Below are 56,254 nucleotides of genomic sequence, written 5' to 3'. Positions count from 1 at the left end.
TCGGCCTGCGCCGCATCGGGCGTGCCGAAGCTTATGGCTCGCCATAGACCAGATGGGGGACCGGTTTCTTGCACGAGAGCGAAGTCGCGGCCGTCGTCTTCCTCGGGAGGCAAGCCTCCCGCACGACGGCCGCGCCTCGATGGTCGGTCTCACGCCGCCAGCAGCGGCTATCCCGGCTCCTGTTGAAGGCCTAATCTGATAGCCAAACGCTCATCGAGCTGAACACGATGCCCCTCTCCGAAGCCGCCCGCCTGAAGCTCCTCGCACCACCACCAGCCGGCAAGGTGCGCATCGTGCTCGACACCGACACCTATAACGAGATCGACGACCAGTTCGCGATCGTCCAGATGCTGCTGTCGCGGGATCGCTTTGATGTGGAGGCGATCTATGCCGCGCCGTTCTTCAACAAGCGCTCGGATGGACCGGGTCATGGCATGGAGCTGAGCTACCAGGAAATCCTGCGCCTGCTGGAACGATTGAACGTTTCGCCCGACGGGCTGGTTCATCGCGGCGTCACCGCCTATGTCGGCGCTGCGAAGCAGGCGCGCGAGGCGACCGCGGTCGATGACCTGATCGCCCGGGCCCGGGCGGGATCGCCGGACAATCCGCTCTACATCGTTGCCATCGCGGCCATCAGCAACGTCGCCTCGGCGCTGCTCATGGCGCCGGACATCATCGATCGCGTCGTCGTGGTGTGGCTCGGCGGCCATGCGCTGGAATGGCCCGATACGGCCGAGTTCAATCTCAGGCAGGATGTCGGCGGGGCGCAGGTGCTGCTCGACAGCGGCGTGCCGCTCGTTCTGGTGCCCTGCCTCGGCGTCACCTCGCGCCTGCACAGCACCGTGCCGGAGATCGAGCGTTACGTCGAGCCGCACGGCAGCATCGGCGCGTTCCTGGCGCAGCGCTTCAAGGAGTATTCGTCCGATCATCTCGGCTGGGCCAAGGAGATCTGGGACATGGCGCCGGTCGGCTGGCTACTCAACCCGAGTTGGGCGCCGAGTGTGATCGTTCCCGCTCCGGTCCTGACCGACCAGATGACCTGGAGCGTTGATCGCCGGCGGCATCCGATCCGCTACGTGACCTTCATCGACCGCAACGCGATCCTGAAGGACTTCTTCCTGAAGATGAAAGCGTTTGCCGAAAAGCAAGCGTAGCGCGGATTGCCGCAGCGTCGCTGCGTGGCAGGCTCTCAGCGTGTCGTCCGGATGAGCCAACGGATCACGCGAACGCGCGCCGATGACAGGCTCCGCGATATCCGGGATTGTCAGTAGAATACTATGTTCTGACCCGCATGCCGCTTCGCTCGTGCCGGCTACCATAGCGAGCGTTGAGCCCCGGCGCCGGCCACGCTCCTCACTTCGCTATGTCTACACCGCCCAGTAGTTCGGGTGCGTATACGACTGCGAGCGATCGCCCCAGTCGAATTCGTCGCCGTCGATCTCGCACGGGCCCGTCTGCAGCTCTTCCAGTGTCGCCTCGGCCTCATAGGCCTGACGCACCGGATCGTATCGAAGGGCGCTCCACTTCACGGGATAATGGTGGTGGGTGCTGAGAATCCCTCCGGTCTTGATCACGGCGTAGGCCACCGTTCCGCTCAGCTTTTCGAGCATGAGCCGTTCGATCGATCCGAGTTTTGCGCCGTCGCGTCCGTAGACATGGACGTGCTCGACGCGGTCACTGGGCACCAAGGCATGATGCATGGCATCCTCCCTGTTTCCGCTGGTTCGGCCGTAATCTAGCACGAAATGACAGCGGTGGAGCAGGTTGGCGAAGCATCGTTCGCCACGCCCTGCGACGATCTCGGCAGGTTCCGTGCGGCCGTTCTCGGCGCGGACCAAGCGCCACAAGCTCGTCCTCACTCCTCGGTCGCGGCTTCGACAAACCCCTGCGGGTCGTCGCAGAATTCGCGCATCACCCGGTAGTGATCGGTCTGCTCCAATGCGACCGGCTCGAGCGCGTATTTGGTCAGGCGCAACAGCGCCGCGCCGGGGCAGGCCATCAGCATCGGCGCGTGGGTGGCCATGATGACCTGGCAGTGGCCGGTCTCGTCCATCCGGCGCAGCAGCTTTAGGAATTCGATCTGGCGCGAGGGCGACAGTGCGGATTCAGGCTCGTCGAAGATGAAGATGCCTTGCCTCTGGCATCGCTCGTTGAAGAAGCGCAGAAAGCCTTCTCCGTGGGAATGAGACAGGAAGTCGGGCGGCGGCCCGCCCAAGGGGTCGTCGAGCGCCGCCTCGTCCAGATATCGCGCCACCGAGAAGAAGCTCTCGGCGCGGAAGAACCAGCCGTTCGTGATCTTCGGCAGCCAGCTTGCGCGCAGCGCGCTGGCCAGCGACCCACCCATCTCCTCCAGCGCTCTGGAATGGTCGACCGGCCGGTAGCCCCTGCCGCCGCCGGCATCGTCGTAGCCGGCCATCACGGCGATGCCTTCCAGCAGCGTCGACTTGCCGGTGCCGTTTTCACCGACGATGATGGTGATCGCCTTGTCGAAGCTGAGCTCGAAACCGTCGCGCAGCAGCGGCAGGACGAACGGATAGACGTTACGGTCCGCAACGCGCGCGGGATCAAGCCAGATGCGCCTGAGATAGGGCGCAGGCATGTTGATGGGGCGATATCGTCGTCTGGCCATTCGTCCTGCCTCCGGGGCTCCGCGCCTCGGAACCCACCATCCCAGACGTGCGCGAAGCCGTCAAGAACGTAACAAGAACATCAACGCGTACCCCAACGTCTTCCGGCGCCCCATGCTACGTTTGGCGTGCATCGCCTGCCGCGCGGAAACATCACGCTGCAAGCGGGTTCTCCCGAGATGACGCCTCTCCCCAAAAGGGCTTCAGGCCCTGCCGACCCGCACCGTGCTGTCGACGACCGCGACCACCTGTCACATCCCTGAGGCCCGAGCGGATGCCCAGTCGCACCTATGACCTTTTCCGCAAGGCGATCCTCACCGAGCACCAGGTCGCGTGCAGCTATCAGGGGCGACGACGCGAGCTTTGCCCCCACATCATCGGGCACAACAAGAAGGGCGAAGAAGCGGTGCTGGCCTGGCAGTTCGCCGGTGAGAGTTCAGGCGACCTGCCGCAATGGCGCTGCCTGCGGCTTGCCGGCGTCAGTGAGGTCAGCCTGCGCAAGGGCCCCTGGCACGAAGGCGGTTCGCACAGCACCGAACAGACCTGCGTCAGCGAGATCGACCTCGACATCAACATCCATGTGCGGAAACGGCGGTGATGCGCCTTGGCACTGAGTTGCCCGACGGCGCAAGGCCCCGCAGCGAAAATATTTCTGTTTTCCAGAACTGCAATTCAGTGTATGAATGGCCCGTCTCACCCGCTTGAGGGGCGCTTCGCGATCGTCACGAGTGTTGGGTCGAGATGCGGTGGACGCTTCACGTGCAACTGACGAGTGCGCATGAGGCGGACGGCGAAATCGTGCAGGCCTGACGCCCTAGTGGCAGGTGTCTCCTCGCAAGATGCGGAACGCATCTTTGCGATGACGGTGACAACAAAGCCCAGTCTCGCCGGGGCGAGCGCGTATAAGCCGTAAACCATCGCGCAGGGAAAGCCGGGATCGCTCCGGTTTCACCTGTGGTCCTACCTCCCGAGCTTTCCATTTGCTCGGGACCCATGGGTGCGATCGGCCCCCGGCTTTCCCTGCGCCCTCTGTTCAAGGAGAGGGCGAAACGAAATGCAAAGCTCGGACGCGTCGCGCCGCGAGAACGCGAAATCACACCCTCTCAGTCGTCATGGCCCGCGCAGGCGGGCCATCCAATACGCCGCGGCCTCTCGGCTCAAGCCCCGACGTCTCTGGAATACTGGATCACCCGCTTTCGCGGGTGATGACAGCGCAGCCAGGCCGTTTGACAGATGAAAACCCGCCGCGTCATTGCGAGGAGCTCGCGGCAAAATTGCAAAGCAATTTTGCGCTGAAGCGACGAAGCAATCCATCGTCCCGCATGTGCTGCACCATGGATTGCTTCGCTTCGCTCGCAATGACGAAAACGGTTATGCTAAGGCGCGCCCCGCCCCCTACGGCTGCTCCGCCTCCTCCAACACCTCCAGCACAAGCTCCATCGTCATCAGCACCGGATTGTCGCCGCGTACCAGCCGCCCCTCGGCGATGCCGCCGAGATAGTCGACCAGCGCGACGTCGAGCTCGGCGTGCCACTGCCCATCGGTGTCGGTTGCGATGTCACCTGCCGTCACCGCAAGCTCGGTCGCGAACGGCACCACGCTGTGGCCGTCGGTGAAGATAGCGCCGATGGTCGAGCCGACGCCGCCGTGCAGCCGCGCGCGCAGGATGCCGTGCTGATGACAGAAGCTCTCCAGCGCACAGGCGAAATCCTGGTTCGGTCGCAGCCGCAGCGCGAAGGCGTGGCTGGTGGTCTTTGCGCCGAGCGGCGCGGTGGCGACCGGGCCGAACAGCGTGAAGTTGGTCTCGCTGTCGGGCTCGGCCAGGAACGTTGCGCCGTCGATCCCGAACGCGCTGACCTCGAAGGGCTCGGCGACGACGGTCTCGTCCGGCAGCATGTGGCCGCCGTTGAAGCGGCCGTCCGCCTCGGTCCACAGGCCGTGGCAATGGAAGAACGGCGCACCATCACGCGCGCCGAAGGTCAGCGCCGCGAGCTTGAGCCGCGTCACGCCTTCGGGGCGAAACGTGTCGCTGTAGAACGCCGCGTTGGCACCGTCCTTCGACAGCGCCGGCATCACATAGGCAAAGGGGCCGAGCGCCCCGCCCTTCGCGTTGAGCACGCCGCCCGAAAATCCCTCCGCCGCAAAGCCGCGGCGCACGGCCTCGAGCAAAGGAATGCCGGCCTCCAGCATGAATGAGAAGGCGCGGCCGCGCGCGGCGACCCACTGGATGCGCTCAGGGACGGGAGCGCCGGGCTGGGCGATGCTGCGCATTGCGCTAGCCGCCCGGCGATTTGGCGATCACCTCGAGCAGCCCGCGCGCCTCGAGCTCGTCGCGGATCAGCCGCTTCGGCACCTTGCCGTAGCCGGACTTCGGCAGCGCCTCCCAGAAGAAGAACCGCTTCGGCATCTTGTAGCGCGGCACCTTCGGCGCGAGATACGCCGCCAGCTCGGCCTCGCCGACCGCATCGGAGCCTTCGCGCGCGACGCAGACGGCAACGCCGACCTCGCCCCAGAAGGGATCGGGCACGCCGAGGACTGCGACCTCACCCACCGCGGGATGGGTCAGGATCTTCTCTTCGATCTCGCGCGGATAGATGTTGGAGCCGCCGGAGATGTACATGTCGGAGGCGCGGCCGGTGATATAGACGAAGCCCTCCTCGTCCATGTGGCCGAGGTCGCCGGTGCGGAACCAGCCGTCACGAAACGCCTTCGCATTGGCCTCGGGGTTGTCGTAGTAGCCGGCGAAAACGCCGGGGCCGATCACGCAGATCTCGCCGGTTTCGAAGGCTTTCAGCTCGCGCCCGTCGTCGCCCTGGATCGAGACCTGCATGCCGGTGCGCTCGAAGCCGCAGGTGCCGATCCGCGCATGCGGCCCGTCCTCGGGATCGTGCAGGCCCGGCGGCAGCACGGTGATGTTGCCGGTGACCTCGCCGAGGCCAAAATACTGCACCAACACGCCGCCGAGCTTGTTCAGGGCCGCCTTCTGGTCCTCGCGATACATCGGCGCGCCGGCATAGATGATGTAGCGCAGCGAGGAATGGTCGTGCTGATCGGCCGCGGGATGCTCGACCATCATCTTCAGGATGGTCGGCACCGTGAACATGTTGCTGACGCGATGCTTCGCAATCAGCCGGAACGCCTCCGCGATGTCGAACTTCTCGGACGGCAGCAAGATGGTCGGTACGCCGCGCGCGGTCTGCACCAGTTGATGGACGCCGGCACCATGCGACAGCGGCGCCACCACCAGCGAGGCGTCCTGCTCGGTGGTGCCAGGCATCAGGTCGGCGAGATGATTGGTGATCACGAAGGCCATCTGGCCATGGGTGAGCACCGCAGCCTTGGAGCGGCCGGTGGTGCCGGAGGTGAAGAAGAACCAGCAGGGATCGTCGTACTCGACCGCGATGTTCTCGACCTCAGCGCCGGCATGCCTGGCGATGACGTCGCCGACGGTGGCTTCGCCGAACGTGCCCTGCTCGCCAATCCGCCAGACGAACTCGAGCGCCGGGTTGGCCGCCGCCCTGGCGTGCTCGGGAAAGTCGCCGTGGCAGAGAAATGCTTTCGCGCCGGAGGCCGCGGCGAGATAGGCGACCTCGTCCGGCATCAGGCGGAAATTGGTCGGCACCCAGACCGCGCCGAGCCGGAAGGCCGCGAACATCGACCAGAACATCTCGTCGCAGTTCTTGGAATGCACCAGGATGCGGTCGCCCTTGACGATGCCGCGCGCGGCGAGCGCTGCCGCCAGCGCCGAGACGTTCCGGTCGATGTGACGCCAGGACCAGACCTTCTCGTTCCAGATGAAGCCCGGACGATCGCCATGGCGGCGGGCGTTCTGGGTCAGGATGTAGGCGAGGTTCATCACCCGGCGCGACACCCGTGCGATACCGCCGCGCGGCGCGGTAGTGGCCGTCCCGCTCATGGCCGCCCAGCCGATACGTGCAACATCAGGGGCATGGTCAGGACAATCATCGGATGTTTCCTCGGTCAGAACCGGGCGTCTTCAAGCGCCGCAAGGGAGATGGTGTGATCCGGTTTATCGCCAAGCCACAGGCTTCGGCAAGGCCCGCACGATGCGGCCTTGGTGCGAGACGACGATCGAGACGGAAAAGCACCTCGACCGCGCCTTGCTGGCAGCCGAGGAGATATCAGACCGCCCTCGCCCGAACCGGCGCTACTGCGGATGCTTGGCCAGTTCCTGCTCGCTCAGGTTCCAGTCCTGCCAGAGCTGCCACGCGCCGACGATGGCGACGAGCACGCCAAGCACGATGTGCCAGAGCTGCAGCGCCTGGTCCGAGGCATAGCCGAACACGAAGGGCGACACGATCAGCCAGAGCCCGAGCAGGACACTCGCCGCCTCCTCCCAGCGATGCAGCGCGACATATTCGAGCTGAGCCAGGCCCAGCACCAGCATGCCGACCACGAAACTGTTGAGGACCAGGTGGCTGCGTTCGAGATCGATAGTGTCACTCACCTGAATCGGAAACCAGGGCGACACCATGATCAGCACGCCGAGCAGCATGCCGAACCAATCCTCCCAGGCGTGGTGTGTCTTGAAGAAACGATTGTCCGACATGACGATCCTCCTCCCGAACAGAGGCATACGTCGGCGCCCGGCACTTCCGCTCCCTGCCAAACGATCATCCGACCGCAGCGGCGGCGTATGTCTGGTGTCAAACGTAACCGAACCGCATTTGCCCGCAAGATGTTATCAGCGTGTGTGCACTGCGGTAGAAGCCACAGCAAATGCCAATCTGCGGCCTGGCTTTGTGCCGACGAATTCACGCGCTTAGATCAGGCAGGGTGAATCAACCGGGAATTTGCGATGGCTGCCGTCCGCGACAACAAGGCCCAACAACGCTTGCTGGCCGATCTATAGATGTTCGCCGACCCATAAAAAAGGGCCCGCGCTGGCGCGGGCCCTGCTGATGTCCGGGATGCCTATCCCGTCAGTGCTTGATATCCGGGGGCAGCTTGCCGCCGTTGGCCGCGAGCTTCGCCATCACCTGCTTGTGCAGCCAGATGTTCATGCTCGCGGAGTCGTTCGTGTCACCGGCGTAGCCAAGCTCCTTGGCAAGCTCCTTGCGCGCGCCGAGGCTGGAATCGATGTCGAGCGCCTTCATCAGGTCGACGATCGAGGTCCGCCACTCCAGCTTCTCCTTCTTCGCAGCGACCGCAGCATCGAGGATCGGGGCCACGTCAACTGTCTGCGCGGGCGCAGCAGCAGGCGCCGCGGCTGGAGAAGAGGACGATGCGCTGGCGGAGGACGATCCGCCGGCGGGAGCTGTGCTGGTGGCCGCTCCGCCAGCGGGCGCCGCGCTCGCGCTGCTGCCGAAGATCGCGCTCATGATTTTTCCGAAAATGCTCATCGTTCGCTCCCACAGGACTTGAGATGGTTCAAAAGTCAGACGGCACTGGGACGCCCGACCGCGGTCGCACATGAAGTGTACCGCCCCCTCCATAGCTTGCCAATGCGACATTCACTTGAGCGTGAGCGCGTGCTTTCGATCCGGTTTGGGAGTACCTTGATTATACAGTTCGCGACACGGCCAGTTCCCTGCTCTGTCTTTCGCGTCTGGCCTGCTCGTGATCGCTTCGAGAGGCGGCACGTATGTGCCCGTGCGCCGGGCACAGAATGCGGCCGTCCAGAGGGAGACAACGACCATGGCCACTCCATATCAAGGCAATGTCACATCGATGACGCAGAGCGGAAAAAGCACCGTGTCTGCGCCAGTTGTCCGCACCATCGGCCTGTCCGATTTGCATCAAGCGCTGCGTCTCGGCTGGGAGGACTTCAAGGCGGTGCCAAGTCACGCCATCGTCCTGTGCCTGATCTATCCCGTGCTCGGCCTCGTGCTCGCGCGCACGGTGCACGGCTATTCCGTGCTGCCCCTGTTATTTCCGTTGGCCGCAGGCTTTGCCCTGCTCGGCCCATTTGCAGCGATCGGTCTCTACGAGATGAGCCGCCGCCGAGAGAACGGCGAGGAAGCCACCGGGTGGGACGCCTTCCAGGTGTTCCGCTCGCCGTCGTTTGGCGCGATGCTCGGGGTCGGCACGCTGCTGTTCGCACTGTTCGTGACCTGGATCGCGACCGCGCAGGCGATCTACACGGCCGCCTTCGGCTATGCAATTGCCGCCGACATTCCGGATTTTGCGGGGCGCGTGTTGACCACTTCGCAGGGCTGGTGGCTCATCGTGGTCGGCTGTGGCGTCGGCTTCCTGTTCGCGCTCGTCGCACTCTGCATCAGCGTGATCGCATTTCCGATGATGCTTGATCGCCATGCGACCGCCGGCGAAGCGATGGTAACGTCGATGCGCGTCGCCGCGAGGAATCCGGTGCCGATAGCGGCCTGGGGCCTCATCGTCGCGGTGTTGCTGGTGCTCGGCACGATCCCGTTCTTCCTCGGCCTTGCGATCGTGGTCCCGTTGCTGGGTCATGCCACCTGGCATCTCTATCGGGAGGTGATCGTGAAGGATCCGAATGCGCGGCCGGTCATTCCCGAACCGCGCCAGCGCAAACCCGCCGCCGATTTTCCGGCCAACCTGTTTCCCTGGCGGCGGAGCGATCGTAGCTGAGTGCTGGCCGCAATCCTGCGCGACGCCGAATGCAACACCGACCGCCGGCCGATCTTCGGCCGGCGGTTTGCTGTCCGGCGCAGCGGGATCCGGCCGTCAACAGGACGTGATACTGGCGCGGTTATTGCTTCCCTGTCTGGCATCGACAGGTTGCTGACCAGCCTTGTTTTGGCCGCTGTTGCCGAGAACATACGCGCCGGTTTTCAATACCAATGTCGATAAGATCGTCGCCTCCGGAGTGAACGGCCATATGAGCTCTCGTCTTTCCTACCGCGCGCTTGCCATCGGCGCGTGGCTGCTGGCATCGACCGCGTCGACGCTCGCCGCCCCTTGCGGCACCGGTTCGTTCGAGGCCTGGCTCGACGATTTCAAGAAGGAAGCCGCCGCCAAGGGTATTTCGCAGAATGCTATCCAGGCCGGTCTCAACGGCGTCACGCTCGACAAGGCGATCCTGGCGCGCGATCACTCCCAGCAGGTTTTCAGCCAGACTTTCGAGCAGTTCTCGGGCCGCATGGTCCCGCCGCGCCTCACCCGCGGCTCCAACAAGATGAAACAATACGGCTCGGTGCTGTCGCGGATCGAGGAGGCCTATGGCGTGCCGGGAGAGATCCTCGTCGCGATCTGGGGGCTGGAGACCGATTTCGGCGTCAACACCGGCAAATTTCCGACCATGCGGTCGCTGGCGACACTCGCCTACGACTGCCGCCGCTCCGACATGTTCAAGGACGAGATGATGGATGCATTGCGCATCATCGAGCGCGGTGATCTCGCGCCGCAAGAGATGCGCGGCGCCTGGGCGGGCGAGATCGGCCAGACCCAGTTCATGCCGTCGTCCTACATCAAGTTCGCGGTGGACTTTGACGGCAACGGCAAGCGCGACCTGCTGCACAACGTGCCGGATGTGCTGGCATCGACGGCAAACTTCCTGAAGAGCTACGGCTGGAAGAAGGGCAAGGACTGGGAGCCCGGCAGCGAGAACTTTGCGGTGATCCAGCAGTGGAACAAGAGCGAGGTCTACGCCAAGACCATCGGTTACTTCGCCACCCAGCTCGCCCACGCTCCCTAAGGCACATCAAAGGGCCGGCTGCCCCAGGCAACCGGCCCTTATCGCAATGTACAAAGGGTTTACTTCGCCATACTGGCACGCGCAGCCTTGCCGAGGTGCGCGCCGCAGGCGCCCATCTTGCCGTTCAGCATCGCGCCCTGGGCGAGCGAGATTTCCTTCTCCGCCCGCTTCGACCAAGGAACACAGTGGTCGGCAGTTGCGGTACACAGCAATACATCAGAGCGATGAGCCGCCTCAGCTCGGCAACGACGACCGCCGGGCCTTCGTGGCGTCCTGCCAGTCGCCGCGCCCTCGAGATCACGTTGCCTCTCCGGTAGCAGCACCTGCCTGCCAGGCGAGACGAGGAGCCTTTCACCGCCAGTGTTAACCAATTGCCGCTTCGCGGTTTTGGCCCCACAGAGCTCGCCAATAATGAACCAATATTCATATTATGAGCGAGGTTCCATATGCGAATCACGCATAGAAAGCAACGGACGATCCTTCCGCGTCTTGGGACACTCAGGATTGATTTTACGGTCCTGAATTACCATCTAGAATATCCGTTAGAAGTGATACAAGCTGCTGAATTATCATGCATTCCGATCGATCGACCCAACCACGTGGAACTCCCGCTGGCGATCGGCTTCGACATGCCCGGAACAGTTAACTGGAACTTACCGCCGTCATGCATTTTGGGATTAGCTGCATCGCAACGTCGGAACTACTGCACTGCAAAATCCCATCTATATTCATTTCAACGATGAGGCTTTGGAAAAGCTGAATCTGAACTACCAGGAGACTACCAATGCTACTCTCGCTCATCCGCATGATCCAGGCTTTCCGGGATTATCAGCGCAATGTCAGCGAATTGTCCCAGCTCAGCGACCGTGAACTCGCCGATATCGGCCTCGATCGCTCGGACATTCCGCGCGTTGCCGCCGGCACTTACAACGGCTGATCGCTCATCGGCCATCTGATGAACGGATAACGCCCGCTCCTGCAGCGGGCGTTATCGTTTCCGGCTCGGTTTCAGATGCATACGGGATCAAAACGCGCTAACGCTGCGCGATGACACCGCATCACTCCTCTTCCCAACCCGTGCACATCGTGGGCGCGGGTCTCGCCGGCTCGGAAGCCGCCTGGCAGGTCGCCAATTCCGGCGTCCATGTCGTGCTGCACGAAATGCGCCCGACCCGGATGACCGAGGCCCACCGGACCGACGGCTGCGCCGAACTGGTCTGCTCGAACTCCTTCCGCTCTGACGACGCCGCCAACAACGCGGTCGGGCTGCTACACGCCGAGATGCGGCGCCTGGGCTCGCTCATCATGCGCGCGGCCGACGCCAACCAGGTGCCCGCGGGCGGCGCGCTGGCGGTCGATCGCGACGGCTTCTCCGCTGCCGTTACCAAGGCGCTGCACGAACATCCGCAGATCGAGATCAGCCGTGAGGAAGTAGCGGGCCTGCCGCCTCACGACTGGAGCAACGTGATCATCGCGACCGGCCCCCTCACCTCGGCTCCGCTCGCGGATGCGATCAGGCAGTTGACGGACGAGAGCGCGCTGGCGTTCTTCGACGCGATCGCGCCGATCGTGCACAAGGATTCCATCGACATGTCGATCGCGTGGTTCCAGTCACGCTACGACAAGCTCGGTCCCGGAGGCACCGGCGCCGACTACATCAACTGTCCGATGTCGAAGGAGCAGTATGACGCTTTCGTCGCGGCGCTGCTCGAGGGCGAAAAGGTCGATTTCAAGGATTGGGAGACCAACACGCCCTATTTCGACGGCTGCCTGCCGGTCGAGGTGATGGCCGAGCGCGGTCCCGAAACGCTGCGCCATGGGCCGATGAAGCCGGTGGGACTGACCAATCCGCACAATCCGACCGTGAAGCCCTATGCAATCGTGCAGCTGCGGCAGGACAACCAGCTCGGCACGCTGTACAACATCGTTGGCTTCCAGACCAAGCTGAAGCATGGCGCGCAGCAGCGCGTGTTCCGAACTATCCCGGGCCTTGAGAAGGCGGAATTCGCCCGGCTCGGCGGCCTACATCGCAATACCTTCCTGAACTCGCCGAAGCTGCTCGACGCACAATTGCGCCTGCGGGCGCAGCCACGGCTGCGCTTTGCGGGACAAATGACGGGCTGCGAAGGCTACGTCGAGTCGGCTAGCGTTGGTTTGATCGCAGGGCTTTGCGCCGCCGCCGACGCGCGCGGCCGATCGCTGACGCCACCGCCGGCCACCACGGCACTGGGCGCCCTGCTCGGCCACATCACCGGCGGCCATATCGAGACGATCGAATCCGGCACACGCTCGTTCCAGCCAATGAACATCAATTTCGGCCTGTTCCCGCCGCTCGCCAGTCCGCCGACGAAGAAGCCCGACGGCTCGCGGCTACGCGGGAATGAGAAGACCGTCGCCAAGAAGCAGGCGATCAGCGCGCGGGCGCTCGCCGACCTCGATCACTGGATCGCAGACCACCTGCGCGTTGCGGCGGCGGCCTAGGAATCATGAGCCTGCCGAAAGACGACGCTGCCATCTTGTCGGCGCGATGGAGCCAGGGTGTCCTGCTCAAGCGCGACGTGTTCTCCACCGTCGAACGCGGCCGCTTCCACGCCGATGGCGGCGAGGTCGACGGCGTGCTGCGCCGGCTCGACCAGGTGCCGTTCTGGTCATTCGGCCTTGCACTGCATCTGTTTTCGCGCGAGCGCCGCGCACTGACGCTGGCGCGCGATCTCGACGTCGGCCCAAGACTGCTGTGGGCCGGCAGGCGCGCGCTGGTGCGCGGCTTCATCGACGGCGTCGCACTGCATCTGGCGAAGCCGCATGGCGACGTCGCCTATTTCCGTTCCGCCAAGGCCGCCTTGCGCAAGCTGCACCGCGCCGGCATCTGCCACAACGATCTCGCCAAGGAGCAGAACTGGCTGGTCGGCCGCGACGGCCGCGCCTACCTCACCGACTTCCAGCTCGCCGCCTGCTTCAAGACCCGCAACCGCTTGTTCCGGATCGCGGCCTATGAGGATCTGCGCCATCTGCTGAAACACAAGCGCAGCTACGCGCCGGAGGCCCTGACGCCGATGGAGCGCAAGGTGCTCGCCAAGAAGTCTGCGGTCGCCAGCATCTGGCTCAAGACCGGCAAGAAGGTCTATCAGGCGATCACGCGGGGCATCTTCAACTTCACCGACCGCGAAGGCGGCGGCCGGCGGCTGGTCAACGACGCCCCCGTGCTGGTCGACCTGATCCGCCGGAACCCCGAGGTGCGCGATACCGCGATCGTCGCCTTTGCCGATCGCCGCGTCGGCGTCGGGCTATACGCTTTCGTCGAAGCGGACCAGTCCGCGCTGGAGAAGACGCTGCGCAACGAGCTCGCGGCCGCCAAGGGCATCAAGCCGCCCGAGCATATCCAGATCGTGCACGCGCTGCCGCGCGATGCCGCCGGCAAGCCGCGCACCGAAATCCTGCAGCTCGTCGCCATGAACCAGATCGACCTGATCGAGCCGATGATGAACAGCGACGCCGATCGCGAATTCCTCAAGGACATCCTCGAACAGCGCAAGAACCTGCGCGACCGCTTCAATTTTGAAGTCGCCGAGATGGACCGGCTGTCCCGCTAGAACATCGCCCGCCGGCCCTCGACAAACGCGTCCGGAAGCCCCACTCTTGCAACGGGGCGCCACGCTCAAGGGACAGGTCTAATGCCACTCACTCGTGGCCGTATCGGAGGATATGATTCCGAACGGATGGCGTTCGGCTTCACGATGCTGGACGGCGACCAGACGGTCGAGTGCCAGATCAGCGACGCTGCGATGGACGAATTGGCCGACACCAAGGGAACGCCGAGCATCGCGCGTCAGGCCCAGTTCGTGGCGCTGCGCGACGCCATCGAGAGGATCGCATCCGACCTGTATGACGGCGGCCCAATGGTCAGGGGCGGGACGATCCGGATCTTCACGAAGCACATCCCGAAACAGCGGAGCTAGCCGCGGAAATCCTTCGCGCGCGCGGCACGCCACAGCGTCCACAGGACGCGCAATCGCGACGCCGGCTTCGGAACAAATGGATCGTTGTCCGCTCTCGTTGCCCGAACCAGGTCGCGGCGGACATGCGCGAGCGGCAGAAACACCGCCCTCACCGCGGGCGGAACGTCGGCAAGCAGCAAGAGCGCGGTCGTGAAGTGAGTTTGCGCCTCATGCGCGAGCCGGTCGACCGCCGCACGGATTTCCGGGGTCTGCTTGCGGGTAAAGACCGCTTCCATGCTGCTGCCACGCTCCTGAAGGAGTTGCAGCGGCAGGAAGAGCTGATGCCGCGCAGCATCCCGCGGCAACGCTGCGATCACCTGCGCCATCCCCTGCGCCAGACCCGCATGACGCGCGAGGTGGTCGATCTCTTCCGACGGTCGCGCGACCACGCGCGCAGCGAGCGAGAACAGCGCCGACGCGGTGTCCCCGAGATAGCCCTCGAGTGCTGCCATCGACGGCATCGGATCATTGTAGAGATCGAACTCGTGCGCCTCGACCAGGCGCGACAATGCCGAGACGGGCAAGCGGTGCTTGCGGATCGCCTGCAGCAACTCGGCTGCGACCGGATTGCCTTCGACACCGCCATGCTCTGTCCCGGCCAGCATGTCGGTCCACCATTGCAGCCGTATCTCGCCGGGCAGCGGCTGGCTCACGTGCTCATGGACACGGGAAACCTCGGCGTTGAAGGCATAGATTGCGAGCAGCGCCCGGCGCTCCGCAGCAGGCACAAACAGGGTCGAGGCATAGCGGACGAAATCATGAGTCCGCACCAGATCGGCGCAGAAGGCCGCGCCGTCCGCCGGCGCTTCTGCCTCACTCATGGCACGGCGATCAGCGCTGCCGCCACGCGCCGCCGCTCGCCGAGCATGATGTTGTAGGTGCGGATCGCGGGACCGGTCTGCATCGGGTCGAGCACCACCTGCACCGCGCGCAAGGCCTCGCGCAGGCCCTTCGGCGGCACCCAGACTTCGTTGCCGCTGCCCACGATCAGCGTGTCGATCGCATTCGCCGCCGCGAACACCTGAGCCAGCGAGTATTGGTCGATCTCCTGCGGACTGGTCACCGGCCAGGCCCAGATTCCGTCGGGCAGGCACAGCAGCGAGCCGCGGTGCGACATGTCGGCGAACGCGAAGCCACCCTTGCCGTAGGCTTCGATCGGCGCCGGCCTCGGAAGATGTGGAGCGTCCGAGGGGTTGGCCATGATCGGTTACTTCTTGACTGCCGCGTCCGGCTTTTTGGCCGGCGCATCCTGCGCGTCGCCCCGCGTAGTGTGAACACCGAGATAGATCAGGATCGGCGCCGCGATGAAGATCGAGGTATAGGTGCCGACCAGCACGACGCCGAACATCATCACCGCGGTGAAGCTGTGAATCGCCTGGCCGCCGAACAACAGCAGCGCGAGCAGCGCCAGCGTCACTGTGACGTGGGTGACAATGGAGCGCGACAGCGTCGAATTGATCGATTCGTTCAACAGCTGCGGCATCGGCATCTTCTTGTAGCGCCGCAGCATCTCACGAATACGGTCGTAGATGACGACGGTGTCGTTGAGCGAGTAGCCGAGAATCGTCAGCAGCGCCGCGATACTCGTGAGGTCGAAGTCCACCTGCGAGATCGACATGAAGCCGATCGTCAGCACGATGTCGTGGACGTTGGCGATCATCGCGCCGAGCGCGAACTGCCATTCGAAGCGGAACCAAAGATAAATCAGGATGCCGAGAATGGCGAACATCAGGCCGAGCATGCCGTAGGCCAGCAGCTCGCCGGAGACGCGCGGCCCCACCACCTCGACGCGGCGGTAGTCGACGGAATCGCCGAGCGCGCCGCGGACCTTCTGGACGGCCGCCTGCTGCGCGGCGTCGCCGCCGGGCTGCTCGGCCACGCGGATCAGGACTTCGGCCGGACCGCCGAACTGTTGCAACTGGACCTCGCCGAGGCCGAGACCGTTCAATGTCGTGCGCATCGCGGCGATGTCGGCGGTGCCGGACTTGGCCCGCACTTCCAGGAGCGTGCCGCCCTTGAAGTCGATGCCGAAATTCAGGCCATGGGTGAAGAACAGCGTGATTGCGAGGATCGAAAGCACCGCCGAGATCGGGAAGCTGATGCGGCGGAAGCGCGTGAAGTCAAAATGCGTATCGTCGGGCACGATGCGCAGCGACGGCAACAGACCGAACACCGAAACCACGGTCAGCACGGCGATCAGGACACCAAGGCCGATGAGAATATAGTGGGTCACAATAGGCCTCTCAAATCGGCACGGTTTGCGGCCGCTTCCATCGCACCCACCCCGCGACGATCAGGCGCGTCAGGGTGAACGCGGTGAACACCGTGGTGATGATGCCGATGCCGAGCGTCACGGCGAAGCCGCGCACCGGTCCGGTACCGATATAGAACAGCACCGCGGCAGCGATGAATGTGGTGATGTTGGAGTCGAGGATCGTCGCCAGCGCCCGTTTGAAGCCGGCGTCGATCGCCGAGATCGCGGTGCGCCCGCCGCGCAGCTCCTCGCGGATACGCTCGTAGATCAGCACGTTGGAGTCGACCGCGATACCGACGGTCAGCACGATGCCTGCGATGCCGGGCAGCGTCAGCGTGGCGTTGAGCAGCGAGAGCAGGCCGAAGATCATGGCGACGTTGATTGCGACCGCGATGTTGGCGAACACGCCGAACAGCCGATACGTCACCAGCATGAAGACGATGACCAGGATCGAGCCGACATAGGCCGCAAGTTCGCCCTTCTCGATCGAGTCCTGGCCGAGGCCGGGACCGACCGTGCGCTCCTCGATCACGGTCAGCGGCGCCGGCAGCGCGCCGGCGCGCATCAGGATCGCCAGATCATTGGCGGACTGCACGGTGAAATTGCCGGAAATCTGGCCCGAGCCGCCGGTGATCGGCTCGCGGATGACCGGCGCGGAGATCACCTTGTTGTCGAGCACGATGGCAAAGGGCTGGCCGACGTTCTCGCTCGTGGCCTGGGCGAATTTGCGCGCGCCTGCCGAGTTGAAACGGAAACTGACGATCGGCTCGCCGGTGCGCTGGTCGAAGCCAGGCTGCGCATCGGACAGTTCGGCGCCGGAGACCAGAACCTGCTTTTTCACAACGTAGGGCACCGGCGGCGGCGACGCGCTCATCAGCAACTCGGACTCGGGCGGCACCCGGCCCTGCTGGGCCTGGTCCGGCGAGACCGACGTGTCGACCATGCGGAATTCCATCTTCGCCGTCTTGCCGAGCAATTCCTTCAGCCGCGTCGGGTCCTGCAGGCCCGGCACCTGCACCAGGATGCGGTCGGTGCCTTGGCGCTGGATCACCGGCTCGACGGTGCCGAGCTCGTTGACGCGACGCTCGACGATCTGGATCGACTGCTCGATGGTCTGGCGGATGCGCTCGGTAACGGCGGCCTGCGGCACCGTAAGGCGGATCAGGCCGCCGCCGGCGTCCGAGACCTCGAGGCTGCGCTGGCCGCTCGAGCCTAGCAGCCCGCCGAGCGGCTGCGACAGCTCGCGCAGCTTCGACAGCGCGCTCGCCTGCTCGTTGTCCCTGGAAATGCGGACCTCGACCGCGTCGTTGCGCACGTTCAGGCCGGTGTAGCCGATCTTGGCTTCACGCAGCGCCCGCCGCACATCGTCGCGGACCTGGTCGAGCTTCTCCTTCTTCACGTAGTTGGAATCGACCTCGAGCAGCAGGTATGAGCCGCCCTGCAGGTCGAGGCCGAGCACGAGGCGACGCTGCGCCCATGCCGGCCAGCTCTTGACCTGCGCTTCCGGAAAGAAGTTCGGCACCGCGCACAGGCAGACCACCAGCGCTGTCAGGATGATCGCCAGCGCCTTCCACCGGGTGAAATACAACATCGAGTTGATCCGTCAGATTCCAAAAAAGGCGGCGCGGCAATCAGCTCGCGGACGCCTCGTCCTTGGCGTCGCCCTTCGCCGGCTCACCCTTGGCGCGCACGCCGGAGATCATTTGCCGCATCTGCCGCACGCGCACGCCATCCGAAATCTCGAATTCGATCTGGTCGTCGTCGACCACCTTGGTGACCTTGCCGACGAGGCCGCCCGAGGTCACCACCGTGTCGCCGCGGCGGATGTTCTTCACCAGATCGGCGTGGTCGCGGACCTTCTTCTGCTGCGGGCGCAGAATCAGGAAATACATGATGACGAAGATCAGCGCGAATGGCAGCAGCGACATCAACATGCTGTTGGCATCACCACCGGCTCCGGCAGCCTGGGCAAAGGCAGGAGTAATCAGCATTCGGGCAATCCTCGGTAAGACGGAGAAGGACCGGCAACGCCCTCTGGTCCTTTGGGCGGTATGGCGGTCCGGGCAAATTCGCGCGGACTATAGCGGCAGCGGTCCCAATTGCAACGTTAACGGCCCTTCATTTAGGCGGCTTGCGGGAGGAGCGCCAGCCCGATAAGGCTGCGCCGTCAGGAACTGGAAAAATGCCGAAAAAAGCCAAGAAAACTGCCAGCAGAACTCCGTCCAAAACTGCCGCCAAAACACCGGCAAAAGCCGCGACAAATCGCCCGGCAAAGGCGCTCGATGGTGCAACCGCCGAGCGGATCGCGAGCGCTCTGGAGACCATTGCCAGCCGTCTCGCCGCGGCCGCCCCGGCCTCCGATCCGGCCGAGGCGCTTGGCGCAGCCGATGCCTTTGTCTGGCACCCCGACGGCCGCCTCGCCCCGGTCCCGCGCGTCAGCCGCGTCGAGATCGGCCTGCTCAAGGGCGTCGACCGGATGCGCGATATCCTGATGGAGAACACCGAGCGCTTCGCCAACGGACTGCCCGCCAACAACGCTTTGCTGTGGGGCGCGCGGGGCATGGGCAAGTCCTCGCTGGTGAAGGCCGCGCACGCGACCCTCAACCGCGACCGCAAGCCGGCCGACCGACTGAAGCTGATCGAGATCCACCGCGAGGACATCGAGAGCCTGCCCGGCCTGATGGAGCTTTTGCGCAGCTCGCCGTTCCGCTTCATCGTGTTCTGCGACGACCTCTCCTTCGACGGCAACGACGCCTCCTACAAGTCGCTGAAGGCGGTGCTGGAAGGCGGTATTGAGGGGCGCCCCGATAACGCCATCCTCTATGCCACATCGAACCGGCGGCATCTGCTCGCACGCGAGATGATCGAGAATGAGCGCTCGACCGCGATCAATCCCGGCGAAGCGGTTGAGGAAAAGGTGTCGCTGTCGGATCGCTTCGGCCTCTGGCTCGGCTTCCATCGCTGCAGCCAGGACGAGTATTTGGCGATGGTGAAGGGCTATTGCGACCATTTCGGTATCAAGATCGCCGACGACGAGCTCGAGCGCGAGGCGCTCGAATGGTCGACCACACGCGGCTCGCGCTCCGGCCGCGTCGCCTGGCAATTTACGCAGGAACTGGCCGGACGGCTCGGCGTTCGGCTGAGCGGGACCTAGCGGGGGCGCAATTCACGCGATCTCGCGCGGCCTTCTGATTCGGCTCGGCTTGAGTACGCTGGATTCATGCCGGCCGCCCCAAATGCAACTGAGAGACGATGTGGCGAGTGCGCCGCCTGCTGCGGCGGCTGGCTGAAAATCCAGATCCAGGACCACGACGTCTATCCGGGGCATCCCTGCCCGTTCAGCGGCGCTGGCAAATGCGCGATCTATGACGCGCGCCCGGTCGACCCTTGCCGAAATTTCGTCTGCGGCTGGCTTGCTCCGACAAGTCCGCTGCCCGAGTGATGCGGCCCGACAGGTCGCATCTGATCTTTCTTCCGGCCAGCTTCACATGGCGGACCATTCCCGTCGATGTCGCGGTCGCCATCGGCGCGCGCCCGAAGGCAAAAGCGCGCGCGTGGCTCGAAGCCTTCAGCCGCGACGCGCAGAGACCTCTGCTGCTGCAGGCGGACGGCGAATGGCAGGCCCATGGGCCGCCCGATTTCCTGCGCGACATGGTCGAGCGCCTCGCCGGCGGCGGCGATCCCTGGCGGTAATCCAAGGCCCCTCGCGGCGTCGGGATCGACGCATAAGCCAGACGCCACGTGGCATTCAACATGCCAAATGCATCGATTGATCTTGCGTCGCACCTATAATTTGTCAGCTTTGCTGTCACATTACTGTGGCAACGAAATAATTCGTAGTTTCAATAAGTTAAAAGATCCACGAATTTTATTCCCGCATCACGCCTGCGACAATTTGATGCACCGCAATAGTAATATAGTACCTTTTTATCACAGACCATCTTTATCTTCGTGATCCATCTCGCGTCCATGTATTTGGTATTTGGTATACATTACCGTTTCTCCCCGTTTGCGGCCCTCGGCACCCCGCCGAGGTGGTTTGGCAAACGGGGGGAACATCAGATGAAGAAGGGACTTCTCGCGGGAACCGCGTACACGGCGATTTGCCTCGCTCTCACGCAACAGCCGATGCGGGCGGCAACACTCGACGACGTGATGGCACGTCTGGATGCACTCGAACGAAACAACGCGAAACTTGCCAAGGAGAACGCGCAGCTACGGGATCGCGTCAATCACATCACGAGCCGGCCGGCGCCGGCCACAGCAACCGCCTCGGCCCCAAAGGGCAACCCCGTGCAGCATGCGGCCGTCGCCCCCTCCCCGGCCCCGGCACCCGAGCACGCAATCGTCAGCATCGGCGGCGCGCCAATCTACAGCAAGGCGCCAGGCAGCAATCCCTTCATCGACAACACCACCGTCACCCTGTACGGGCACGTGGATCTGTCGGGCGACGTCTTCAACGCCGGCGTCTTCGATCAAGGCACCAAGTTCGGAGTCGCGAGCAACCTCTCCTATTTCGGCGTTCGCGCGCGACACAATCTCGCACCTTACGGCTTCCCGGGATGGGCCGCGATCGCGCAATTCGAATCTCTCGTCGAAGTCGCCGCGGTCCCGACCGAGCGCGCCGCGTTTGGTACGCGCGACAGCTTCATCGGCATGGAAACCCCGTGGGGCACAATCAAGGCCGGCAAGGCCGATACGCCCTACAAGAGATCGACTTCAAAGTTCGATCCATTCTCGGCAACACTGGGCGACTATAACTCGATCATGGGCAACACCGGCGGTGATCTGCGCGCCGAGTTCGATTGGCGTGCGGCGCACGCCGTCTGGTACGAGTCACCGGTCTGGAACGGCTTCCAGGCAACCGTGATGGTGTCGCCCGGACAGAACACGGCAAGGGATAACAGCGACTTCGCGCTCGGCGACTTCAACTGCCCCGGCACGTCGGCACGCGGCAGCGGCAGCGGCTTCCCGTTGACCTCGGCACCGGAGGGCTGCACCGACGGCTCATATGGCAACCTCTACAGCGCGTTGCTGGCCTATAATCGGGGACCATTTACGGCCGTTGCCGCCTACGAGATGCATGAAGGCACCAACCGCACCGGCGACGAGGCCATCACGCCGCTCAGCAATGGTGGCGTGCTGATCGTGCCGCCGGGAGCTGTCGGCATCGCCAACGAATGGGCTGCGAAGCTCGGCGCCGGCTACGGCTTCAACGACGGCATCGGCAAGCTGCAGCTCTACGGCATCTATGAGATCCTGCGGCGCGAGCACACCGTTGCCGATTTCAACGAGCGGTCACGCGACGGCTACTTCGTCAGCGCCACGCAGTCCGTCGGCGCCTGGGACGTCAGCGCGTCCTGGGCTCACGCCAATGCGTCGCCCGGTTCGCCGGGGACCGGCGTGTTCAATACCTACACCGTCACTCCGCCGGCGGGCTCGGCTGATTTTGCGCTCAACTCGGTCGACAGCAGCGCCGATCAGTACGCAGCTGGGGTGAAATATCACTTCAGCCCGTTCGCGAGCTGGTACCTCGTCGGCAGCTTCCTGCGCAACGGCCCCGGCGCACACTACTGCCTGGGTGCAAGCGGCCACGGCTACGCCGTCTGCGGACGCGATGCCAACAACAACGTGGTCGCCGGCAACAAGGCCAAGGCGGTCACGACTGGCCTGACGTTCGACTTCTAACTCAAAACAGGACGGGGAGGCTTCACGCCTCCCCGTCGCGCGCGTTCACAATGTGATGGTCTCAGGCTATGCGCCGTTGAGGAATTGCAGCGGATCGACCGGCGACGAGCCCTTGCGGATTTCGAAGTGGAGCTGCGGCGAGCCCACCTCACCCGACTGTCCCGACTTGGCGATCACCTGGCCGCGCTTGATGGTGTCTCCGCGCTTCACCAGCAGCTCGCTCGCATGGGCATAGGCCGTGACGTAGCCGTTCGGGTGGCGGATCAGCACTAGGTTGCCGTAGCCCTTCAACTCGTTGCCCGAATAGGCGACGACGCCGTCCTCGGCAGCCTTTACCGGCGTGCCCTCGGGCACCGCGACGTTGATGCCGTCATTGACCTTGCCGTTGGTCTTGGTGCCGTAAGCGGTGATGACCTTGCCGCGCACCGGCCAGCGGAACGTCGGCAATGCGCCGGTTGCTTCGCTCGATTTGACCGCGGGGGTCTCCGCGGCGGCCGCCGGCTGTTCGACGTTCGCGGTCGGCTGGACCAGCCGCGCGCTTTGCTGCGGCTGCGCGGTCGCAACGACCTTCGGGACGGCAAGTGCGGGGACCGGAGCCGGCGCTACCGCCGCAACGGCCGGCGCGGCCGCGGCGGTTTTCGCGCCCGGCACCATCAGCTTCATGCCCAGGCTGAGCCTGGCCGACTGGTCGAGATTGTTGGCCCGAGCCAGCTCCACCACCGAGATGTGGTGCTGGCGCGCGATGCTGTGCAGCGTGTCACCGCGATTGACGTAGTAGACGCCGGCGGGAGCAGCCGCCACGGCAACCGGCTTGGTGGCCGGCGCGGCCATCGCGGTCGCGGTCGAGCGCGGGATGATCAGCTGCTGACCGGGCGACAGCGCGCGCGGTCCCTTGTAGCCGTTGGCGCGCAGGATCTCGGCGGTCGAGACATGATAGCGCTTTGCCAGCACCTCCAGCGTGTCGCTGGTGCCGACGATGATGGTGGTGCCGTTGTGCGCAGCCGCGACCGAATGCGGAACGGCGCCGGTGGCTTCGATCTGCGGGCGCGCCGGCGGCGGCGCATAGGACGCGATCCCGCGCCCTCCTCCGGAGACGCCACTGGACACCGGATAGGACTGCGGCGCCGACACCGGCGGCGGCAATGGCTGCGACTGGTACTGCGGATATTGCGAGTGCGGCCGCGCATATTGCGGCAGCTCGCGCGGCGGCGCCTGCACTGCGCCCGTCGGCTGCGGATCGAAGGCGAAGGGATTTTGCGAGTAAGAGCTTTGCGAGAAGCGCGACGACATGTCGGCGCTGCAGCCGGCAAAGGCGACGGACATCAGCGCCAGCACCGCGACCTGCGGCGCGCGACGCGAGCGAAGCAACTCAACAACACTCGACATGGTTACTCACTCGTACGCAACTAACGACTGTTTTGAGTAAACACGTGCCGAGTAAATAACGGCTTAACCCTGGGAATAAGATCTTGGCGGCAAGCGGCAATCCGCAATTCTACAGCTCGCGTGCAATCCCAGGCAGCGCCGGCACGAAGCGCACGTCGACCAATTCCTTGCGGTCGAATCCGGTCTCCGTGCGCACCACGCGGAGCAGGGTCTGGGTGCCGTGATGCGGTCCGACCGGGGCGATCAGGACACCGCTGGGCTCCAGCCGTTCCATCAGCTTCTCCGGGATCTGCTCCATCGCCGCGGTCACGATGATGCGGTCGAAACCGCCGGCGCCGGCCGGCACGTCGAAGCCGTCCCCGAGCAGCACCTCGACGTTGTAATAGCCGAGCTTTTCGAGCCGCTTGCGGGCGCTATCGGCCAGCGTCCGGTAGCGCTCGATGGTCAGCACCTGCCGGCACAGCCGGGACAGGATGGCCGCCTGGTAGCCGGACCCGGTGCCGATTTCGAGCACGCGATGGTCCTTCTTGAGCTGGAGTTGCTCGGTCATATAGGCGACCACGAAGGGCTGGCTGATGGTCTGCCCGCAGGCGATCGCAAGCGCGCTGTCGCGATAGGCCTCGTCGCGATCACGCGGCTCGACGAAGTCCTCGCGCGGCACCTCTTCCATGGCCCGCAGCACGGCCAGGTCGCTGATCCCGCGCCGCCGCAGGGTCAGCTGAAACTTCATTTTCTCGGGCGGATCTGGGTTCACGGCCATTACTCATCAGCATCTGTGGGCAGCAATCCGGGGTATTTCAAACAACTTCATGCCATTGGAATTAGAAATGCCACGTTAAGGAAAAATTTCCCCTCATTGCTGTTCCCGATCCGGAACCATGGCCATTTTCTCATTTGCGAGCGCGGCAACTGTCCCCATATGATCAACAGCGCGATCGAACCTCGAACGCGAAGCGGATCCCGCGGGGCCTGCCGTCGATGAAGCAGGCTATCAGTCCCTCCGAGCTTGCCATGCTGGACAAGGCGGACTTGGGCAACCGCACGATACGCTGCTGTACGCCGGAAAGGCAGCAATTCCCAAACGTTTGCGTTGCACCTTTTGATGTTATTTGCGAGCTTTGTTCTGGGACGGGCAAGGATTCCATCATGACAGCGACACGGCCGGCGGGCTGTTCAGTTTTCCTCGTAGAGGACGAGGTCATGATCCGGATGATGGTCGCCGACATGCTGGAGGAACTCGGCCATAGCGTCGCGGCCGAAGCCGGCGAAATCGGCGAAGCGGTCAAGCTTGCGCAATCCACCGAATTCGATCTCGCGATCCTCGACGTCAACGTCAACGGCAAGGTGATCACTCCCGTCGCCGAGCTGATCAACGCACGCAACCGCCCCTTTATTTTCGCGACCGGCTATGGGTCCTCGGGCCTGCCTCCGGAATATCGCGACCGCCCGGCGCTGCAGAAACCGTTCCAGCTCGAAACGCTGGCGCAGGTGATCTCCAGCGCGATGAAGGGCGCGCCGGTCTAAGTCTCAGCACAATACGTAGCCGGGATGAAGCGCAGCGCAATCCGGGAAGCCCGGCGAGCTGCGTGCAACACGGATTTCACGGAGCCTGTCATCGGACACGCGTTCGCGCGACCGGTTACCTTCATCCGGGCCACACGGTACTACTTCAGCGTCGTCGTCAATGTTTCCGAGAACGCCTCGTCGGTGCGGTCGAGCCGCAGCGGCGTCACCGAGACATAGTGCGCGGCAAGCGCGGCGAGATCGGTGCCCTCCGCCGGCGTATCCATCATCGCGGCGCGCTCGAAGCCGATCCAGAAATACGGATTGCCGCGCCCGTCGTGGCGGCGATCGATCTTGAGGAAACCAAGATTGCGCTTGCCCTGCCGGGTGATGCGGATGCCCTTGACATCGTCGGGCATGCAGGACGGGAAGTTGACGTTGACGACGGTGTTCTTCGGGATGCCCGCTGCGAGCACCTTGCGCACGATATCTGGTCCGAATTTTAGCGCGGTCTCCCATAGCGGCTTGTCGCGCGTATCGAGGCTGAATTCCTGCGACAGCGCAAACGAGGGCAATCCGAGAATGGTGCCTTCCAGCGCCCCGGCGATGGTTCCGGAATAGACCACATCCTCGGCGACGTTGCGGCCCTTGTTGACGCCGCTGAGCACGAGGTCGGGCAGCTTCTCGCCGAGAATATAGCGCGCGCCCATGATGACGCAGTCGGTCGGCGTGCCGCGCACCGCGAAGTGCCGCGGGCCGACCTCGCGCAGGCGCAGCGGATCGTTGAGCGACAGTGAATGCGAGACGCCTGACTGGTCGAGCTCGGGCGCGACGATCCAGACATCGTCCGACAGGGCCCGCGCGATCTGCTCGACGACCTTCAGGCCGGGAGCGTGGATGCCGTCATCATTGGTGCAGAGAATTCGCATCCGTCAAAGTGCCTTTGTTCTGATTCAACGCGGTTTTCTTGAGCTGACGGGCCGTCTTAACCGGCTAGGGCCGCGGAGGCAAACCCGGCAAAGTCCCGTGCCAGCGGGTCAATCGGGCGCGCCAGGGACGAACGAATCTGGCGCTGCCGGCGATCTTGCGCTTGAACACCGGCCACTCCGGCCTGGGCCGCGCGAAATCCGAGGGGCTAACCTCCAACGTGATGCGTCGCAAGGATGCCGGCTGCGGCAAGTCCGGCGCGGCCTGTGCCACCTTCGATGCTTCGGGCTTGGGAGGTTCGTGTCTCGCAGGTTCGAGCTTGGGCGCGACTGCGGCCACATCGATCGGCTTGGCGGCGACCGATTTTGCGACGGGCCCAATCGCAGACATATCGACTGGTGTTGCGACAGGCGCAACCACAGGCTCGTCGACCGGTTTCGCTTCCGTTGAGACCGCGGGCTCTTCGACCGGTCTCGGGGCGGGCGCAACCGCCGCCGACCTCGCCTTCAGCCGAGCCAGCAGTTCCTCAAGCGTCGGCCCCGAGGGCAGCTCGGCCGGAGGACGCGTCGCAGGCGGCGCTGGCTGCGGCGGCGATGCGGCTGGCGTGGACGGCGGCGTGACGCCGGTGGGCGCCGCATGGGCGAACCGGGCTCGCGCTATCTCGAGCGCCTTGTCGAAGTCCGAGCGGTTGATCCAGGCCTTTCCCTGCATCGCCTCGATCACGCCCGCTTCCCACAAGCGGGCGACCTCGATGTCGTAGTAGCCCATCTGCTTCTGATTGATCAGCTGCAGTCCGTGGCCCGTGACGGCCCATTGGCGACCAAGCCAGTGGATGTCACAGTGGAGTGGCATCGCACTGGCTCCGCCTTACATGCCGTGCTCGATGACCTTGAGCCCGCCCATATAGGGCTGGAGCACATCGGGCACCGCGATTGAACCGTCCTGCTGCTGATAGGTCTCCATCACGGCGATCAGCGCGCGTCCGACCGCGGTGCCCGAGCCGTTCAGCGTGTGCACGAAGCGCGGCTTGCCGTCAGGGCCGCGATAGCGCGCATCCATGCGGCGCGCCTGGAAATCGCCGCACACCGAGCAGCTCGAGATCTCGCGATAGGCGCCGCCGTCCCCCTGCCCCGGCATCCACACCTCGATGTCGTAGGTTTTCTGCGCCGAGAAGCCCATGTCGCCGGCGCACAGCGTCATCACGCGATAATGCAGGTCGAGGCGGCGCAGCACCTCTTCCGCGCAGGCCAGCATGCGTTCGAGCTCGTCCTTGCTGGCTTCGGGCGTGGTGATCGAGACCAGCTCGACCTTGGTGAACTGGTGCTGCCGGATCATGCCGCGGGTATCACGGCCTGCCGCGCCGGCCTCCGCGCGGAAGCACGGCGTCAGTGCCGTCAGCCGCATCGGCAGCTCTTTCTCGTCGAGGATGGATTCGCGCGCGAGATTGGTCAGCGAGACCTCTGCGGTCGGAATGAGACCGAGGCGCTCGCTGCGCAGATCGGCGCCCGGCGCCGACAGCAACTCACCCTTGATCGCCCAGAACTGGTCGTCCTCGAATTTCGGCAATTGGCCGGTGCCGAACATCACGGCATCGCGCACCAGGAGCGGCGGATTGATCTCGGTATAGCCGTGATCGTTGGTATGGAGATCGAGCATGAACTGCCCGATCGCGCGCTCGAGCCGCGCCAGCCCCTTCTTCAGCACGACGAAGCGCGCGCCGGACAGCTTTGCCGCCGCCTCGAAATCCATGTAGCCGAGCGCACCGCCGAGATCGTCATGCGGCTTCGGTGCGAAGCCATAGTCGCGCTTCTTGCCGAACACATGGTGCTGCACGTTGCCGTGCTCGTCGGTGCCGTCGGGCACGTCGTCGAGCGGCAGATTGGGAATCGAGGATAGCTCCTTGGCGAGCTCCTCATCGGCCGTCTTCGCGGCAGCCTCGAGCTCGGGCATCGTGGTCTTGAGCTCGGCAACCTCGGCCATCAGCTTGGCGGCGCGCGCCTCGTCCTTCACCTTCTTGGCGTCGCCGATCTCCTTCGAGGCCGCATTGCGCCGCGCCTGGGCCTGCTCCGACGCCAGGATCGCGGCACGGCGCTTCTCGTCGATCGCGAGCAGCGACGGCGACAAGGCCTTAAGTCCACGGCGCTTCAGGCCGGCGTCGAAGGCTGTCGGGTTGTCGCGGATCGCTTTGATGTCGTGCATGGTGGTCGGAGTCCTGACGTCTCATTTTCACGGAATGCCGAACGTCAACATTCCATGGAGCGCCACCCACTAGCACACCCGTCATCGCCCGCGAAGGCGGGCGATCCAGTATTCCAGAGACGTCCGGGATCGTTCGAGAGGCTGCTGGATACCCCGCTTTCGCGGGGTATGGACACCGAATGTGTGGCTTAAACCACCCCTATTCGGCCGGATTGGCCGCCGGCGGAGCTCCCGACGACGAAGACGAGGCTGCGGCGGCCGCCGCAGCCTTCTTCTCCACCATCCGTACGGCGATGATGGCGCCCTCGTAGAGCGCGAGCAGAGGGATCGCCAGCGACGACTGGCTCAGCACGTCCGGCGGCGTCAGCACGGCCGCGATGATGAAGGCGACGACGATGAAATAGCGGCGCTTCTCCTTCAGCATCTTCGAGGTGACGATGCCGACGCGCCCCAGCAGCGTCAGGATCACAGGAAGCTGGAATGCGATGCCGAAGGCGAAGATCAGCGACATCATCAGCGACAGATATTCGCCGACCTTCGGCAACAGCGCGATCTGCGCGGTTTCCGCTCCGCCAGCCTGCTGCATCCCGAGCGAGAAGCGGATCAGCATCGGCAGCACCACGAAATAGACCAGCATCGCGCCGAGCACGAAGAAGATCGGCGTCGCGATCAAATACGGCAGGAAGGCGTTGCGCTCGTGACGGTAGAGGCCAGGCGCGACGAATTTGTAGATCTGGGTCGCAACGATCGGGAACGAGATGAAGCCGGCGCCGAACAGCGCGAGCTTGAGCTGGGTGATGAAATATTCCAGCAGCGCCGTGTAGATGAACTTCGAATTCTCCGGTCCCGCCACCCACACGAACGGCCACACCAGAACGTTGTAGATCTGTTTGGCGAAGAAGAAGCAGAAGATGAAGGCCACGCCGAAACCGAGCAGCGCCTTGATCAGGCGCGCGCGCAGCTCGATCAGGTGATCCATCAAGGGGGCCTTGCTGGCCTCGATGTCTTCGGCACTCATGACGCTTTGGCGTCCTTTAAGAGGTCGGGTTTCGCCGCCGCCACGTCCTGCGGCGCCGGTGGCGGCTGCACCTCGTTGGTGACCGCAAGCGGCTCACTGGTCGCGGCGTGCGCCTCGGCCTCGACAAAGGTCTCCGGCGTCGGCACGGCCGGCGTTGTCGGCGTCACCGGCGCATCGCTCGTCGATGTCGCCGGCGCATCGATCGCGGACGCCACCTGCGCATCCACAGGCTTGTCGATCTGCAGGGCGTCGCTGACGTCCTTTTGCAGCGAGGTCATGATGTTGCCGCTGGTGAGCCCGGTCGCGGCTTCCCTGACCTCGTCAAAACTCTTCTTGAGGTCGGCCATTTCGGCCTCGCGCATGGCTTCCTGGAATTGCCCCTGGAATTCGGCCGCCATCCTGCGGGCCTTGCCCATCCATTGCCCGACCATGCGCAGCACGCCCGGCAGTTCCTTCGGGCCGATGGCGATCAGCGCGACAACCGCGATGACGACCAGTTCACTCCACCCGATATCGAACATGAATTCTTCCGCCTAAGCGCGCCGCTATGGCCTCATCCGCCCTAACAGGATTTGGGGCTGCCGACACCTGTTCTCAATCGGCGTCCATAGCGCGTTCGAGCGACGGCGTCACCGCCTCGCGCAAATAAAAACGTCGAAATATGCGTCAGTCCAAGGGCCTTAGACGGCCTTGCTGCCGACATCCGAGCGCGCGGACGACGGCGCTGCATCGTGATCGATGGCCTTGGTGGGCTCCGGCTTGTCTGCAACCTTGTCGTCGTCCTGCATGCCCTTCTTGAAGGCCTTGATACCCTGAGCGACGTCACCCATCAGGTCCGAAATCTTGCCGCGTCCGAACAGCAGCAGGACCACTGCGATCACGAGGATCCAGTGCCAAATGCTAAGCGAACCCATCCTGCAACCCTCCAGAAATGGCCGGCGAGCCGGCCTGAGCTTTGCCGGAAGGTAGGCCCGCGCGGTGTCAAAAACAAGGACCTCAGCCGCGGCAAATCGCTGTCGCGGCTACGTAATATTGCTAGGCTTAACCGGGAATATTTCGGGCTATTCGCCCTTCTCCTCGGCGCCGTCGTCATCACCCGCATCGCTGGCGCCGGCGTCCGGTTCGTCGGCGTCAGGTTCGGCCGCTTCCGGCTCAGCGCCAACTTCAGCTTCGACCTCGGTTTCGGCCTCGGCTGTCGTTTCAAGCTCTGCTGTCGCTTTGGTCCCGGCCTTCGATTCCGCCGCTTCCGGCTCAGCGGCAGGCGCGAGCAGCAGTTCCAGCGTGTCGCCGGGCTCGAGCGGCTCCTCATCCTCGCGCAGCGCAGCATCGTCCGAGGGCGATGGAACACTAAATCCAGTCGGCAGGCGAGAGTCGAGCAAACCCGTGCCCTTGAGCTCTTCGAGCCCCGGCAGGTCGCCCAGCGCTTCCAGGCTGAACTGCGACAAGAACCCGTCGGTGGTTCCGAAGGTCAGCGGACGGCCCGGCGTCTTGCGGCGGCCGCGCGGGCGAATCCACCCGGTCTCCAGCAGCACGTCGATGGTTCCCTTCGACGTGACCACGCCGCGGATCTCTTCGATCTCGGCGCGCGTTACGGGCTGGTGATAGGCGATGATCGCAAGCACCTCGATCGCGGCGCGCGACAGCTTGCGGGTCTCGGTGCTCTCCCGCGTCATTAGCCACGACAGATCGCCCGCAGTGCGGAACGTCCACTTGTTGGCGACGCGAACCAGATTGACGCCGCGCGGAGCATATTCCGCCTGCAACTGCGCGAGCGCCGCCTTGACGTCGACGCCGTCAGGCATCCGCTTTGCCAGCGTCGCCTGATCGATCGGCTCGCTCGATGCAAACAGCAAGGCCTCCAGGAGCCGCAATTCTTCGGGACGCGCGATCGGATCCACAGGAGCAACCTCCTCCTCGACCTCTTCTATGCGCCGTTCTGCCAGGCTTGCCATGGCATGCTCTCCTTCTTCCACTTACTCGACCGACAGGTCCGGGGCCGCCATTGCGGCTTGCGGTGGACGCTTTCGGAAATAGATCGGCGCGAACGCCTGCTTCTGATTGATCTCCATCTCGCCTTCGCGAACCAGTTCGAGGGCCGCGGCGAAGCTCGACGCGAAGACCGTTGCTCGCTGCGTGGGATCGGCGACGTAGTTCATCAGATACTCGTCGAGACAGCTCCAGTCCTCGGCGATGCCGACGAGCCGCTCCAGCGAGGCACGCGCTTCCGCGAGCGACCACACGGTGCGCTTGGCCAGATGCACCGACGTCAGCACGCGCGACTGACGCTGCGTGGCATAGGCCGACAAGAGATCGTAGAGCGTCGCGGTGAACTTCGGATGCTTGATCTCCGCGATCGATTCCGGATTGCCGCGCGGAAAGATATCGCGCTGGAACTGCGGCCGGTTCATCAGCCGGTTGGCCGCTTCGCGGATCGCCTCCAGCCGGCGCAGCCGGTTGGCCAGCGCGGTCGCCATCTCCTCGGCGCTCGGCCCTTCGGCGCTCGGCGGCTCCGGCAGCAGCAGCCGCGACTTCAGGAACGCAAGCCAGGCCGCCATGACCAGATAGTCGGCCGCGAGCTCGAGCCGGATCTTGCGTGCCGCCTCGATGAACGAGAGGTACTGATCGGCTAGCGCGAGGATCGAGATCTTCGCGAGGTCGACCTTCTGCTGGCGGGCGAGCGTCAGCAACAGGTCGAGCGGGCCCTCATAGCCCTCGACATCGACCACCAGCGCCGGCTCGCCTTCCGCCACGTCGGCCGGCCGCCCCGTCTCAAACGATAGAATTTCAGCGGTCATGCCGTCCCTATCCGATTCAACAACGCGTCCAGTTCCGCCCATGCCGATCGCCTGTCAAACAGCTCAGGCGGCTTCCGTGCAGCCAGCGCCCGGTTGGCGCGCTCAAGTGCCTTGCCGGTCAGTTCCGGCGTCTCGCGTGCAACCTCGCGCATTTCGTCGATGTTGCCGTTGCAGTGCAGGACCATGTCGCAACCGGCGCTGACGATGGCCCGGGTCCTTTCCCCGATCGATCCAGCCAGCGCATTCATCGACACGTCATCACTCATCAACAAACCCTGGAACCCGATCAGGCCGCGAATCACCTGTTCGATGATTGTCGCAGAAGTCGTCGCCGGATGGGCGGGGTCGAGCGCGCTAAACACAACATGTGCGGTCATGGCTATCGGCAAGTCCGCAAGTGGCTGGAACGCAGCGAAATCGGTCCGTTCCAGCTCGGATTTTGCGATATCGACGGTCGGAAGCCGGAAATGGCTGTCCGCCGTGGCCCTGCCGTGACCCGGGATATGCTTGAGAACCGGCAGGACGCCGCCCTGTTCCAGTCCTTCGGTGACGGCACGGGCGATGGCGGCGACCTTTCCCGGTTCGGTTCCATAGGCACGGTTGCCGATCACGGCATCCGCTCCGGCAACCGGCACGTCCGCCAAGGGCAGGCAGTCGACGGTTATTCCAAGGTCGGCCAGATCCGCTGCGATCAGGCGCGAACTGAGCCGGGCTGCCGCCAGCCCCAGTTTCGGGTCGATGTCGTAGAGCGCACCGAAGCTTGCGCCGGGCGGATAGGCCGGCCAATTCGGTGGACCGAGCCGCTGCACCCGGCCGCCCTCCTGATCGATCAGGACCGGCGCATCGGCCGCGCCGACGACTTCCCTAAATTCCTCAACAAGAGCGGAGACTTGCGCCGGAGTCTTGATGTTACGCTTGAACAGGATGAAGCCCCATGGCCGCTCGGCGCGAATGAATTCGCGCTCGGCGTCGTTGAGGGCCAGTCCAGAAATGCCAGTAATGAATGCGCGGCTCGTCATGCGGCCGATTAGGCCGCATGCGGTTCACGGGTCAAGGAAACCGCCGTTAATTCCTTTGGACGACGCACTGTCCACCGGCGGATTTCAGGCTTCCGCAGAACTGCGACGCCTCCTCCGGCGAGCCGAACGGCCCGACCATCGCGCGATAGTAGACACCCTTCCCGCCAAGGTCGGCCCGCTTGATCACCGGGGAATGCCCACCGAGCACGCCCGGGAACTTGTTCTGCAGTGCCCGGTACGATGCCTGGGCATCGGCCTCGTTCCTCTGCGACGACACCTGGACCAGATACCCGCCGCTGCTGATCGAGGCGGTCGGCGCCGTCGATGCCATCCGGGTCGGAGGCGCCTCGGGCTGGCTGGCCGGCGCCAGCGACATCGGCTGGTTCGCACTGGCATTGGCGGACGCCGGATTGCCGCGGGGCGCTTGCGCCCTGGCGGCTGCCGGAGGCTTGGTCGGCGCGGGTGCCTGGGCCTGGGACGGCGCGCCATCAGGGTTATCGCCCTTGACCGACAGGGTCCGGATCTTGCGCGGCTCGTTGTTCGGCAGCGTCCCGTTGGCCGTGATCGGCGGCGGCGGCGCGGTCGTCGTCCCCACGCTGGAGACCGGCGGCGGGTTCGCATTGGCGTTCAGCGGCGGAAACACGACGCGCGGTCCGGCGGTGTTCGCGTTGACGTCCACCGGCGTCTCCTCGCGCGACACGATCTTCTCGGTGCCGTCGCCCGTGGCCATCCGGTCCGGCGTCTTGGCCGGCGCGTCGGCCTGGGCCGGGATCACCTTGGTCGGCGTGTTGTCAGCCTTGATGATCGGCGGCTCTCCGCTGCGAGGTGAACCAACATAGGTGCGATAGGCGAACGCCCCTCCGGTCCCGACCACCGCGAGCGCCAGCACCGCGGCGACCGTCATCAGGCCGCTGGTCCGCCGGCGCGGCTCGGGCTCTTCCTCATAGCCCTGATAGGCATAGGGATCGTCGGGATAGGCCGGCGCACGCTGCAGATCCTGCTCGCTCGCTTCCAGCTGCCCATACAGCGCGTCGTCGTAGCGCGACGGATCGTAGTCGGCGCCCTGGTACTGCTGGTCCTCGCCGTAGGTCTCGGCCTGCTGATAGGCAGGCTCTGGATCATGATCAAAGGCCTGAACCGGCTCGGGCGCGGGCTGCGCCTGCTGAGCCGCATATCGGTGCAACGGATGCACCGGACGCGGCTGGTAGTCCTGTTCCGGTTCGTCGTAGTCCATCTGGGGCTGCTGCTGCGGCGGCGCAGCTTCCTGACGCGCGCGCTGCATCCAGGGCGGCGGCCCCGCGGGCGGTGCATCGTCGTCTTCGACCGGCGGCTGATAGGGTTGCGGCCGCACATTGGCTCGCGACTGCAGCGGATGCGGGGGCTGTGGCTTGCTGGCGTTGCCGAACGGATCGGTCTGCCCGATCAGCCGGGCCAGCTCGGCAAGCGGATCGCTCTCGGCCTTGTGGGCCGCATCGGGATAGGCACCGCGATCGTGATCGTCGGCGGCGGGAAAAAGTCGATTCTGATATCGATCAGCCATTGTGATGATGCATCCCCTTCGGGACAGCGCCAAGATCGCCGGTACAGCCGGTACGAACGAGTTGGCCCCTGCCAGATGCCCTCACAAATCCCCACTCGTGAGGGCCAAATGCCCCTACCTACCGCATCTCGGTCGGAGCGTGGACGCCTAGAACAGCTAAGCCCGATGCCAGAACCGAGACGACGCCCTGAACCATTGCCAGTCGCGCCCTCGTGATCTCTGCATCATTATTGATAATGAAGCGTAAATAGGGCAAATCGCGCCCCTTGGTCCAGAGCGCATGAAATTCGCTGGCCAAATCATACAAATAAAAAGCGATTCGGTGCGGCTCATGGGCGACCGCGGCCGCCTCGATCATCCGCGGATAGAGCGCCAGCCGCTTTAAAAGATCGATCTCGGCCGGGTCAGTCAGCCGCTCGACAGCGGCATTCCGCAGGCAGGCCAGCCGGGCCTCCTCGGCCTCGGGGAGATCCGGCACCGCCTCCTCCCGCGCATTGCGGAAGATCGAATGCCCGCGGGCGTGGCCGTACTGCACGTAGAAGACGGCGTTGTCCTTCGACTGCTCGATCACCTTGGCGAGGTCGAAATCGAGCACGGCGTCGTTCTTGCGGAACAGCATCATGAACCGGACGGCGTCGGAGCCGACCTCGTCGACCACCTCGCGCAGCGTGACGAACTCGCCGGAGCGTTTCGACATCTTCACCGGCTCGCCGTCACGCAGCAGCTTCACGAGCTGCACGATCTTGACGTCGAGCGTCGCCTTGCCCGCGGTCACGGCCTTCACCGCCGCCTGCATGCGCTTGATGTAGCCGCCGTGATCGGCGCCGAACACGTCGATCAGATTGGCGAAGCCGCGATCGAACTTGCTCTTGTGGTTGGCGATGTCGGAAGCGAAGTAGGTGTAGGAGCCGTCCGACTTGATCAGGGGACGATCGACATCGTCGCCGTAGGCTGTGGCGCGGAACAGCGACTGTTCGCGGTCCTCGTAGTCCTCGACCGGCTTGCCCTTCGGCGGCGGCAGGCGCCCCTCATAGATGTCGCCCTTGGCACGCAGGAAATCGATGGTCTCGGCGACCTTGTTGTTGCCGTTCGCGATCAGCGACCGCTCGGAGAAGAACACATCATGATGGATGTTGAGGGCGGCGAGATCGCCCTTGATCATCTCCATCATCATCGCGATCGCCTTGTCGCGCACGATCCGCAGCCACTCGGCTTCGCTCACGCGCAGCAGCTTGTCGCCATGCTCCCTGGCCAGCGCCTCGCCGACCGGCTTCAGATAGTCGCCCGGATAAAGCCCTTCCGGGATCGCGCCGATATCCTCACCCAGCGCCTCGCGATAGCGCAGGAAGGCCGAGCGCGCGAGCACGTCGACCTGTGCGCCGGCGTCGTTGATGTAATATTCGCGGCAGACGTCGAAGCCCGCGAACTGCAGCAGGCTGCACAGCGCGTCGCCGAACACGGCGCCGCGACAATGGCCGACATGCATCGGCCCGGTCGGGTTGGCCGAGACGTATTCGACGTTGACCTTCTCGGCCTTGCCGATGTCGCTCCGCCCATAGGCCGTGCCCGCCGCCAGCACCGCACGCAGCGCGTCGGTCCAGACCTGCGGCTTGAGCGTGAGATTGATGAAGCCTGGTCCCGCGACCTCGACCGAGGCCACCAGCGCATCCGCGCGCAGCCGCTCCGCGATCTTGTCGGCCAGCTCGCGCGGCTTGGCCTTGGCGTCCTTGGCGAGCACCATCGCGGCATTGGTCGCCATGTCGCCATGGCTGGCATCGCGCGGCGGTTCGACCACGACGCGGGACAGATCGACGCCGGCGGGCCAGTTGCCCTCGGCGGCAACAGCAGCACAGATGGCGTGTACGCGCGCCAGCACGTCGGCGAAAAGATGCGATGAAACGGTGATGTCGGCCATGGCAGGCCGCCTAACGCAAATCCGGGGTCAAGTCAAAAAGCCTGTGGTGCTCGATCAGGGCGAAACGGTCGGTCATCCCGGCGATGAAATTGCCGATCCGCCTGTTGCGCGCGCCTTCAGTCTCCGCCTCGGTGCCCTCGATCCATTCCGCCGGCAGGTCGCCCGGCGAGCGCCGGTAGCGCTCGAACAGGTCCCGGACCACCTGTTCCGCGTCCCCCATGATCTGCATCACCCGCGGATGGCGATACATCCGCCGGTACAGGAACGCCTTGATCGCCGCCTCCTCGTCGGCCACGTCGGGCGGGAACGCGATCAGCGGCGCGTGGTGATGACGCACGTCGTGGGCGGATTGCGGCCGGGCGGCCGCGAGCCGCCTGTTCGCCTCGGCAACCACAGCGCCGATGAAATGCGAGATCAGCTCGCGCACCAGTTCGGCGCCCCGCCGAACCTGATCAAGATCGGGATAGTGCCGGTCGATCGCGCCGATGAACTCCTTGGTCAACGGCATCTCCTTGAGGTCGTCGACGGCGAACAGCCCGGCCCGCAGCCCGTCGTCGATATCGTGCGCGTCATAGGCGATGTCGTCGGCGAAGGCCGCGACCTGCGCCTCGAGCGAGGCATAGCTCCAGAGCTCGAGATCGTAGGTCGCATTGTAGTCGGCGATTCCGACCGGAATGCCGCTGTCGCGATAGCGCCCGGCTGGCGCGCCGCCGCGCTCGGTCAAGGGACCGTTATGCTTCACGATCCCTTCCAGCGATTCCCAGGTGAGGTTCAGCCCGCCGAATTCGGGATAGCGGTGCTCCAGCGAGGTCACGACCCGCAACGTCTGCGCATTGTGGTCGAAACCGCCATCGGCCTTCAGGCACTCGTCGAGGGCCCGCTCGCCGGCATGGCCGAACGGCGGGTGACCGAGATCGTGCGCCAGCGCCAGCGTCTCGGTCAGGTCCTCGTCGAGGCCGAGCTGGCGAGCCAGCGCGCGGGCGATCTGCGCCACCTCCAGCGAATGGGTCAGCCGGGTGCGGTAGTGGTCGCCCTCGTGGAAGACGAAGACCTGGGTCTTGTGCTTGAGGCGACGGAACGCGGTGGAATGGATCACCCGGTCACAGTCGCGCCGGAACGGGCTGCGGGTCCGGCTCGGCGGCTCCAAGACCAGCCGGCCTCGGCTGCGATCGGGGTCGCAGGCATAAGGCGCGCGGGGGGCAGCCATTCCGACCGACACGGTATTTTAGTTCCTATCCATTTGATTCCACGGCACGACGCACTTAACTATGCGGGGTGCGCAATACCAAGTGAATTGGGTATGACGCACGAGCATGATCCGGAAAAGTGGCACCGGTTTTCCGATCAGATCATGCTCAAATAGGAGCTTCGGAGACCGACCATGACTGCCGCCATCACCGTCAGCGAACGAGCCGCCCGCCGTATCGGGCAGATCCTCAGCAAGGAAGGCGAAGGCGCCAAGCTGCGTATTTCGGTCGAGGGCGGCGGCTGCTCCGGTTTCCAGTACAAGTTCGACGTCGAACGCACCCAGGCCGATGACGACCTCGTGATCGAGCGCGACAGCGCCGTGGTGCTAATCGATCCCGCCTCGGTCCCGTTCCTGGCGGGCTCCGAAGTCGACTTCGTCGACGATCTGATCGGCGCCTCGTTCCGCGTCGTCAATCCGAACGCCACCGCCTCCTGCGGCTGCGGCACCAGTTTCTCGATCTGACCCCTTTTGCTCTATTGCGCACGCAACCGCGTGCGCCTACTCCGCCGCGACCACCTGCGACCGCTCGGCGTCGCCGCCGGCATCAAGCTGCGGATCCGAGCTTGCGCCGCAGCCTGCGGTCAAGATAGCCGTAGATCACCGGCGTGATGAACATGCACAGCAATGACGTGTTGTGAACCAGTCCACTTTGGGGGTATCGCTGTGGGTACGGGCTGACCGCTCACGCGGAAAATCCCATATCATAAGGACTTCCGATGGCAGTGCGCGTAGCGACCTGGAACGTCAATTCGATCCGGCAGCGGATCGAACTCCTCATGAGCTGGCTGAAAGAGTGTTCTCCGGACATCGTCTGCCTGCAGGAAATCAAATGCGTCGATGAGGCGTTTCCCCGCCTCGAAATCGAGGCGCTCGGCTACAACGTCGTCACCCACGGCCAGAAGACCTTCAACGGCGTCGCGCTGCTGTCCAAATTACCGTTCGACGAGACCAAGTCGGGACTGGCCGGCGACGACGAGGACGCCCACGCGCGCTTCCTTGAGGGCGTCGTCACGCTGAAGCAGGGTGTGGTCCGGATCGCCTGCCTTTATCTGCCCAACGGCAACCCGCCGAATACCGACAAATATCCATACAAACTCAAATGGATGTCGCGGCTTCTTGAGTATTCGAAAGAGCGCCTTAAGACCGAAGAACCGCTGATCCTGGCTGGCGACTTCAACGTCATTCCGGCGGCCCGGGACGTCTACAATCCGGCCGCCTGGATCGATGATGCCCTCTTCCGCCCTCAGACGCGCGAAGCCTTCCAGTCGTTGCTCGGCCTCGGCCTGACCGATGCCCTGCGCACAGTCAACGACGAGCCGGGTCTATACACCTTCTGGGATTACCAGGCCGGAGCTTGGCAGAAGAACTGGGGCCTCCGGATCGACCACCTGCTGATGTCGCCACAGGCGAGCGACCGGCTGATCGATGTCGGCATCGACAGCTACGTCCGTGCCTGGGAGAAGCCGTCCGATCATGTCCCGGTCTGGGCCGACCTCGATTTCGAGACGGCCTGACCCGCCATCGCGCTAGAACGTCAACTGCACCTTCATTGAGCGCGAGCGGTCGCTGGCGAGTTCGAAGGCATCGACTGCGGATTCGAACGGGACCGAGGCCGACACCAGCGGCTTCAGGTCGACCAGCCCCTCGCCCATCAGCCGCAGCGCCAGCTCGAACTCGGGATCGAAGCGAAAGGTGCCGCGGAGTTGCAGCTCCTTGGTGACAATGGTGTTGATCGGCAGCGTCATCTCGCCGCCGAGCCCGACCTGCACGATGACGGCACCGGGCCGCAGCAGATCGAGCGCCGGCCGCAGCGCCGCCTGATTGCCGGAGGCCTCGAACAGCACGTCGAGCTGACCCTTGCCGGCCTTGTAGGGGTCGAGCGCGGCGGCATCCGTTGCGCTGTTGATCGCCCGCGTCGCACCAAGCTTGCGTGCGATCGCCAGCGGCGTCTCCGCGATGTCGGTGGCGACGATCTCCGCCGCACCACCATAGCGCGCGACCACCACCATCAGCGCCCCGATCGGCCCGCAGCCCGTGACCAGCACCCGCTTGCCGAGCAGGCTGCCGGCCTGGCGTCCGGCATGAAGACAGACCGCAAATGGCTCAGCCATTGCCGCCTCGGCGAACGACAGACGGTGCGCGATCGGGATCGCCTGCGATGCGTCGACCGTCATGAATTCGCGGAAGCCGCCCTGCACATGCGGAAAGCGCATCGCGCTACCGAGGAAGCGCATGTCGGTGCACTGGTTGCGCATGCCCTCGCGGCAATAGGAGCACTGCCCGCAGGGCAGGCTCGGATTGACCGCCACTCGCATCCCCGGACGCAGATGCGAGACGCCCGCGCCGACATCGGCGATCGTTCCGGAAATCTCGTGCCCCAGCGCCATCGGCTCTCGGATCCGCACCGTGCCGAAGCCACCATGATGGTAGTAATGAAGGTCCGAGCCGCAGATGCCGCCGGCCGCGATCTTGACGCGCACCTGATGAGGCGCCGGCGCCGGATCCTCGAAGCTGTCGATCCGCAAATCGTGGGGAGCATGGATGACGACGGCGCGCATGGGTTCAGTCTCTCTGTTGGTGGCCGATTGGATCGATGCGGCTACATCGCCGCCAGCATGCCGCCGTCGACATAGATGATTTGCCCGTTGACATAGTTGGACGCCTCCGAGGCCAGGAAGATCGCCGCGCCGACCAGTTCGTCCGGCTTGCCCCAGCGCTTCGAGGGGATCCGCGACATCAGCCAGTTGTTGAACTCGGGGTTGGACATCAGCGCCTCGTTCATGTCGGTCAGCATGTAGCCTGGCCCGATGGCGTTGGCCTGGATGCCGCTCTGGGCCCATTCGACGGCCATCGACCGCGTCAAATTGCGGATGCCACCCTTCGCCGCCGTGTAGGGCGCGATCGTCGGCCGTGCCAATTCGCTGCCGAGCGAGCCGATGTTGATGATCTTGCCGCGCTTGCGGGGGATCATCCGCTTGGCCGCCTCGCGCCCGGTGACGAAGGCGCTGGTGAGGTTGGTCTCGATCACCTTGCGCCATTCGTCGGTGGTGAATTCGACGAGCGGCTTGCGGCGCTGGATGCCGGCATTGTTGACGAGGATGTCGATCTCGATGCCCTCGCGATCGAAGCGCTCGAAGGTCGCCACGATCGCGGCCTCGTCGGTGACGTCGAAGGCTGCGCCCTCAGCCTGGTGGCCAGCGGCGCGGAACTCGGCGACCGCCGTCTCCACCCGTGCGGGGTCAACGCCGTTGATGATCAGCCGCGCGCCGGCCTTCGCCATCCCTTCGGCAATGGCGCGGCCGAGGCCGCGGGAGGAGCCGGTCACGAGCGCGGTGCGGCCGGAGAGATCGAACAAGGCTGTGCTCATGTGAGGTCCTCAAATGTTGGAGCGGCGCACGGTCAGGTCGGACCGTTCGTAAACAGCAGGAAGCAGGTCGACACCGAGCCCCGGCCCTTCCATCGGATAGACAAAGCCATCCTTGATCACGGGCATGGTGGTGACAAGCTCGTTGTACCAGCCCTTATAGAATGCGCGCACGGACTCCTGGATCAGCGTGTTCGGCTGGCTGAACGACATGTGGATTGCGGCGATGAAGCCGACCGGCCCGATGCAGTCGTGCGGCGCGAATGGCCGGTGATAGGTCTCGGCCATCGCCGCGATCTTGCGGCCTTCGGTCAGCCCGCCGGTCCAGCACAGATCAGCCATCACCACATGCATCGCGTCGCGGTCGAGCATGTCCTTGTAGGGAAAGCGCGAGCCGAGCGTCTCGCTGGCGCAAACCCAGACGTCGGTCGAGCGCGCATATTCGGCGAGCGCCTGCGGCGAGTTCATGCGGATCGGGTCCTCGTACCAGGTCGGCTTGTAGGGCTCGAGCGCACGCGCGATCTGCTTTGCTGTCGGCAGATTCCACAACGAATGGAGTTCGACCATGATCTCCATCCTATCGCCGACGGCTTTGCGGATCTTCTCGAACGGCTCGATCGCCTGCTTCATCTGCGCCGCGGTGATGTAGAGCCCTTTGTTCTCCTGTGCGGCCGGATCGAACGGCCAGATCTTCATCGCCGAGATGCCGCTCTCCAGCAGGCTTTCGGCGAGCGCATCGGCGCGGTTCATGAAGGCATCGAGGTCTTCGTAAGGGCCTTGCGCCTCGCCCAGGCTCCAGTTCGACACCGGGCTGATGTTGGTGGAGCGGACATATCTGGTGCCGGCGCAGGTATTGTAGATGCGCTGCTTGTCGCGGCACAGGCCGCCGAGCATCTGGTGCACTGGCTGGCCGCAGACCTTGCCGAACAAATCCCACAGTGCGATGTCGATGGCGGACGCAGCACGATATTCGACGCCGGTCGATGACTGCGCCATCGGCAGGTTGAGCATGTCGCGGTGGATCGCCTCGATATGCAGCGGATTACGCCCGAGCAGCCGCCCGGCAAACGTGTCGTGAATCTGCGCCTCGACCGCGCCCGCGCCGTAAAAGGTTTCACCAAGCCCGATTAATCCGGTGTCGGTGTGAACCCGGACCCAGATCACATTGGCGAACTCTTCCGTCCGCAACGTCTCGATCGAAGTGATCTTCATTTGCGATATCCTCCCGGAACCCGCGCGGTCACGGGCCCTTCTTCTTGATGGCAAATACGCCCCTGTCGCGGAGGTCGTGGGTCAACGATACGGCCGCTTGTAATATTTCACAACATGTTTTAAGCACGCGAGGATCAATCGGGCTCACGCGATGGACGCGGGCCGGCGGGAGGAAGGCAATGGTACGGCGCAAGCGTGCGCTTCAAATCGTGCGTCCCGGCGATGGCGACGAAACCCCTGGCCGGCGCAACCGCGTCAATTTTTTCGAACTCGCGTATCAGCGGATCGAGGATCTGCTGGTCAATTGCGAGCTCAAGCCGGGCCAGTTCCTCACCGTCCAGGACCTGCAGACCCTCACCGGCTTCGGCCGCACGCCGGTGCACAACGCCGTCAGCACGCTGGCCGCCGACACGCTGATCATCATCCGTCCGCGTCACGGGCTACAGATCGCGCCGATCGACCTGGCGCGCGAGCGCCTGCTGCTGGCGCTGCGGCGTGACCTCGAGCGCTTCGTCATTCGCCTTGCCGCCGAACGCGCCAGTCTCTCGCATCGCAATCAGGCCCTGCACATCGAGCGGGTGATGAAGGACAAGCGGGCGACGCTGACGCTTGACGAATTCAACAGCCTCGACCGCCGCATCGACAGCCTGATCCTGGCCGCCGCCGGCGAACCTTTCCTTGCTCACACACTGCGGCCGCTGCACACCATCTATCGCCGCATCGGCTTCATCCATCACAGCTATATGCCCGGACAAGCCGACCTGGCGGGCACCATCGACAGCCATCTCGCCATTCTCAACGCGGTGGCCAACCGCCGCGTTGACCGCGCGATGGCTGCGAGCGACGCGCTGATCGATCACATGGATACGATGTTCGAGGGCATGGAAGCCGGCATCGATCCGCGGCTGCTCGATTGCAGCATCGAGCCGCTGCTAGGCGCGTGACACTTCAACGGACAACGAGAGGAATGGCAATGACCACGATGGCACTTCCGCAGCAAACGGCAATCGACGGCGCGGTCCGCCACCTCGTCACGAACTACAGCCCCAAGGGCAACAAGGTCGGCTGGCTGATGATGGCCTCGATCCTGGTCGAAGCCTGGGATCTCTACTCGATCGCCTTCGTGCTGATCTTCATCAAGGAGCAGTACAATCCCGATCCGCTGATGCTCGGGCTCGCCGCCGCCGGCACGCAGGGCGGCGCGCTGATCGGTGCGTTGATCGGCGGCTGGCTGTCCGACAAGATCGGCCGCCGCGTGATGTTCATCGCGACCATGATCATGTTCATCGTGCTGGCGCTGGCGCAGGCCATCGTGCCCAACGTGACCTGGCTGATCGTGATCCGCTTCCTGCTCGGCATTCCGCTCGGCAGCGACATCTCGACCGGCTACACCTACATCATGGAATCCATGGCCAAGGGCGAACGCGAGATCATGGGCAATCGCTGGCAGTTCATGTTCGCGGTCGGCGAAGTGCTGACGATCGGCGTCATCATTCTGTTCCTGCTCACCGGGATGCACCATGAGACGCTGTGGCGCGTCACGCTCGGTCTCGGTGCCGTCCCTGCCCTGATTATCCTGATCATGCGCCACGATGTGCCCGAAACCGCCGTGTGGCTGGTGCAGCGGGGCCGTTTCCGTGAGGCCAAGCAGGTCGCGCGTCACATGTACAATGACGATCTGGCGATGCTGCCCGACCAGGACGTCGTGCTGCCAAGGCCGCGCACGTCCGCCTTCATCGCCGATCTCCGCAAGGATCCGATCCGCTGGCGCGCCACGCTGTACGGCTGGATCGCCTGCTTCGCCCAAGGCAGCGAGTTCTCCACCTTCGCCTTCTATTTGCCGGTGCTGTTCGCGATGGTCGGCGTCTCGACCGTCCTCGGCAACAACCTCGTCACCATGGCGCTGTTCACGTTCGCCGCAGTGTCAGGCTGGGTCGGACCGCTGCTGACGCCGAAGATCGGCCACCGCGGCATCGCCATCGCAGGCTTCGGGATTGTGCTGGTCTCGCTGCTGGTCGCGGCGGCCGCGCTCTACACCGACCACAAATACATCCTGCCGTTCGCGGCTGCCGGCATGCTGTGGGGCCACTATTGGGACGCCTCGAACTGCATGACGATCCCGACCATGGTCGCCAAGCCGCAATATCGCGGCACCGCGTCGGGCTTCGCCTACATGTTCGTGAAGCTGCCGTCGTTCCTGGCGATCTTCCTGTTCCCGTCGCTGTTCGCGGCGATCGGCCAGGCCAACGCGACGCTGTTGGTCGCGATCTTCCCGCTGATCGGGCTGCTTTCCGCGATCTTCATCCTACCGGAGGTGTATGGTTACGAGCACGACTGACGGCGTCAGCGGCCGTCGGGGAATTAGTCCCGGCGGCCCTGCACCCAGTGCTCGAGCATCTGCAGCGCCATCGCGCGATCGTCGTCGGAGGCCTTGGCGATCGCCCGGTTGTAGCTTTCCTTGATCCAGGTCTCGTCCGGCGTCGCGCTGTCACGCGCCAGCGTCAGCCACATCAGGCCGCGCGCGCGCTGCGGCGGCAGACGGTCGCCGTTGAACAGCATCTGGCCGAGCAGCGCCTGCGCCTGGTGCTGGCCCTTCTGCGCGGCAAGGCCGAGCCAGCGGGCGCCATAGCGGAAATCGTCCCGCGAGGCGTCCGGCGTCTTCAGGTACAGCCTGGCGAGGTCGTACTGGGCATCGGCGTTGCCGAAATAGGACGCGGCGTAGGAGAACATCTCCCGCGCCCGCTCGGTATCCGGCTTGATCTTGGAATTGGGAATGCCACTCAGATAGTAGCGTCCGAGCGCCACGAAGGCGTTCGCCACGACCGACGCCTGCGGCGCCGATGGCGAATCCTCGGCATGCGCATTGGCGATCCGGCTGAAATACTCGAATGCCCGCAGATCGTCCTGCGCGACCCCATCCCCATCGGCGTACATTTTGCCGAGCTTCCACTGCGCGATCGGATGACCGCTCTCGGCCAGCGACATGACGGTGGAGTTCGGCAGGGTGTCGACCGAAGCTGCCGGCGCCGCAGCCCGCTTCAGGGCAGCCGCCGTACCGGGCTGAGGCGAAACCACAGGGAGCGCTGTATCCTTCGGGTTGACCGGGGCTCCGTCGAATCCGAATCCGGGGCCCGCCACCGGAATGGCCCCTAACGCAAACGCCAATATCGTACGCCTAAACGTCCGCATAACACTGTTTCTCGTGCGCGCCACCCGGATGGGTGACGGCGCCATCCACCGCCGGCCCCACTTGCTCGGCGTATTTCCACAGCGCACCAGATGTATGGTTCGTCGCGCGAGGGGCCCATTTGGTCTTACGATTTGCGAGCTCGGCGTCGCTCAAATTTACGTTAAGAACACCGGCGTCGGCATCGATCTCGATGACGTCGCCATCCTGCAACAGGGCGATCGGCCCGCCGACGGCTGCTTCAGGCCCGATATGGCCGATGCAGAAGCCACGGGTGGCGCCGGAGAACCGGCCGTCCGTGATCAGCGCGACCTTGCCGCCCATGCCCTGCCCGGTCAGCGCGGCCGTGGTCGCCAGCATCTCCCGCATGCCGGGGCCGCCCTTGGGGCCCTCGTAGCGGATGACGATAACCTCGCCTTCCTTGTAGGTGCGTTTCTGGACGGCCTCGAAGGCATCTTCCTCGCGGTCGAAGCACCGGGCCGGGCCGGTAAACTTCAGATTGGACATACCCGCGACCTTCACGATCGCACCCTCCGGAGCGAGATTACCCTTCAGCCCGACAACGCCACCTGTCACGGTGATCGGCTTGTCGGCTGACCGCACCACGTCTTGGCGCGGATTCCATTTCACGCTTTTGAGGTTTTCGGCGATCGTTCGGCCCGTGACGGTCAGGCAATCCCCGTGCAGGTGGCCATTATCGAGCAGCGTCTTCATCAGCAGCGGAATGCCGCCAGCTTCAAACATGTCTTTGGCAACATAACGGCCGCCCGGCTTCAAATCCGCGACGTAAGGAGTCTTTTTGAAGATTTCCGCAACATCGAACAAATTGAATTTGATTCCGCACTCGTGCGCGATCGCCGGTAGATGCAACGCAGCGTTAGTCGAGCCGCCAGAGGCCGCCACGACAGCCGCTGCATTTTCAAGGGATTTCCGGGTCACGATGTCGCGCGGCCGGATGTTTTTCTCGATCAGCTCCATCACCTTCTCGCCGGCGGCGGCGCAGAAGGAGTCGCGGATCTCGTAAGGCGCGGGAGCGCCGGCCGAATACGGGAGCGCCAGGCCGATCGCCTCGGAGACCGTCGCCATGGTGTTGGCGGTGAACTGAGCGCCACAGGCGCCGGCCGAGGGGCACGCCACCCGCTCGATTTCGTCCAAATCCTCGTCCGACAGCGCGCCCACCGAATGCTTGCCGACCGCCTCGAACATGTCCTGCACGGTAACCGGCTGCCCGCGGAAGTTGCCGGGCAGGATCGAGCCACCGTAGATGAAGATCGAAGGCACGTTCAGCCGCACCATCGCCATCATCATGCCCGGCAACGACTTGTCGCAGCCGGCGAGCCCGACGAGCGCGTCATAGGCATGGCCGCGGACCGTAAGCTCGACCGAGTCGGCAATACATTCGCGCGACGGCAGCGACGAGCGCATGCCGTCATGGCCCATGGCGATGCCGTCGGTAACGGTGATGGTGCAGAACTCGCGCGGCGTGCCGCCGGCCGATGCCACGCCCTTCTTCACTGCCTGGGCCTGGCGCATCAGTGAGATGTTGCACGGAGCAGCTTCATTCCAACATGAAGCGACGCCCACAAATGGTTGATGAATCTGGGCTGTCGTTAGCCCCATGGCGTAGAGGTAGGACCGGTGCGGCGCGCGTTCGGGCCCTTCCGTCACGTGACGGCTCGGCAGCCTGCCCTTGATGCTCGTCTTGGCGTTCATCGCGCGAACCTGTTTCCCAGCCTCCCCACACCCAAACGCCGGAAGGATTAAGAATGTCCCGTCGTCGTCGCGAGCGCTGGCGAAATCAACTTTATGAATAATGCTCTCATGGAGGGGTGTGGCCAAAAAGCGGCGAGCACAAGGGTCAGCTCGATGTAAGGTTAAATGTTCGGGAACTGTTGCGACAGCGACACAATCGTGGCTGTCGCGCAACCATGTATTATTGGTCCTTATGACGCCTCGCGGGAACCACTACTGTCATTGAACTACCCACGCCCACGTCCTCGCGCGTAGCGGGAGCTGTCCTACGGATAGCCGTCGCCTGGCGTCCCGACCTCCACGACATCGATCCGCGACGCCGACTTGCCCTTGCGCAGGTCCTCATACGAGGTCGCGGCACTCAGGCAGAACAACGTTCGCCGTTCGGGACCGCCGAGCACGCAGGCCAGCGCGCGGCGGCCGGGTACGGCAATGCGCTCGCGCTCCACGCCGTCACGATCGATCCGGACGAAGGCGTCCTCGGTGAAGGACGCGACCCAGACCGATCCGTCGCGATCAAGGCAGATGCCGTCGGGCTCGTTCACGCGGCCCAGCCGCCTGCGCAGCTGCAGGCTGCCGTCCGGCGCGATGTCGTAGTCGGCAAGGCACGCGCCATCCATTTCGGCGACGACGAGCCGGCGGTGATCCGACGAGACGGCAATGCCGTTCGGAAACCGCAAGCCGTCGGCGACGACACGCGCGCTACCATCCGGCATCACCAGGATGATACGGCCGACCGCGCCGCGGCCATCCGGCGGCGGCAGGTCGAAACCGAGGTCGCCGACATAGGCCCGCCCCTGGCCGTCGACGATCATGTCGTCGATCGTGCCGGCGGCGAGCTGCGAGAGGTCGGCGTAGAGCGAGAGCTTGCCACCGGCAAATCGCAGCAGCCGTTTCCTGAACATCGTGAGCACCGCGATGTCGCCATCGGGCAGCACGCCGAGGCCGCACGGCGTATCGTCGGTCACGGCGGCATGCTCCTGCCGTTCGCCCGACGGGCTGATGCTGAGCAGCGTCCGCGCCATGCAGTCGACGAACCACAGCCGCCCGTTATGCCACCGCGGGCCCTCGAAATAGCGGCCGCCGTCCAAGATGGTTTTCAGCCGAACTTCTCGCGCCATGGATCCTCCCTCCAGCACCGCTCCGCTCTCATCTTCGCCGACTCCAACGGCTGTCGCACAGCATGGAACTTCGGGTTCCCTGTGGGTTCCACACCCTCAATTCCACATTTCGCCGCGTTTTCCCTGTTGAGTTGCGGCAGTCTTAAGGGGTCGTGAATCGGGGTCTGATAATCTGCGGCTGATTGTGCCGCGTATAAAGCGATCTGTTTGTGCCTGATGGTTTCGCAGGGGGGACCAGGGAATGAACCGTTGCCTACGCCCGCTGGCGTGTTTCGCCACCGTCGCCGTATTCACCCTGCTTCCGGTCAAGGTGACCGCGAAGCCGCATCACCAACACCAAGCCAAGAGCTCGAAGGCCGCAGACAAGGCTGACAAGAAGGCGCATGGCGCCAAAGCGTCGCACGACAAGACGGCGCGCGAGAAAACATCCGGCAAGCGGCGGCATGCGAAGCGCGATGACGACGAGCGCAAATCCGCCAAAGCCAAATCCGCTCTGTCAAAATCCGCGGACAGCGACAAGGGCCCCGCCCCGGAGAAACCGGCGCCCCCGCAACTCTCTGGCGATCTTGCCGCGATCAAGGACGCGATCCTCGCCGCACGCAGAGGCAGGACCAGCGATGCGACCGACATCCAGGCCAGGATCACCGATCCGGTCGGGCGCAAGCTCGTCGAATGGTACTTGCTGCGCCACTCCGAGTCGCAGGCGAATTTCAGCCGCTATGCAGAGTTCATTGCCGCCAATCCGGACTGGCCGAGCATGTCGCTATTACGCCGTCAGGCGGAAGCACGGCTATGGCAGGAACGCAGCGACGCCGCCACAGTCCATGGCTTCACCCTCGATCAGCCGATCAGCGCCAAGGGCAAGTTTGCGCTCGCACGCGTGCTGCTCGCCGCCGGCGACCGCGACGGCGCAGCGAGGCTGGTTCGGGAGGCCTGGCGGTCGGACGAACTGTCGGATCGCACCGAAAGCGACGCCTATGACGCCTTCCACGATCTGCTCACAAGCGCCGACCATCGGGCGCGGATGGACAAACGGATCGGCGCCAAGGACCTCGCCGGCGCCAGACGCGCCGCGAAACGGCTCGGCAGCGACGAGCTCGCGATCGTCAAGGCCTGCGGCGCGGTGCGGGAGCAATCGAAGAAGGCACAGGACGCGCTTGACGACGTGCCGGCCGATGCCCGCCGCGATCTCGGCTACACGCTCTGCCGCATCCAGTGGCTCATGGCGGAGAACAGGATCGACGACGCGGCCCGCGTGACGATCGCGGCCGCGCCGGAGACCATGGCCCAGCAGGATACGGATCAGTGGTGGCGCGAGCGGCGCCTGCTCGCCCGCAAGCTGCTCGACCAGGGCAAGTTCCAGACCGCCTATGACGTGGTCCGCCCCGCGGCGCTGCCCGACAATCCGTATTACCGTTCCGACATGCACTTCATGCGCGGCTGGATCGCGCTGCGTTATCTCGATGACGCGAAGACCGCCGCGGCGCATTTCGCGCGGATCGACGAAGGCCAGATCAATCCGACCGTGTTGTCACGCGCCGCCTACTGGCGCGGGAGGGCGGCCGAGGCGCTCGGCAACACCGCGGCGATGCGAGCCGACTATGAGGCTGCGGCGCGCTATCCGACCGCCTATTACGGTCAGCTCGCGCTTGCGAAGCTCGGGCGTGAGAGCGTCCATCTCCACGCGCCCTCGCCGGCTGCGCTGGCCGGCCGTGCGGCCGGCGACGAACGGGTGCGCGCGGCCGACATGCTTTACGAGATCGGCGAACCCGACGTCGTGCTCTACTTCGTCGCCGACCTCGCCGAGCAAAGCTCCGATGTCGACATGCTGCAGGCGCTGGGCGAGCTGACCGGCCGCCGCAACGATGCCCGCGCAATGCTGCAGATCGGCAAGACCGCGCTCGGCCGCGGGCTCGCGTTCGACCACTACGCCTTCCCGATCATCGGCATTCCCAAGCACAGCCCGATCGCCCCCGATATCGGGCGCAGCATGACCTACTCGGTGGCGCGCACCGAGAGCGCGTTCGACCAGCGCGACAAGTCGTCGGCCAACGCGGTCGGGCTGATGCAGGTGACGCCGGAGGCGGGCCGCGACACCGCGAAGCGCTTTAAGGTTAGCTACGACTGGGACCGCTTGGTCTCCGATCCGGTCTACAACACCCAGATGGGCGCCGCCGAGCTGAGCGCTTTGCAGTCGGAATATCACGGCTGCCACATCATGATTTTCGCCGGCTACAACGCCGGCCGCGGCCGCGTCCGCGACTGGGTCAAGGCCTATGGTGACCCGCGCGATCCCAACGTAGACCCCGTCGACTGGGTCGAGCGCATCCCAATCTCGGAGACACGCAATTACGTACAGCGGGTGATGGAGAACCTCGCCGTCTATCGCGCGCGGTTCGAAGACGCCGGCACGGCGGTCGCGGCGAAGGGCGGCGACGTCATGACGCAGGAGACCAATGCGGCGCCGGCAGCTACGGCAATCCCGTCGCAGTGAACCAATGGTGTCGTCCCGGCGAAAGTCGGGACGACACGTGGAAAGGTCGCGCCGTCAATCCACCTTTACATTGGCGGCCTTGATCATCGGCCACCATTTGGCGATCTCCGCCTTCTGCCAGGCGCCGAGCGCCTCTGGCGTAAGCTGGTCCTTCGGCGGCATCTGCAAGCCGAGATTTTCGAGCTGTTTCCTCACCGCCGGGTCGTTCATCGCCTCGACCGCCGCAGCGTTGAGCTTCGCAACGATCTCCTTCGGCGTGCCCTTGGGCACCCAGAGACCCGACCACAGCGTCATGTGCAATCCCGGCAGGCCGGCCTCATCGACGGTCGGGATATCAGATGCATTCTCCACCCGCTTGGAGTCGGTGACGGCGTAAGCACGGATGGTGCCGGCGCGGACCTGATTGATCGAGTTCGAGGTCTGATCGATGATGATGTCGATCTGGCCGGAGACGAGATCATTCAGCGCGGGTCCGGTGCCGCGATATGGCACGTATTGCAGCTTGATGCCCGAGACATTCTCGAAATAGAGCCCGGCAATGTGGCTGCCGCTGCCGGCGCCCGCGGTGCCCGCGGTCGGCGGCGACGGCCGCGACTTCAGCCACTCCAGGAGCTCCTTCAGCGATTTCGCCGGCACCGCGTTCTTGCTGACGATGATCATCGGATTGCTCGGCAGCAGCACCACCGGCTCGAGATCGTCGACGAGGTCGTAGCCGAGCTTGTAGATCGCACCATTCGCCACGTGAGTGCCGAGATGGCCGAACGAGATGGTGTAGCCGTCCGGCGCCGCGCGCACCGCTCGACCGACGCCGATCGAACCGCCCGCTCCCGTCACGTTCTCGATCAGGAACACCTCGCCAAGCGACTGCTTCATGCGCTCGCCGAGAATGCGCGCCATCGCATCCGACGGCCCACCGGCGGCAAACGGCACCACGATGGTGATCGGATGCGAGGGATATTTTTCCGCCGACGCGATGCCGTTGAATGCCAATATCGCCAGCGCAGCCAGAACCAGTCTCAGCATCGCGTTCTCCCTGATCTTCTTCGTTCCATCATTTTAGAAGGGCCACCTTTCGACAAGATGGCCCTTCGGATGATGCGTCAGAACTGCGAGAAGTCGATCGGCTTGTGCCGATCCAACGTCCGGGTGACCGGCGGCAACGGATATTTCAGGCCGCTCGCGCAGTTGAACAGCATCACGCGATCATTCTTGGTCACGCGGCCATCGGCAAGGCTCTGCTTGTAGGCAGCGTAAGTCGCGGCCCCCTCGGGGCACAGCAGCAGACCTTCCTCGCGCGCGACCTCGTTAAGCGCGGCGGAGATCTTGTCGTCGTCGACGGCAATCGCAAAACCCTTGCTCTCGCGCACCGCGCGGAGGATCAGGAAGTCGCCGATCGCCTGCGGCACGCGGATGCCGGAGGCGATGGTGTGCGCATCGTCCCAGCGCGCCGCATGTTCGGTACCCGCCTCATAGGCGCGCACCATCGGCGCGCAGCCGGACGCCTGCACCGCGACCATGCGCGGGCGCTTCGAGCCGATGAAGCCGATCTTCTCGAGCTCGTCGAACGCCTTCCACATACCGATCAGGCCAGTGCCGCCGCCGGTCGGATAGAAGATCACGTCCGGCACCTCCCAGCCGAGCTGCTCGGCGAGCTCGAGGCCCATCGTCTTCTTGCCCTCGATCCGGTACGGCTCCTTCAGCGTCGAGGTGTCGAACCAGCCGACCTTGGCCTTGCCCTCGCCGACGATCTTCCCGCAGTCGTCGATATAGCCGTTGACACGGTAGACGGTCGCGCCCTGCAGCTCGATCTCGCTGACATTCACCTCCGGCGTGTCGGCCGGGCAGAAGATCGTGGTCTTGATGCCGCAGGAGGTCGCATAGGCAGCCAGCGCCGCACCAGCATTGCCGTTGGTCGGCATCGCCATGTGCTTGATGCCGAGCGCCTTGCCCATCGACACCGCCATCACCAGGCCGCGCGCCTTGAACGATCCGGTCGGCAACCGCCCCTCGTCCTTGACGATGATCTCGCCGCCGCCGAGCCTGGCTCCGAGCTTCGGCAGCCGGATCAGCGGCGTCGTGACCTCACCGAGGCTGACGATGTCCTTGCATTTGCGCACCGGCAGCAGCTCGCGATAGCGCCACATGTCGGCCGGACGCTGCGCCAGCGCGTCCTTGGTCAGCGCCTTCTTCACGCCCGCGAGGTCATAGCGCACCAAGAGCGGCTTGCCGGCCTTTGAGAGGTTGTGCACCTGGTCGGCAGGATAGTGATCGCCCTCCATCGCGCATTCGAGATGGGTGACGAAGGTCGGGCGTTCGATGATGAGGTTGTCGTTGTCTTTCACGAGATGCGCTCTTTCTTGCTCTTGTGGTCACCGCTGCCGGTCCCGTTACCCTGAGGAGGCCGCAAAGCGGCCGCCTCGAAGGGCGACGAGCCCCGCTGTTCGATCTGGGCCATCCATCCTTCGAGGCTCGCCGCGCGAGCGCCTCCAGCGACAACGGCAAAGCCGTTGCGCGGGGATGACGGAACTGCGAGCGAACGGTTCACGCTCGCCGCCCGTCAAATATTCAGCACCCGCCCGTAGGCGTCGAGCACCGCTTCCTTCATCATTTCGGACAATGTCGGATGCGGGAACACGGTGTGCATCAATTCCTCTTCCGTGGTCTCCAGGTTCATCGCGACGACATAGCCCTGGATCAGTTCCGTGACCTCGGCGCCGATCATGTGGGCGCCCAAGAGCTGGCCGGTTTTCTTGTCGAACACCACCTTGACCAGGCCTTGGTCCTCGCCGAGCGCGATTGCCTTGCCGTTGCCGACAAAGGGGAAGCGGCCGACGCGGATCTCGCGGCCGCCTTCTTTCGCCTTGGCCTCGGTCAGGCCGACGGAGGCGACCTGCGGGTTGCAGTAGGTGCAACCCGGTATCATCAATTTGTCCATCGGGTGCGGATGCAGGCCCTTGATCGCCTCGACGCAGATCACGCCCTCATGCTCGGCCTTGTGCGCGAGCATCGGGGGCCCTGCGACGTCGCCGATCGCGTAGATGCCGGGGATGTTGGTCTTGCCGAGGCCGTCGATCACGATGGAGCCGCGGTCGGTCTTCACCCCGAGCTTCTCCAACCCAAGATTTTCGATATTTCCGACCACGCCGACCGCGGAAATCACCCGCTCGAACTCCTTGGTCTGCGGCTGGCCCTTGCCGTCGTCGATGGTCGCAACCACGCTGTCGGCTTTCTTCTCGAGCTTCGTGACCTTGGTCGAGGTCATGATCTTGATGCCCTGCTTCTCGAAGCGCTTGCGCGCGAGGCCGGCGATCTCGGCGTCCTCGACGGGCAGGATCTGCGGCAGCACCTCGACCACGGTGACGTCGGCGCCCATGGTGTGGAAGAACGAGGCGAACTCGATGCCAATCGCGCCCGAGCCGACCACCAGCAGCGACTTCGGCATCCGCTCCGGCACCATCGCCTCGAAATAGGTCCAGACCAGCTTCTTGTCCGGCTCGAGGCCCGGCAGCACGCGCGGACGCGCGCCGGTCGCAACAATGATGTGCTTGGCCTGATAAGTGCCATCGCCGCTGGCGCCCTTCGGCGCCTCGACTGCCGACTTCTTCACCGTGACCTTGCCGGGCGCATCAATCGTGGCCTCGCCCCAGATCACCGTGACCTTGTTCTTCTTCATCAGGAAGCCGACGCCGTCATTGAGGCGCTTCGACACCCCGCGCGAGCGCTGCACCACGGCCTTCGGATCGTAGGAGATCTTCTCCGCCGACAGCCCGTAATCCTTGGCGTGCTGCATGTAGTGGAAGATTTCCGCCGAGCGCAGCAGCGCCTTGGTCGGGATGCAGCCCCAGTTCAGGCAGATGCCGCCGAGATAGGACTTCTCGACGACCGCGGTCTTGAACCCGAGCTGCGCGGCGCGGATCGCCGTCACATAGCCGCCGGGGCCGGAGCCGATGATGATGACGTCGAAAGATGTGTCGGCCATTATCTATACTCCAGCCAAACTGCGCCCAGATACGCGCTCCACACCAGCGCGAGCACGCCCGCGCCGATGATCATGATCCTGAATTGGGTCGTGGATACGAGGTCACGGTGAACGGCAACAATCGAAGTGATGGCGAGCACGGCAAGCAGGACGTACGGACCGTGGATCACGTACATGGCCGCTGCTCGTCACACCATCATCATCACGGGGTTCTCGATCAGCTGCTTGAAGGCGCCGATCAGCTCGGCGCCGAGCGCGCCGTCGATCGCGCGGTGATCGCACGACAGCGTCACGCTCATCATATGCGCGATCTCGATCTTGCCGCCGCGCACCACCGGGCGCTCCTCCGACGTGCCGACCGCGAGGATCGTCGCGTGCGGTGGATTGATCACCGCGGTGAAGTGGTTGATGCCGTACATGCCGAGGTTGGACACCGCCGTGGTGCCGCCCTGGTATTCTTCCGGCTTCAACTTGCGAGCGCGGGCGCGGGTGGCGAAGTCCTTCATCTCGTTGGAGATGGTTGACAGCGTCTTGGTCTCCGCCTTGCGGATGATCGGCGTGATCAGGCCGCCCGGCATCGCAACAGCAACGCCGACGTCGGAATGCTTGTGCTTGAGCATGCCACTCTCGGTCCAACTCACATTGCAGTTCGGGATCTTCTGCAGTGCGACCGCCATCGCCTTGATGACAAAATCGTTGACCGAGAGCTTGTAGAGCGGCTTCTTCTCCTTGTCCTTCGGCGCCGACGCGTTGATCTCCTCGCGCGCGACGAGCAACTTGCCGATATCGCAGTCGATCGTGAGGTAGAAGTGCGGGACGCTCTGCACCGATGCCGTCAGGCGCTGCGCAATGGTGCGGCGCATGCCGTCATGCGGCACCACGTCGTAGGAGCCCGGCTCGAACAGCGCGAGGATCTGCTTGTCCGACATCGACGGCGCGATGCTGGGTGCAGCACCAGGCGCAGCCGCCGGTGCCTTGAGACCCTTGCCGGACTTGGCGTCCTCGACGTCGCGCGCGATCACGCGGCCATGCGGGCCAGTCCCGGTGATGCGCGCGAGATCAATGCCGGCGTCCTTGGCGAGACGGCGGGCCAAGGGCGAGGAGAAGATACGGGCGTGACCATTGACCTGCGCGGCCGGAGCAGCGGCAGTCTGGGGCGCCGGCGCAGGCGCCGCTGCCGGCTTGGGTGAAGCCGCCGGCGCGGGAGCCGGTGCAGGCGCAGCCGCGGGCTTCGGAGCCTCGGCCGGCTTCGGTGCCGGCGCAGCACCGGCGCTGGCCGCCGCCTTCACATCCTCGCCATCGCCGGCCAGCACGGCGATGACGTCGTTGACCGGCACGTCCTGCGTCCCCTCGGGCACCAGGATCTTCGCGATCGTGCCTTCGTCGACCGCCTC

53 protein-coding genes and 1 pseudogene (1 of these 54 cut by a window edge) are annotated in these 56,254 nt (G+C 64.5%); 18 read left to right on the top strand and 36 right to left on the bottom strand.

Features of this window, described 5'->3' with window-relative positions:
* Window positions 1–227 precede the first annotated feature (227 nt).
* On the top strand, window positions 228–1,154 hold the full coding sequence (locus MTX23_RS17465) for a nucleoside hydrolase (protein ID WP_280977902.1): 927 nt from the start codon (window positions 228–230) through the stop codon (window positions 1,152–1,154).
* A 213-nt stretch (window positions 1,155–1,367) separates the two neighbouring features.
* On the opposite strand, the gene MTX23_RS17460 is transcribed toward MTX23_RS17465, so the two are convergent.
* Window positions 1,368–1,700, bottom strand: a complete 333-nt coding sequence (locus MTX23_RS17460) for a PRC-barrel domain-containing protein (protein WP_280977901.1) — start codon at window positions 1,698–1,700, stop codon at window positions 1,368–1,370.
* A 155-nt stretch (window positions 1,701–1,855) separates the two neighbouring features.
* On the bottom strand, window positions 1,856–2,629 hold the full coding sequence (locus MTX23_RS17455; protein WP_280977900.1) for an AAA family ATPase: 774 nt from the start codon (window positions 2,627–2,629) through the stop codon (window positions 1,856–1,858).
* 272 nt (window positions 2,630–2,901) lie between these two features.
* Between MTX23_RS17455 and MTX23_RS17450 the strand changes: the two genes are divergently transcribed.
* Window positions 2,902–3,225, top strand: a complete 324-nt coding sequence (locus MTX23_RS17450; RefSeq protein WP_280977899.1) for a hypothetical protein — start codon at window positions 2,902–2,904, stop codon at window positions 3,223–3,225.
* A 797-nt stretch (window positions 3,226–4,022) separates the two neighbouring features.
* On the opposite strand, the gene MTX23_RS17445 is transcribed toward MTX23_RS17450, so the two are convergent.
* The 4 genes from MTX23_RS17445 to MTX23_RS17430 form a co-directional block, all read right to left on the bottom strand.
* Window positions 4,023–4,898 carry a DUF296 domain-containing protein gene (locus MTX23_RS17445; RefSeq protein ID WP_280977898.1) on the bottom strand — a complete coding sequence of 292 codons (876 nt, stop codon included), beginning with the start codon at window positions 4,896–4,898 and terminating at the stop codon, window positions 4,023–4,025.
* 4 nt (window positions 4,899–4,902) lie between these two features.
* A complete protein-coding gene (locus MTX23_RS17440) occupies window positions 4,903–6,543 on the bottom strand; it encodes an acyl-CoA synthetase (protein WP_280977897.1) in 1,641 nt (546 codons plus the stop codon).
* 252 nt (window positions 6,544–6,795) lie between these two features.
* Window positions 6,796–7,197, bottom strand: a complete 402-nt coding sequence (locus tag MTX23_RS17435) for an SPW repeat protein (RefSeq protein WP_280977896.1) — start codon at window positions 7,195–7,197, stop codon at window positions 6,796–6,798.
* 373 nt (window positions 7,198–7,570) lie between these two features.
* The gene (locus MTX23_RS17430; protein ID WP_280977895.1) at window positions 7,571–7,990 is read right to left on the bottom strand and encodes a DUF3597 domain-containing protein; all 420 of its coding nucleotides are present in this window, start codon (window positions 7,988–7,990) and stop codon (window positions 7,571–7,573) included.
* Between the two features lie 295 nt (window positions 7,991–8,285).
* On the opposite strand from MTX23_RS17430, the gene MTX23_RS17425 reads away from it, so the two are divergent.
* From MTX23_RS17425 to MTX23_RS17395, 7 genes are all read left to right on the top strand, one after another.
* Window positions 8,286–9,197 carry a DUF2189 domain-containing protein gene (locus MTX23_RS17425; RefSeq protein ID WP_280977894.1) on the top strand — a complete coding sequence of 304 codons (912 nt, stop codon included), beginning with the start codon at window positions 8,286–8,288 and terminating at the stop codon, window positions 9,195–9,197.
* The gene (locus tag MTX23_RS17420) at window positions 9,198–9,419 is read left to right on the top strand and encodes a hypothetical protein (protein ID WP_280977893.1); all 222 of its coding nucleotides are present in this window, start codon (window positions 9,198–9,200) and stop codon (window positions 9,417–9,419) included. It abuts the gene before it with no gap.
* A 28-nt stretch (window positions 9,420–9,447) separates the two neighbouring features.
* The gene (locus MTX23_RS17415; protein ID WP_280977892.1) at window positions 9,448–10,263 is read left to right on the top strand and encodes a lytic murein transglycosylase; all 816 of its coding nucleotides are present in this window, start codon (window positions 9,448–9,450) and stop codon (window positions 10,261–10,263) included.
* Between the two features lie 784 nt (window positions 10,264–11,047).
* Window positions 11,048–11,200 carry a DUF1127 domain-containing protein gene (locus MTX23_RS17410; RefSeq protein WP_016846063.1) on the top strand — a complete coding sequence of 51 codons (153 nt, stop codon included), beginning with the start codon at window positions 11,048–11,050 and terminating at the stop codon, window positions 11,198–11,200.
* Window positions 11,201–11,310: 110 nt separating this feature from the next.
* Window positions 11,311–12,744: a methylenetetrahydrofolate--tRNA-(uracil(54)-C(5))-methyltransferase (FADH(2)-oxidizing) TrmFO gene (gene trmFO, locus MTX23_RS17405; RefSeq protein WP_280977891.1), complete on the top strand. Its 1,434-nt coding sequence runs from the start codon at window positions 11,311–11,313 to the stop codon at window positions 12,742–12,744.
* A gap of 5 nt (window positions 12,745–12,749) precedes the next feature.
* Window positions 12,750–13,853, top strand: a complete 1,104-nt coding sequence (locus tag MTX23_RS17400) for a serine/threonine protein kinase (RefSeq protein ID WP_280977890.1) — start codon at window positions 12,750–12,752, stop codon at window positions 13,851–13,853.
* 81 nt (window positions 13,854–13,934) lie between these two features.
* A complete protein-coding gene (locus MTX23_RS17395; RefSeq protein ID WP_280977889.1) occupies window positions 13,935–14,219 on the top strand; it encodes a DUF1488 family protein in 285 nt (94 codons plus the stop codon).
* Here MTX23_RS17395 and MTX23_RS17390 read toward each other — a convergent pair.
* The 5 genes from MTX23_RS17390 to yajC are packed head-to-tail and all read right to left on the bottom strand — an operon-like array spanning window position 14,216 to window position 18,503.
* Complete coding sequence (locus MTX23_RS17390; protein WP_280977888.1) at window positions 14,216–15,079, bottom strand: squalene/phytoene synthase family protein; 864 nt, start codon at window positions 15,077–15,079, stop codon at window positions 14,216–14,218. The genes MTX23_RS17395 and MTX23_RS17390 overlap by 4 nt on opposite strands.
* The gene (locus MTX23_RS17385) at window positions 15,076–15,459 is read right to left on the bottom strand and encodes an Mth938-like domain-containing protein (RefSeq protein WP_280977887.1); all 384 of its coding nucleotides are present in this window, start codon (window positions 15,457–15,459) and stop codon (window positions 15,076–15,078) included. Before MTX23_RS17385 ends, MTX23_RS17390 begins: the two co-directional genes overlap by 4 nt.
* 6 nt (window positions 15,460–15,465) lie before the next feature.
* Window positions 15,466–16,491: a protein translocase subunit SecF gene (secF, locus tag MTX23_RS17380; RefSeq protein ID WP_280977886.1), complete on the bottom strand. Its 1,026-nt coding sequence runs from the start codon at window positions 16,489–16,491 to the stop codon at window positions 15,466–15,468.
* A 10-nt stretch (window positions 16,492–16,501) separates the two neighbouring features.
* Window positions 16,502–18,103 (bottom strand): protein translocase subunit SecD, encoded by a 1,602-nt coding sequence (secD, locus tag MTX23_RS17375; protein WP_280977885.1) that lies wholly within the window; start codon window positions 18,101–18,103, stop codon window positions 16,502–16,504.
* Window positions 18,104–18,143: 40 nt separating this feature from the next.
* The gene (gene yajC / locus MTX23_RS17370) at window positions 18,144–18,503 is read right to left on the bottom strand and encodes a preprotein translocase subunit YajC (protein WP_280977884.1); all 360 of its coding nucleotides are present in this window, start codon (window positions 18,501–18,503) and stop codon (window positions 18,144–18,146) included.
* Window positions 18,504–18,694: 191 nt separating this feature from the next.
* Here yajC and MTX23_RS17365 point away from each other — a divergent pair, with 191 nt between their 5' ends.
* The 3 genes from MTX23_RS17365 (at window position 18,695) to MTX23_RS17355 (ending at window position 22,200) form a co-directional block, all read left to right on the top strand.
* Window positions 18,695–19,666: an ATP-binding protein gene (locus MTX23_RS17365; RefSeq protein WP_280977883.1), complete on the top strand. Its 972-nt coding sequence runs from the start codon at window positions 18,695–18,697 to the stop codon at window positions 19,664–19,666.
* Between the two features lie 233 nt (window positions 19,667–19,899).
* Entirely contained in the window at window positions 19,900–20,205 is a 306-nt protein-coding gene (locus tag MTX23_RS17360) for a hypothetical protein (protein WP_280977882.1), read from the top strand.
* A gap of 369 nt (window positions 20,206–20,574) precedes the next feature.
* The gene (locus MTX23_RS17355; protein ID WP_280977881.1) at window positions 20,575–22,200 is read left to right on the top strand and encodes a porin; all 1,626 of its coding nucleotides are present in this window, start codon (window positions 20,575–20,577) and stop codon (window positions 22,198–22,200) included.
* A 66-nt stretch (window positions 22,201–22,266) separates the two neighbouring features.
* On the opposite strand, the gene MTX23_RS17350 is transcribed toward MTX23_RS17355, so the two are convergent.
* Both MTX23_RS17350 and MTX23_RS17345 read right to left on the bottom strand, forming a co-directional pair.
* Window positions 22,267–23,586 carry a peptidoglycan DD-metalloendopeptidase family protein gene (locus tag MTX23_RS17350; RefSeq protein WP_280977880.1) on the bottom strand — a complete coding sequence of 440 codons (1,320 nt, stop codon included), beginning with the start codon at window positions 23,584–23,586 and terminating at the stop codon, window positions 22,267–22,269.
* 109 nt (window positions 23,587–23,695) lie between these two features.
* Window positions 23,696–24,346 carry a protein-L-isoaspartate(D-aspartate) O-methyltransferase gene (locus tag MTX23_RS17345; protein WP_280977879.1) on the bottom strand — a complete coding sequence of 217 codons (651 nt, stop codon included), beginning with the start codon at window positions 24,344–24,346 and terminating at the stop codon, window positions 23,696–23,698.
* 386 nt (window positions 24,347–24,732) lie between these two features.
* Between MTX23_RS17345 and MTX23_RS17340 the strand changes: the two genes are divergently transcribed.
* Window positions 24,733–25,110 (top strand): response regulator, encoded by a 378-nt coding sequence (locus MTX23_RS17340; RefSeq protein WP_280977878.1) that lies wholly within the window; start codon window positions 24,733–24,735, stop codon window positions 25,108–25,110.
* 140 nt (window positions 25,111–25,250) lie between these two features.
* On the opposite strand, the gene surE is transcribed toward MTX23_RS17340, so the two are convergent.
* From surE to MTX23_RS17280, 12 genes and pseudogenes are all read right to left on the bottom strand, one after another.
* Complete coding sequence (gene surE / locus MTX23_RS17335; RefSeq protein WP_280977877.1) at window positions 25,251–26,018, bottom strand: 5'/3'-nucleotidase SurE; 768 nt, start codon at window positions 26,016–26,018, stop codon at window positions 25,251–25,253.
* A 64-nt stretch (window positions 26,019–26,082) separates the two neighbouring features.
* Complete coding sequence (locus tag MTX23_RS17330) at window positions 26,083–26,868, bottom strand: hypothetical protein (protein ID WP_280977876.1); 786 nt, start codon at window positions 26,866–26,868, stop codon at window positions 26,083–26,085.
* Window positions 26,869–26,883: 15 nt separating this feature from the next.
* Entirely contained in the window at window positions 26,884–28,215 is a 1,332-nt protein-coding gene (gene serS / locus MTX23_RS17325; protein ID WP_280977875.1) for a serine--tRNA ligase, read from the bottom strand.
* 199 nt (window positions 28,216–28,414) lie between these two features.
* The gene (tatC, locus tag MTX23_RS17320; RefSeq protein WP_280977874.1) at window positions 28,415–29,233 is read right to left on the bottom strand and encodes a twin-arginine translocase subunit TatC; all 819 of its coding nucleotides are present in this window, start codon (window positions 29,231–29,233) and stop codon (window positions 28,415–28,417) included.
* Window positions 29,230–29,754 carry a Sec-independent protein translocase protein TatB gene (tatB, locus tag MTX23_RS17315; RefSeq protein ID WP_280977873.1) on the bottom strand — a complete coding sequence of 175 codons (525 nt, stop codon included), beginning with the start codon at window positions 29,752–29,754 and terminating at the stop codon, window positions 29,230–29,232. Before tatB ends, tatC begins: the two co-directional genes overlap by 4 nt.
* A gap of 159 nt (window positions 29,755–29,913) precedes the next feature.
* Window positions 29,914–30,147 (bottom strand): twin-arginine translocase TatA/TatE family subunit, encoded by a 234-nt coding sequence (locus MTX23_RS17310; RefSeq protein WP_280977872.1) that lies wholly within the window; start codon window positions 30,145–30,147, stop codon window positions 29,914–29,916.
* 171 nt (window positions 30,148–30,318) lie between these two features.
* Window positions 30,319–31,185, bottom strand: a pseudogene (gene scpB / locus MTX23_RS17305) (SMC-Scp complex subunit ScpB); the annotation flags it as partial.
* A 21-nt stretch (window positions 31,186–31,206) separates the two neighbouring features.
* Window positions 31,207–32,028, bottom strand: a complete 822-nt coding sequence (locus MTX23_RS17300; RefSeq protein WP_280977871.1) for a ScpA family protein — start codon at window positions 32,026–32,028, stop codon at window positions 31,207–31,209.
* A complete protein-coding gene (nagZ, locus tag MTX23_RS17295; RefSeq protein WP_280977870.1) occupies window positions 32,025–33,047 on the bottom strand; it encodes a beta-N-acetylhexosaminidase in 1,023 nt (340 codons plus the stop codon). Before nagZ ends, MTX23_RS17300 begins: the two co-directional genes overlap by 4 nt.
* A 46-nt stretch (window positions 33,048–33,093) precedes the next feature.
* A complete protein-coding gene (locus MTX23_RS17290; RefSeq protein ID WP_280977869.1) occupies window positions 33,094–34,587 on the bottom strand; it encodes an SPOR domain-containing protein in 1,494 nt (497 codons plus the stop codon).
* Window positions 34,588–34,705: 118 nt separating this feature from the next.
* The gene (gene argS, locus MTX23_RS17285) at window positions 34,706–36,502 is read right to left on the bottom strand and encodes an arginine--tRNA ligase (RefSeq protein ID WP_280977868.1); all 1,797 of its coding nucleotides are present in this window, start codon (window positions 36,500–36,502) and stop codon (window positions 34,706–34,708) included.
* A gap of 10 nt (window positions 36,503–36,512) precedes the next feature.
* Window positions 36,513–37,721 (bottom strand): deoxyguanosinetriphosphate triphosphohydrolase, encoded by a 1,209-nt coding sequence (locus MTX23_RS17280; protein ID WP_280977867.1) that lies wholly within the window; start codon window positions 37,719–37,721, stop codon window positions 36,513–36,515.
* A gap of 162 nt (window positions 37,722–37,883) precedes the next feature.
* Between MTX23_RS17280 and erpA the strand changes: the two genes are divergently transcribed.
* Window positions 37,884–38,213, top strand: a complete 330-nt coding sequence (gene erpA, locus MTX23_RS17275) for an iron-sulfur cluster insertion protein ErpA (protein ID WP_016846874.1) — start codon at window positions 37,884–37,886, stop codon at window positions 38,211–38,213.
* Between the two features lie 254 nt (window positions 38,214–38,467).
* Window positions 38,468–39,265: an exodeoxyribonuclease III gene (gene xth, locus MTX23_RS17270; RefSeq protein WP_280977866.1), complete on the top strand. Its 798-nt coding sequence runs from the start codon at window positions 38,468–38,470 to the stop codon at window positions 39,263–39,265.
* A 12-nt stretch (window positions 39,266–39,277) separates the two neighbouring features.
* Here the strand turns inward: xth and MTX23_RS17265 are convergent, their stop codons facing one another.
* Genes MTX23_RS17265 through MTX23_RS17255 form a run of 3 tightly spaced genes read right to left on the bottom strand, consistent with a single transcriptional unit; the run spans window position 39,278 to window position 42,327 of the window.
* Window positions 39,278–40,309, bottom strand: a complete 1,032-nt coding sequence (locus MTX23_RS17265; RefSeq protein ID WP_280977865.1) for an L-idonate 5-dehydrogenase — start codon at window positions 40,307–40,309, stop codon at window positions 39,278–39,280.
* A 41-nt stretch (window positions 40,310–40,350) separates the two neighbouring features.
* Complete coding sequence (locus MTX23_RS17260; RefSeq protein WP_280977864.1) at window positions 40,351–41,118, bottom strand: SDR family oxidoreductase; 768 nt, start codon at window positions 41,116–41,118, stop codon at window positions 40,351–40,353.
* Between the two features lie 9 nt (window positions 41,119–41,127).
* Window positions 41,128–42,327, bottom strand: coding sequence for a mandelate racemase/muconate lactonizing enzyme family protein (locus tag MTX23_RS17255; protein ID WP_280977863.1), 1,200 nt, complete (start codon window positions 42,325–42,327; stop codon window positions 41,128–41,130).
* Window positions 42,328–42,506: 179 nt separating this feature from the next.
* Here MTX23_RS17255 and MTX23_RS17250 point away from each other — a divergent pair, with 179 nt between their 5' ends.
* Window positions 42,507–43,271 carry a GntR family transcriptional regulator gene (locus tag MTX23_RS17250; RefSeq protein WP_280977862.1) on the top strand — a complete coding sequence of 255 codons (765 nt, stop codon included), beginning with the start codon at window positions 42,507–42,509 and terminating at the stop codon, window positions 43,269–43,271.
* Window positions 43,272–43,300: 29 nt separating this feature from the next.
* A complete protein-coding gene (locus tag MTX23_RS17245; RefSeq protein ID WP_280977861.1) occupies window positions 43,301–44,665 on the top strand; it encodes an MFS transporter in 1,365 nt (454 codons plus the stop codon).
* Between the two features lie 23 nt (window positions 44,666–44,688).
* Here MTX23_RS17245 and MTX23_RS17240 read toward each other — a convergent pair whose 3' ends face one another.
* The 3 genes from MTX23_RS17240 to MTX23_RS17230 form a co-directional block, all read right to left on the bottom strand.
* Window positions 44,689–45,516 (bottom strand): tetratricopeptide repeat protein, encoded by an 828-nt coding sequence (locus MTX23_RS17240; RefSeq protein ID WP_280977860.1) that lies wholly within the window; start codon window positions 45,514–45,516, stop codon window positions 44,689–44,691.
* Window positions 45,503–47,227: a dihydroxy-acid dehydratase gene (gene ilvD / locus MTX23_RS17235; RefSeq protein ID WP_280977859.1), complete on the bottom strand. Its 1,725-nt coding sequence runs from the start codon at window positions 47,225–47,227 to the stop codon at window positions 45,503–45,505. Before ilvD ends, MTX23_RS17240 begins: the two co-directional genes overlap by 14 nt.
* A gap of 305 nt (window positions 47,228–47,532) precedes the next feature.
* Complete coding sequence (locus MTX23_RS17230) at window positions 47,533–48,387, bottom strand: SMP-30/gluconolactonase/LRE family protein (RefSeq protein WP_280977858.1); 855 nt, start codon at window positions 48,385–48,387, stop codon at window positions 47,533–47,535.
* A 241-nt stretch (window positions 48,388–48,628) separates the two neighbouring features.
* Between MTX23_RS17230 and MTX23_RS17225 the strand changes: the two genes are divergently transcribed.
* Window positions 48,629–50,881: a lytic transglycosylase domain-containing protein gene (locus MTX23_RS17225; protein ID WP_280977857.1), complete on the top strand. Its 2,253-nt coding sequence runs from the start codon at window positions 48,629–48,631 to the stop codon at window positions 50,879–50,881.
* A gap of 54 nt (window positions 50,882–50,935) precedes the next feature.
* Here the strand turns inward: MTX23_RS17225 and MTX23_RS17220 are convergent, their stop codons facing one another.
* The 5 genes from MTX23_RS17220 to MTX23_RS17200 form a co-directional block, all read right to left on the bottom strand.
* Window positions 50,936–51,904, bottom strand: a complete 969-nt coding sequence (locus MTX23_RS17220) for a tripartite tricarboxylate transporter substrate binding protein BugD (RefSeq protein ID WP_280977856.1) — start codon at window positions 51,902–51,904, stop codon at window positions 50,936–50,938.
* 77 nt (window positions 51,905–51,981) lie between these two features.
* The gene (locus MTX23_RS17215) at window positions 51,982–53,223 is read right to left on the bottom strand and encodes a threonine synthase (protein WP_280977855.1); all 1,242 of its coding nucleotides are present in this window, start codon (window positions 53,221–53,223) and stop codon (window positions 51,982–51,984) included.
* 215 nt (window positions 53,224–53,438) lie between these two features.
* A complete protein-coding gene (gene lpdA / locus MTX23_RS17210) occupies window positions 53,439–54,860 on the bottom strand; it encodes a dihydrolipoyl dehydrogenase (protein WP_280977854.1) in 1,422 nt (473 codons plus the stop codon).
* Window positions 54,860–55,036: a hypothetical protein gene (locus MTX23_RS17205; RefSeq protein ID WP_280977853.1), complete on the bottom strand. Its 177-nt coding sequence runs from the start codon at window positions 55,034–55,036 to the stop codon at window positions 54,860–54,862. Before MTX23_RS17205 ends, lpdA begins: the two co-directional genes overlap by 1 nt.
* A 12-nt stretch (window positions 55,037–55,048) precedes the next feature.
* Window positions 55,049–56,254 carry the 3' portion of a pyruvate dehydrogenase complex dihydrolipoamide acetyltransferase gene (locus tag MTX23_RS17200; protein ID WP_280977852.1) on the bottom strand. It continues 144 nt past the right edge of the window, so the window shows 1,206 of its 1,350 coding nt (coding positions 145–1,350); the start codon falls outside the window, past its right edge — the gene reads right to left on this strand; it ends in the stop codon at window positions 55,049–55,051.

It is taken from the genome of Bradyrhizobium sp. ISRA436, assembly GCF_029910015.1.
Lineage (GTDB): Bacteria > Pseudomonadota > Alphaproteobacteria > Rhizobiales > Xanthobacteraceae > Bradyrhizobium.
Note: the sequence above shows the minus strand (reverse complement) of the source record. Positions and strands in the feature narration are given on the sequence as shown.

What these genes read in the sequence shown, in the direction of transcription:
- MTX23_RS17465 (WP_280977902.1), top strand. Translation starts at nt 228, where the DNA reads ATGCCCCTCTCCGAAGCCGCCCGCCTGAAGCTCCTCGCACCACCACCA.
- MTX23_RS17460 (WP_280977901.1), bottom strand. Translation starts at nt 1,700, where the DNA reads ATGCATCATGCCTTGGTGCCCAGTGACCGCGTCGAGCACGTCCATGTC.
- MTX23_RS17455 (WP_280977900.1), bottom strand. Translation starts at nt 2,629, where the DNA reads ATGGCCAGACGACGATATCGCCCCATCAACATGCCTGCGCCCTATCTC.
- MTX23_RS17450 (WP_280977899.1), top strand. Translation starts at nt 2,902, where the DNA reads ATGCCCAGTCGCACCTATGACCTTTTCCGCAAGGCGATCCTCACCGAG.
- MTX23_RS17445 (WP_280977898.1), bottom strand. Translation starts at nt 4,898, where the DNA reads ATGCGCAGCATCGCCCAGCCCGGCGCTCCCGTCCCTGAGCGCATCCAG.
- MTX23_RS17440 (WP_280977897.1), bottom strand. Translation starts at nt 6,543, where the DNA reads ATGAGCGGGACGGCCACTACCGCGCCGCGCGGCGGTATCGCACGGGTG.
- MTX23_RS17435 (WP_280977896.1), bottom strand. Translation starts at nt 7,197, where the DNA reads ATGTCGGACAATCGTTTCTTCAAGACACACCACGCCTGGGAGGATTGG.
- MTX23_RS17430 (WP_280977895.1), bottom strand. Translation starts at nt 7,990, where the DNA reads ATGAGCATTTTCGGAAAAATCATGAGCGCGATCTTCGGCAGCAGCGCG.
- MTX23_RS17425 (WP_280977894.1), top strand. Translation starts at nt 8,286, where the DNA reads ATGGCCACTCCATATCAAGGCAATGTCACATCGATGACGCAGAGCGGA.
- MTX23_RS17415 (WP_280977892.1), top strand. Translation starts at nt 9,448, where the DNA reads ATGAGCTCTCGTCTTTCCTACCGCGCGCTTGCCATCGGCGCGTGGCTG.
- MTX23_RS17410 (WP_016846063.1), top strand. Translation starts at nt 11,048, where the DNA reads ATGCTACTCTCGCTCATCCGCATGATCCAGGCTTTCCGGGATTATCAG.
- trmFO (WP_280977891.1), top strand. Translation starts at nt 11,311, where the DNA reads ATGACACCGCATCACTCCTCTTCCCAACCCGTGCACATCGTGGGCGCG.
- MTX23_RS17400 (WP_280977890.1), top strand. Translation starts at nt 12,750, where the DNA reads ATGAGCCTGCCGAAAGACGACGCTGCCATCTTGTCGGCGCGATGGAGC.
- MTX23_RS17395 (WP_280977889.1), top strand. Translation starts at nt 13,935, where the DNA reads ATGCCACTCACTCGTGGCCGTATCGGAGGATATGATTCCGAACGGATG.
- MTX23_RS17390 (WP_280977888.1), bottom strand. Translation starts at nt 15,079, where the DNA reads ATGAGTGAGGCAGAAGCGCCGGCGGACGGCGCGGCCTTCTGCGCCGAT.
- MTX23_RS17385 (WP_280977887.1), bottom strand. Translation starts at nt 15,459, where the DNA reads ATGGCCAACCCCTCGGACGCTCCACATCTTCCGAGGCCGGCGCCGATC.
- secD (WP_280977885.1), bottom strand. Translation starts at nt 18,103, where the DNA reads ATGTTGTATTTCACCCGGTGGAAGGCGCTGGCGATCATCCTGACAGCG.
- yajC (WP_280977884.1), bottom strand. Translation starts at nt 18,503, where the DNA reads ATGCTGATTACTCCTGCCTTTGCCCAGGCTGCCGGAGCCGGTGGTGAT.
- MTX23_RS17365 (WP_280977883.1), top strand. Translation starts at nt 18,695, where the DNA reads ATGCCGAAAAAAGCCAAGAAAACTGCCAGCAGAACTCCGTCCAAAACT.
- MTX23_RS17355 (WP_280977881.1), top strand. Translation starts at nt 20,575, where the DNA reads ATGAAGAAGGGACTTCTCGCGGGAACCGCGTACACGGCGATTTGCCTC.
- MTX23_RS17350 (WP_280977880.1), bottom strand. Translation starts at nt 23,586, where the DNA reads ATGTCGAGTGTTGTTGAGTTGCTTCGCTCGCGTCGCGCGCCGCAGGTC.
- MTX23_RS17345 (WP_280977879.1), bottom strand. Translation starts at nt 24,346, where the DNA reads ATGGCCGTGAACCCAGATCCGCCCGAGAAAATGAAGTTTCAGCTGACC.
- MTX23_RS17340 (WP_280977878.1), top strand. Translation starts at nt 24,733, where the DNA reads ATGACAGCGACACGGCCGGCGGGCTGTTCAGTTTTCCTCGTAGAGGAC.
- surE (WP_280977877.1), bottom strand. Translation starts at nt 26,018, where the DNA reads ATGCGAATTCTCTGCACCAATGATGACGGCATCCACGCTCCCGGCCTG.
- MTX23_RS17330 (WP_280977876.1), bottom strand. Translation starts at nt 26,868, where the DNA reads ATGCCACTCCACTGTGACATCCACTGGCTTGGTCGCCAATGGGCCGTC.
- serS (WP_280977875.1), bottom strand. Translation starts at nt 28,215, where the DNA reads ATGCACGACATCAAAGCGATCCGCGACAACCCGACAGCCTTCGACGCC.
- tatC (WP_280977874.1), bottom strand. Translation starts at nt 29,233, where the DNA reads ATGAGTGCCGAAGACATCGAGGCCAGCAAGGCCCCCTTGATGGATCAC.
- tatB (WP_280977873.1), bottom strand. Translation starts at nt 29,754, where the DNA reads ATGTTCGATATCGGGTGGAGTGAACTGGTCGTCATCGCGGTTGTCGCG.
- MTX23_RS17310 (WP_280977872.1), bottom strand. Translation starts at nt 30,147, where the DNA reads ATGGGTTCGCTTAGCATTTGGCACTGGATCCTCGTGATCGCAGTGGTC.
- MTX23_RS17300 (WP_280977871.1), bottom strand. Translation starts at nt 32,028, where the DNA reads ATGACCGCTGAAATTCTATCGTTTGAGACGGGGCGGCCGGCCGACGTG.
- nagZ (WP_280977870.1), bottom strand. Translation starts at nt 33,047, where the DNA reads ATGACGAGCCGCGCATTCATTACTGGCATTTCTGGACTGGCCCTCAAC.
- MTX23_RS17290 (WP_280977869.1), bottom strand. Translation starts at nt 34,587, where the DNA reads ATGGCTGATCGATATCAGAATCGACTTTTTCCCGCCGCCGACGATCAC.
- argS (WP_280977868.1), bottom strand. Translation starts at nt 36,502, where the DNA reads ATGGCCGACATCACCGTTTCATCGCATCTTTTCGCCGACGTGCTGGCG.
- erpA (WP_016846874.1), top strand. Translation starts at nt 37,884, where the DNA reads ATGACTGCCGCCATCACCGTCAGCGAACGAGCCGCCCGCCGTATCGGG.
- xth (WP_280977866.1), top strand. Translation starts at nt 38,468, where the DNA reads ATGGCAGTGCGCGTAGCGACCTGGAACGTCAATTCGATCCGGCAGCGG.
- MTX23_RS17265 (WP_280977865.1), bottom strand. Translation starts at nt 40,309, where the DNA reads ATGCGCGCCGTCGTCATCCATGCTCCCCACGATTTGCGGATCGACAGC.
- MTX23_RS17260 (WP_280977864.1), bottom strand. Translation starts at nt 41,118, where the DNA reads ATGAGCACAGCCTTGTTCGATCTCTCCGGCCGCACCGCGCTCGTGACC.
- MTX23_RS17255 (WP_280977863.1), bottom strand. Translation starts at nt 42,327, where the DNA reads ATGAAGATCACTTCGATCGAGACGTTGCGGACGGAAGAGTTCGCCAAT.
- MTX23_RS17250 (WP_280977862.1), top strand. Translation starts at nt 42,507, where the DNA reads ATGGTACGGCGCAAGCGTGCGCTTCAAATCGTGCGTCCCGGCGATGGC.
- MTX23_RS17245 (WP_280977861.1), top strand. Translation starts at nt 43,301, where the DNA reads ATGACCACGATGGCACTTCCGCAGCAAACGGCAATCGACGGCGCGGTC.
- MTX23_RS17240 (WP_280977860.1), bottom strand. Translation starts at nt 45,516, where the DNA reads ATGCGGACGTTTAGGCGTACGATATTGGCGTTTGCGTTAGGGGCCATT.
- ilvD (WP_280977859.1), bottom strand. Translation starts at nt 47,227, where the DNA reads ATGAACGCCAAGACGAGCATCAAGGGCAGGCTGCCGAGCCGTCACGTG.
- MTX23_RS17230 (WP_280977858.1), bottom strand. Translation starts at nt 48,387, where the DNA reads ATGGCGCGAGAAGTTCGGCTGAAAACCATCTTGGACGGCGGCCGCTAT.
- MTX23_RS17225 (WP_280977857.1), top strand. Translation starts at nt 48,629, where the DNA reads ATGAACCGTTGCCTACGCCCGCTGGCGTGTTTCGCCACCGTCGCCGTA.
- MTX23_RS17220 (WP_280977856.1), bottom strand. Translation starts at nt 51,904, where the DNA reads ATGCTGAGACTGGTTCTGGCTGCGCTGGCGATATTGGCATTCAACGGC.
- lpdA (WP_280977854.1), bottom strand. Translation starts at nt 54,860, where the DNA reads ATGGCCGACACATCTTTCGACGTCATCATCATCGGCTCCGGCCCCGGC.
- MTX23_RS17205 (WP_280977853.1), bottom strand. Translation starts at nt 55,036, where the DNA reads ATGTACGTGATCCACGGTCCGTACGTCCTGCTTGCCGTGCTCGCCATC.